This is a genomic window from Chondromyces crocatus (assembly GCF_001189295.1).
Classification (GTDB): Bacteria; Myxococcota_A; Polyangia; order Polyangiales; family Polyangiaceae; genus Chondromyces; species Chondromyces crocatus.
On sequence record NZ_CP012159.1, the window covers coordinates 8,523,186 to 8,580,714 of the forward strand.

Annotated in this window: 48 protein-coding genes, 1 tRNA gene and 2 pseudogenes (2 of these 51 only partly in view); 32 read left to right on the top strand and 19 right to left on the bottom strand. The window is 68.5% G+C overall.

All coding sequences use genetic code 11. The features are described 5' to 3' along the window. The 4 genes from CMC5_RS30660 to CMC5_RS45175 all read left to right on the top strand — a co-directional run. A protein-coding gene (locus tag CMC5_RS30660) for a GNAT family N-acetyltransferase (protein ID WP_245677849.1) crosses the window boundary here: on the top strand, positions 1 to 249 show its end. Its footprint begins 255 nt before the window's first position; only the last 249 of its 504 coding nucleotides appear in the window; the start codon falls outside the window, past its left edge; the stop codon is at positions 247 to 249. 67 nt (positions 250 to 316) lie between these two features. Then, positions 317 to 1,981 carry a choice-of-anchor Q domain-containing protein gene (locus CMC5_RS30665; protein ID WP_050433720.1) on the top strand — a complete coding sequence of 555 codons (1,665 nt, stop codon included), beginning with the start codon at positions 317 to 319 and terminating at the stop codon, positions 1,979 to 1,981. A 68-nt stretch (positions 1,982 to 2,049) separates the two neighbouring features. Next, positions 2,050 to 2,122 (top strand) — tRNA-Arg (locus CMC5_RS30670). Positions 2,123 to 2,399: 277 nt separating this feature from the next. Next, a complete protein-coding gene (locus CMC5_RS45175; protein ID WP_156338979.1) occupies positions 2,400 to 2,819 on the top strand; it encodes a DUF2247 family protein in 420 nt (139 codons plus the stop codon). Positions 2,820 to 2,954: 135 nt separating this feature from the next. Here CMC5_RS45175 and CMC5_RS30680 read toward each other — a convergent pair whose 3' ends face one another. From CMC5_RS30680 to CMC5_RS30690, 3 genes are all read right to left on the bottom strand, one after another. Beyond that, complete coding sequence (locus CMC5_RS30680; RefSeq protein ID WP_063796377.1) at positions 2,955 to 3,545, bottom strand: hypothetical protein; 591 nt, start codon at positions 3,543 to 3,545, stop codon at positions 2,955 to 2,957. Positions 3,546 to 3,941: 396 nt separating this feature from the next. Further along, positions 3,942 to 4,238: a hypothetical protein gene (locus CMC5_RS30685; protein ID WP_050433723.1), complete on the bottom strand. Its 297-nt coding sequence runs from the start codon at positions 4,236 to 4,238 to the stop codon at positions 3,942 to 3,944. Positions 4,239 to 4,388: 150 nt separating this feature from the next. Next, entirely contained in the window at positions 4,389 to 4,928 is a 540-nt protein-coding gene (locus CMC5_RS30690) for a hypothetical protein (protein WP_050433724.1), read from the bottom strand. A 532-nt stretch (positions 4,929 to 5,460) separates the two neighbouring features. On the opposite strand from CMC5_RS30690, the gene CMC5_RS30695 reads away from it, so the two are divergent. The 3 genes from CMC5_RS30695 (at position 5,461) to CMC5_RS30705 (ending at position 11,159) form a co-directional block, all read left to right on the top strand. Then, positions 5,461 to 6,297: a hypothetical protein gene (locus CMC5_RS30695; protein WP_050433725.1), complete on the top strand. Its 837-nt coding sequence runs from the start codon at positions 5,461 to 5,463 to the stop codon at positions 6,295 to 6,297. Between the two features lie 153 nt (positions 6,298 to 6,450). Then, a complete protein-coding gene (locus CMC5_RS30700) occupies positions 6,451 to 7,866 on the top strand; it encodes a sigma 54-interacting transcriptional regulator (protein ID WP_050433726.1) in 1,416 nt (471 codons plus the stop codon). Between the two features lie 101 nt (positions 7,867 to 7,967). Beyond that, positions 7,968 to 11,159 carry a serine/threonine-protein kinase gene (locus CMC5_RS30705; protein ID WP_218920096.1) on the top strand — a complete coding sequence of 1,064 codons (3,192 nt, stop codon included), beginning with the start codon at positions 7,968 to 7,970 and terminating at the stop codon, positions 11,157 to 11,159. Positions 11,160 to 11,177: 18 nt separating this feature from the next. On the opposite strand, the gene CMC5_RS30710 is transcribed toward CMC5_RS30705, so the two are convergent. Next, on the bottom strand, positions 11,178 to 12,047 hold the full coding sequence (locus CMC5_RS30710; protein WP_050433728.1) for a hypothetical protein: 870 nt from the start codon (positions 12,045 to 12,047) through the stop codon (positions 11,178 to 11,180). 868 nt (positions 12,048 to 12,915) lie between these two features. Here CMC5_RS30710 and CMC5_RS30715 point away from each other — a divergent pair. The 8 genes and pseudogenes from CMC5_RS30715 to CMC5_RS30745 all read left to right on the top strand — a co-directional run bounded on the left by CMC5_RS30715 (position 12,916) and on the right by CMC5_RS30745 (position 21,537). Then, complete coding sequence (locus CMC5_RS30715) at positions 12,916 to 14,088, top strand: CehA/McbA family metallohydrolase (RefSeq protein WP_156338980.1); 1,173 nt, start codon at positions 12,916 to 12,918, stop codon at positions 14,086 to 14,088. A 141-nt stretch (positions 14,089 to 14,229) separates the two neighbouring features. Then, positions 14,230 to 16,395 (top strand): sulfatase-like hydrolase/transferase, encoded by a 2,166-nt coding sequence (locus CMC5_RS30720; protein WP_050433730.1) that lies wholly within the window; start codon positions 14,230 to 14,232, stop codon positions 16,393 to 16,395. A gap of 58 nt (positions 16,396 to 16,453) precedes the next feature. Next, complete coding sequence (locus CMC5_RS30725) at positions 16,454 to 17,479, top strand: hypothetical protein (RefSeq protein ID WP_050433731.1); 1,026 nt, start codon at positions 16,454 to 16,456, stop codon at positions 17,477 to 17,479. Between the two features lie 399 nt (positions 17,480 to 17,878). Beyond that, positions 17,879 to 18,376 (top strand): annotated as a pseudogene (locus CMC5_RS49020) (RICIN domain-containing protein); the annotation flags it as partial. Between the two features lie 87 nt (positions 18,377 to 18,463). Continuing rightward, positions 18,464 to 19,189, top strand: a pseudogene (locus CMC5_RS49025) (glycoside hydrolase family 16 protein); the annotation flags it as partial. A 105-nt stretch (positions 19,190 to 19,294) separates the two neighbouring features. Next, positions 19,295 to 20,011: a helix-turn-helix transcriptional regulator gene (locus CMC5_RS30735; protein ID WP_050433733.1), complete on the top strand. Its 717-nt coding sequence runs from the start codon at positions 19,295 to 19,297 to the stop codon at positions 20,009 to 20,011. Positions 20,012 to 20,121: 110 nt separating this feature from the next. Continuing rightward, positions 20,122 to 20,976 (top strand): NAD(P)H-binding protein, encoded by an 855-nt coding sequence (locus CMC5_RS30740; RefSeq protein WP_050433734.1) that lies wholly within the window; start codon positions 20,122 to 20,124, stop codon positions 20,974 to 20,976. A gap of 33 nt (positions 20,977 to 21,009) precedes the next feature. After that, complete coding sequence (locus CMC5_RS30745) at positions 21,010 to 21,537, top strand: phytanoyl-CoA dioxygenase family protein (protein WP_050433735.1); 528 nt, start codon at positions 21,010 to 21,012, stop codon at positions 21,535 to 21,537. 122 nt (positions 21,538 to 21,659) lie between these two features. Here the strand turns inward: CMC5_RS30745 and CMC5_RS30750 are convergent, their stop codons facing one another. From CMC5_RS30750 to CMC5_RS30770, 5 genes are all read right to left on the bottom strand, one after another. Beyond that, positions 21,660 to 22,217: a pyridoxamine 5'-phosphate oxidase family protein gene (locus tag CMC5_RS30750; protein ID WP_050433736.1), complete on the bottom strand. Its 558-nt coding sequence runs from the start codon at positions 22,215 to 22,217 to the stop codon at positions 21,660 to 21,662. A gap of 515 nt (positions 22,218 to 22,732) precedes the next feature. Continuing rightward, the gene (locus CMC5_RS30755; RefSeq protein ID WP_063796379.1) at positions 22,733 to 23,533 is read right to left on the bottom strand and encodes a class I SAM-dependent methyltransferase; all 801 of its coding nucleotides are present in this window, start codon (positions 23,531 to 23,533) and stop codon (positions 22,733 to 22,735) included. Between the two features lie 280 nt (positions 23,534 to 23,813). Next, positions 23,814 to 24,182 (bottom strand): hypothetical protein, encoded by a 369-nt coding sequence (locus tag CMC5_RS30760; protein WP_050436227.1) that lies wholly within the window; start codon positions 24,180 to 24,182, stop codon positions 23,814 to 23,816. A 148-nt stretch (positions 24,183 to 24,330) separates the two neighbouring features. Further along, positions 24,331 to 25,530 (bottom strand): peptidogalycan biosysnthesis protein, encoded by a 1,200-nt coding sequence (locus CMC5_RS30765; RefSeq protein ID WP_050433737.1) that lies wholly within the window; start codon positions 25,528 to 25,530, stop codon positions 24,331 to 24,333. Between the two features lie 3 nt (positions 25,531 to 25,533). Beyond that, entirely contained in the window at positions 25,534 to 26,331 is a 798-nt protein-coding gene (locus tag CMC5_RS30770; protein ID WP_082362947.1) for a class I SAM-dependent methyltransferase, read from the bottom strand. Positions 26,332 to 26,581: 250 nt separating this feature from the next. Here CMC5_RS30770 and CMC5_RS30775 point away from each other — a divergent pair, with 250 nt between their 5' ends. After that, entirely contained in the window at positions 26,582 to 27,613 is a 1,032-nt protein-coding gene (locus CMC5_RS30775; protein WP_050433738.1) for a hypothetical protein, read from the top strand. A gap of 175 nt (positions 27,614 to 27,788) precedes the next feature. On the opposite strand, the gene CMC5_RS30780 is transcribed toward CMC5_RS30775, so the two are convergent. After that, entirely contained in the window at positions 27,789 to 28,526 is a 738-nt protein-coding gene (locus CMC5_RS30780; protein WP_156338981.1) for a hypothetical protein, read from the bottom strand. Between the two features lie 663 nt (positions 28,527 to 29,189). On the opposite strand from CMC5_RS30780, the gene CMC5_RS30785 reads away from it, so the two are divergent. The 3 genes from CMC5_RS30785 to CMC5_RS30795 all read left to right on the top strand — a co-directional run bounded on the left by CMC5_RS30785 (position 29,190) and on the right by CMC5_RS30795 (position 32,482). Next, positions 29,190 to 29,621 (top strand): hypothetical protein, encoded by a 432-nt coding sequence (locus tag CMC5_RS30785; RefSeq protein ID WP_156338982.1) that lies wholly within the window; start codon positions 29,190 to 29,192, stop codon positions 29,619 to 29,621. A gap of 806 nt (positions 29,622 to 30,427) precedes the next feature. After that, the gene (locus CMC5_RS30790; protein WP_050433741.1) at positions 30,428 to 30,910 is read left to right on the top strand and encodes a hypothetical protein; all 483 of its coding nucleotides are present in this window, start codon (positions 30,428 to 30,430) and stop codon (positions 30,908 to 30,910) included. A 219-nt stretch (positions 30,911 to 31,129) separates the two neighbouring features. Continuing rightward, positions 31,130 to 32,482, top strand: a complete 1,353-nt coding sequence (locus tag CMC5_RS30795; protein WP_050433742.1) for a sigma 54-interacting transcriptional regulator — start codon at positions 31,130 to 31,132, stop codon at positions 32,480 to 32,482. Positions 32,483 to 32,559: 77 nt separating this feature from the next. Here CMC5_RS30795 and CMC5_RS30800 read toward each other — a convergent pair whose 3' ends face one another. Together CMC5_RS30800 and CMC5_RS30805 are read right to left on the bottom strand one after the other, a co-directional pair. Continuing rightward, positions 32,560 to 34,293, bottom strand: coding sequence for a protein kinase domain-containing protein (locus CMC5_RS30800; protein WP_156338983.1), 1,734 nt, complete (start codon positions 34,291 to 34,293; stop codon positions 32,560 to 32,562). After that, complete coding sequence (locus CMC5_RS30805; protein WP_050433744.1) at positions 34,280 to 36,697, bottom strand: serine/threonine-protein kinase; 2,418 nt, start codon at positions 36,695 to 36,697, stop codon at positions 34,280 to 34,282. The genes CMC5_RS30800 and CMC5_RS30805 overlap by 14 nt, the downstream gene beginning before the upstream one ends. A 322-nt stretch (positions 36,698 to 37,019) precedes the next feature. On the opposite strand from CMC5_RS30805, the gene CMC5_RS30815 reads away from it, so the two are divergent. From CMC5_RS30815 to CMC5_RS30835, 5 genes are all read left to right on the top strand, one after another. Further along, positions 37,020 to 37,604 (top strand): Uma2 family endonuclease, encoded by a 585-nt coding sequence (locus CMC5_RS30815; RefSeq protein ID WP_050433746.1) that lies wholly within the window; start codon positions 37,020 to 37,022, stop codon positions 37,602 to 37,604. A 225-nt stretch (positions 37,605 to 37,829) separates the two neighbouring features. Beyond that, positions 37,830 to 38,519 (top strand): Rossmann-fold NAD(P)-binding domain-containing protein, encoded by a 690-nt coding sequence (locus CMC5_RS30820; protein WP_050433747.1) that lies wholly within the window; start codon positions 37,830 to 37,832, stop codon positions 38,517 to 38,519. A 294-nt stretch (positions 38,520 to 38,813) separates the two neighbouring features. Then, complete coding sequence (locus CMC5_RS30825) at positions 38,814 to 39,938, top strand: DUF3089 domain-containing protein (protein WP_050433748.1); 1,125 nt, start codon at positions 38,814 to 38,816, stop codon at positions 39,936 to 39,938. 690 nt (positions 39,939 to 40,628) lie between these two features. Next, positions 40,629 to 41,225 carry a Uma2 family endonuclease gene (locus tag CMC5_RS30830; protein ID WP_050433749.1) on the top strand — a complete coding sequence of 199 codons (597 nt, stop codon included), beginning with the start codon at positions 40,629 to 40,631 and terminating at the stop codon, positions 41,223 to 41,225. Positions 41,226 to 42,037: 812 nt separating this feature from the next. Then, positions 42,038 to 42,763, top strand: a complete 726-nt coding sequence (locus tag CMC5_RS30835; RefSeq protein ID WP_156338984.1) for a hypothetical protein — start codon at positions 42,038 to 42,040, stop codon at positions 42,761 to 42,763. Positions 42,764 to 42,945: 182 nt separating this feature from the next. Here the strand turns inward: CMC5_RS30835 and CMC5_RS30840 are convergent, their stop codons facing one another. Then, on the bottom strand, positions 42,946 to 43,668 hold the full coding sequence (locus CMC5_RS30840) for a nucleotidyltransferase domain-containing protein (protein WP_050433751.1): 723 nt from the start codon (positions 43,666 to 43,668) through the stop codon (positions 42,946 to 42,948). A 270-nt stretch (positions 43,669 to 43,938) separates the two neighbouring features. Here CMC5_RS30840 and CMC5_RS30845 point away from each other — a divergent pair, with 270 nt between their 5' ends. The 4 genes from CMC5_RS30845 to CMC5_RS30860 all read left to right on the top strand — a co-directional run bounded on the left by CMC5_RS30845 (position 43,939) and on the right by CMC5_RS30860 (position 49,284). Continuing rightward, complete coding sequence (locus CMC5_RS30845; RefSeq protein ID WP_050433752.1) at positions 43,939 to 45,561, top strand: ABC-F family ATP-binding cassette domain-containing protein; 1,623 nt, start codon at positions 43,939 to 43,941, stop codon at positions 45,559 to 45,561. A gap of 573 nt (positions 45,562 to 46,134) precedes the next feature. Then, positions 46,135 to 46,566, top strand: a complete 432-nt coding sequence (locus CMC5_RS46680) for a hypothetical protein (protein ID WP_050433753.1) — start codon at positions 46,135 to 46,137, stop codon at positions 46,564 to 46,566. 125 nt (positions 46,567 to 46,691) lie between these two features. Beyond that, positions 46,692 to 47,795 carry a hypothetical protein gene (locus tag CMC5_RS30855; protein ID WP_156338985.1) on the top strand — a complete coding sequence of 368 codons (1,104 nt, stop codon included), beginning with the start codon at positions 46,692 to 46,694 and terminating at the stop codon, positions 47,793 to 47,795. Between the two features lie 151 nt (positions 47,796 to 47,946). Further along, positions 47,947 to 49,284 (top strand): DUF3570 domain-containing protein, encoded by a 1,338-nt coding sequence (locus tag CMC5_RS30860; protein WP_050433755.1) that lies wholly within the window; start codon positions 47,947 to 47,949, stop codon positions 49,282 to 49,284. A 90-nt stretch (positions 49,285 to 49,374) separates the two neighbouring features. Here CMC5_RS30860 and CMC5_RS30865 read toward each other — a convergent pair whose 3' ends face one another. The 4 genes from CMC5_RS30865 to CMC5_RS48705 all read right to left on the bottom strand — a co-directional run bounded on the left by CMC5_RS30865 (position 49,375) and on the right by CMC5_RS48705 (position 51,935). After that, entirely contained in the window at positions 49,375 to 50,097 is a 723-nt protein-coding gene (locus CMC5_RS30865; RefSeq protein WP_050433756.1) for a class I SAM-dependent methyltransferase, read from the bottom strand. A 117-nt stretch (positions 50,098 to 50,214) separates the two neighbouring features. Next, positions 50,215 to 51,039, bottom strand: a complete 825-nt coding sequence (locus CMC5_RS30870; RefSeq protein WP_050433757.1) for a hypothetical protein — start codon at positions 51,037 to 51,039, stop codon at positions 50,215 to 50,217. Continuing rightward, positions 51,026 to 51,256: a DUF4266 domain-containing protein gene (locus CMC5_RS30875; RefSeq protein ID WP_050433758.1), complete on the bottom strand. Its 231-nt coding sequence runs from the start codon at positions 51,254 to 51,256 to the stop codon at positions 51,026 to 51,028. The genes CMC5_RS30870 and CMC5_RS30875 overlap by 14 nt, the downstream gene beginning before the upstream one ends. A 19-nt stretch (positions 51,257 to 51,275) precedes the next feature. Beyond that, the gene (locus CMC5_RS48705; protein ID WP_050433759.1) at positions 51,276 to 51,935 is read right to left on the bottom strand and encodes a DUF2271 domain-containing protein; all 660 of its coding nucleotides are present in this window, start codon (positions 51,933 to 51,935) and stop codon (positions 51,276 to 51,278) included. Positions 51,936 to 52,034: 99 nt separating this feature from the next. Here CMC5_RS48705 and CMC5_RS30885 point away from each other — a divergent pair, with 99 nt between their 5' ends. Continuing rightward, the gene (locus CMC5_RS30885) at positions 52,035 to 52,547 is read left to right on the top strand and encodes a hypothetical protein (protein WP_156338986.1); all 513 of its coding nucleotides are present in this window, start codon (positions 52,035 to 52,037) and stop codon (positions 52,545 to 52,547) included. A 38-nt stretch (positions 52,548 to 52,585) separates the two neighbouring features. Next, complete coding sequence (locus CMC5_RS30890; protein WP_050433761.1) at positions 52,586 to 53,122, top strand: hypothetical protein; 537 nt, start codon at positions 52,586 to 52,588, stop codon at positions 53,120 to 53,122. 9 nt (positions 53,123 to 53,131) lie between these two features. On the opposite strand, the gene rsgA is transcribed toward CMC5_RS30890, so the two are convergent. Continuing rightward, positions 53,132 to 54,319 carry a ribosome small subunit-dependent GTPase A gene (rsgA, locus tag CMC5_RS30895; protein WP_050433762.1) on the bottom strand — a complete coding sequence of 396 codons (1,188 nt, stop codon included), beginning with the start codon at positions 54,317 to 54,319 and terminating at the stop codon, positions 53,132 to 53,134. Between the two features lie 555 nt (positions 54,320 to 54,874). Here rsgA and CMC5_RS30900 point away from each other — a divergent pair. Then, positions 54,875 to 55,663 (top strand): alpha/beta fold hydrolase, encoded by a 789-nt coding sequence (locus tag CMC5_RS30900; RefSeq protein ID WP_156338987.1) that lies wholly within the window; start codon positions 54,875 to 54,877, stop codon positions 55,661 to 55,663. A gap of 147 nt (positions 55,664 to 55,810) precedes the next feature. After that, positions 55,811 to 56,782: a serine/threonine-protein kinase gene (locus CMC5_RS30905; RefSeq protein ID WP_245677850.1), complete on the top strand. Its 972-nt coding sequence runs from the start codon at positions 55,811 to 55,813 to the stop codon at positions 56,780 to 56,782. A 37-nt stretch (positions 56,783 to 56,819) separates the two neighbouring features. On the opposite strand, the gene CMC5_RS30910 is transcribed toward CMC5_RS30905, so the two are convergent. Then, on the bottom strand, positions 56,820 to 57,529 hold the final stretch of the coding sequence (locus tag CMC5_RS30910; RefSeq protein WP_050433764.1) for a pyridoxal phosphate-dependent decarboxylase family protein. The gene runs 724 nt beyond the window's last position; 710 of the gene's 1,434 nt are visible here — the last part of the coding sequence; the start codon falls outside the window, past its right edge; it ends in the stop codon at positions 56,820 to 56,822.

Here is a 57,529-nt window from a genome sequence, read left to right on the forward strand (position 1 = left end):
GGCGAGATCTACACCCTCTATCTCGTCCCGCCGGCGTGGGGTCGAGGCCTCGGTAGTGAGCTGCTCGACGGGGTGCTGCACGCCCTGGCGCGTCGAGGGTTCGACACGGCGACGCTGTGGGTCCTCACAGGCAACACCCGGGCACGGCGGTTCTACGAGATCAACGGGTTCCTGCCCGATGGCGCTCACCGGCCCACGCGGGTCGGCGATGCCCAGCTCCCCGAGATGCGGTACCGCCGGGCGCTCTGACCGGCCAGCCTGGAAGCGCCTCTGGTAGGCTCCATCGCGCGGCCGCACGGCCGCCTGGAGGTCGTCCATGCGCGCTTCGCACCTTGTCTTTCCACTCCTCGCGGTCGCCGCCATCGCTGCATGTGGCGGTGACGAGGGCGGCTCCTCCAGCAACGGCTCCGGTGGAGCAGGCGGCACGGGTGCAGGCGCGGGCCCCGGGACCGGCGGAAGCGATGTGCCTCCCCCTCCCCCACCCGATCCGATCTGCGACGCGCCCGTCGCTCCTGTCGACGTGAGCCAGCCCTCCGCGGTGGTGGGCAATGGCACCCCTGCGAGCTGCACGGAAGCCGCACTCGATGCGGCGCTGGCCTCGGGGAGCGTCATCGTCTTCGACTGCGGTCCCCAGCCAGTGACGATCCCCATCCGCTCTGCCAAGTCGATCCAGCAAGACACGGTGATCGATGGGGGTGGTCGGGTGACCCTCGATGGGGGTGGGGAAAGTCGGATCTTCGAGCTCGATACGGGCAACTACGAAGCCACGACCCCCACGCTCACCGTGCAGCGGCTGACGTTCACAGGCGGGAAGGCCAGCGGCACGAGCGTCCCGCTCGGGACCGACACCGACGGCGGAGGGGGCGCGATCTATCACCTCGGTGGGACGGTGGTGGTCATCGACAGCGTGTTCGACGGCAATGCATGCGCGCTCGAAGGCCCCGACGTGGCGGGTGGAGCGATCTACGGGATCGGCCTTGGCGAGACGATCGTGGTGGGAAGCACGTTCGTGAACAACCGCGGCGCGAATGGCGGCGCCATCGGCGCGCTGGGGACCGCGCTCACCATCGTGAACAGCACGTTCGTGAACAACACGGCGACCGGCGCGGGCGCGAACTACGTCGACGGCAACGGTCAGCAGGCGGGCCGCGGGGGAAACGGCGGCGCGCTCGTGATGGATGGACGGGGGCGGATGCTGACGATCTGTGGCACGCTCGTGCAAGAAAACACGAGTGGGGCCTTCGGGGGAGCGCTGTTCAGGACCGGTTACGAGACCGAGCCCACCGTCATCGATCGCTCGCACTTCGACGGCAACCGGGCCCTCGACCGGACCGACGATCTGCCAAGCGGTGCCGGTGGCCTCTACATTCAGGGGACCCGGGTGACCATGACGGCGACGACGGTGTCCCGGAACGCCGCACGATCGAGCGCGGGGCTCTGGATCCTGGGGCATGGGCCCGCGCCTGCCGTGGCCGATCTGACGAACGTGACGCTGGCGGGGAACTTCACCTGGCCGCGCGAGGACTTCACCCAGCGCGGGATCGGTGGAGGCCTGACGATCGGCGACAACACGACGGGGACGCTGCTCAACTGCACGGTCGCCGGGAATCAGGCGCAGTTCGCCTCCGGCATCGCCCGGGTCAGCAGCGTGACGCTGCGCAACACGATCGTGAGCAACGAGGCAGATAACGAGTACACGCCGCTGAACTGCACCGGGGCCGCCTACAACAACCCGCCGGGCAGCGGGGAGAACAACGTGCAGTGGCCCAATGGGATCCAGGACGACATGGACTGCGTGGCCGGGATCACGCGCGCCGATCCGATGCTCGGGCCCCTGGGCGACCACGGCGGCCTGGCCCCGACGATGGTTCCCGCAGAAGGAAGTCCGGTGCTGGGCGCAGGGACGAGCTGCCCGCCGACCGACCAGCGAGGCAACCCGCGCAACACGGCCTCATGCGCGCTGGGAGCCCACGAGCCGTGAGTGTGGACGCCGGAAACGACGCGAGGTGTTGACCTGGACGCGATGGCGTGAAAGTCTGCGCGCCCCCTGCCCCCGTAGCTCAGTGGATAGAGCAGCGGTTTCCTAAACCGAAGGTCGCAAGTTCAATTCTTGCCGGGGGTGCCTGTGATTCCGAGAGGTTGTGAGAGCTACTCCTCCGGCCCTGGACAGGTGCCCGGCCAGCTGTTGGGGTGACGCGTCCACGCTCGGACGCATCGCAAGCCCGGTGCCACCGGCCGCTTCAGTCTCCCGCGCCCTTCGAGCTGCACCCTTCGACGCCATTGAGCTACCGCTCGCGGTCCTGTGGTACGGGATGCTCCCGGCGCCTCCGCGTTGCGAAGGCTGAAGCAGAGCGGGCCTCAGCTCCCATGGCTCCACGCGACTCCTCTCTCGATCGCCGATGCCCGGCCTCGACGACGTGATGGCCTTCGCGACCGAACGACTCACCGATTCGATGCCGCCACCAGAGGGAGCCATTGAATTCGCAGTCGCTTCTAGCAGCTACACTCAAGAGGTATGGAGGATTGTCCGGAAGCTTTCTGGGAATGAGCCGTCCAATCCAATCAAGGAACGCCGCAAATTGCGGCTCATACTTCTGCAAGAGACCATCGCGGAGCTTTCTGAAGCCCCGGTTCAAGCGCAGCTCTCCCTGACGGACTTCTGGCAAGGGTTCGATTTCCCTCCCGACAGTCCGCACCTCGTTCAGGGTCGCGGCAATTCGATGATGCCGACCGACGATGACACCGAAGCCACCTGCCGTCGCTACATCGAGGCGCATGAAGCCTGGGTCGAGGCGAAGACCGCAGCGCTTCGAGGTTGAGGCGGTTCAGTCCATGGCTTTCTCTCGGGGCTGAGGAGACGGCGCAGCACCCCGACCAGCTCGTCGAGCAGAGCAGCTCTCCCCTCGCGATCGGCGAGCTTCACGGGATCGAGGACGTGAGTGACGGCCGCCCCATCAGGGCGTACAGCGAGGGTCGCCGTCCTGGATCTCCTGGATCTGCTCGGCGCTGAGCGGGATGGGGTCGCAGCCGTGGTCGTCTTCGCAGACGAGATCCCACTGTGGCTCGGCCAGCGTGTGGCAATTGAAGCAGTTGCCGCCGAATGCGTTCACCGTCTCTGCTGCGCCACGGGCCAGGATGGTGGTGCCGGATGCGCTCACATCGAGCGAGAAGAACTCCCAGTCGCGCGTCGTCGCATCGAAGCCCGCGCGACGCTTCACCATGGCCTCGGTGGGGACGAGCTGGAGGATGGTCCCCACGGGGTAGACGCCGCCGGTCGAGGAGTTGGCGACGGCGAGGGCCTCCTCCTGGCGACCGAGGCGATTGGAGACACGAAATTTGCGCACCTTGTCCCAGGTGAGGATGCAGTCGAAGTCGGCGGCTTTCATGTCGAGATCCTCGGCGTCGCCACGGCCACCGCTGCCACCATCCCCCCCGTGGCCGCTACCCCCAGCGCCACCTCCACCGGACGCGGGAGCCCCGCCACCATCACCGCCGTCGCTGGAGCCGCAGGCGGCCAGGAGCACGAACAGGAGCGCTGCAGACATTGAAGAAGTGGTGTTGAAGAACATCGTGGGATCTCCAGGCTGAAAGCCATCGCGACGTGCGGCGAGATCGTAGGTCGTTCGTGGTGAGCGCGTCACCTGCCCCGAGCACCAGCACGGGCGCTTGCAGCAACCAGGCCGTACAGGTGTGGGAAGGTGGAGGGCGTTCGCGCAGAAGTGCCTTCTGGTCGCTGAAGCCACACACACGAAGCCGCTCGATGTCAGCGACGAAGCCCCCCTCGAGCGCCTCCGGAGACGAGGTCGTCGCCTCGCTCGCCGAGGTGATGCAGGCCTTCAGCCCCGACCCCATGGTGCTCCCCCCTCACCGGGACAAAGAACGGAAGTTCCTGCCGGGTGATGAGGCGGGAGGCCCTTCACGCGCTCGAGCCTCGCAACGGCTCACGGGCACTCGACCGTGCATTGCGCTCCCATCAGGCACGTCGTGCCCCATTCGGCACAGGTCAAGTGGGCGATCTGGGTGCCGGGGCCAATCTGGCACGCATAGCGGACCGCGCAGTCACCATCGACGCACTTCATACCAGCCATCCCTGGATTGAAATAACCATAGGAGGGGATTGCTGGGCACGGGCTGAGCGCAAGCGCCGAAGTCGACGTCAGAAACGAGCCGACGAACACCGACGCAGCCAGCGCCAGGCCAGAGACGAAACCGAACACCTTCTTCTTGGTCGTGGTCATGATGGTTTTCTCCTCGAGTGACGTTCCATGTTCTGGAGAGCAGAATCTCTGTCACAGCGTCGGTGTCCACGCGCTTCATGGCGCATGTCGAAGGGCGCCCCGAGCCTCGCTCGTCGTCCCGGCGGACGAAGCTCGCACCGTCGAGGGGCCTCAGGGCGTGCGGGTGGCCTCGCTCATGCCTGCGGCCAGAAGCCCTTCGCTCCGCAGGAGAGCGAGGGTTTCTTCGGAGACGCCAGGAACCCCGAGCTCACCGCGAACGACCCATGCAGGCACCCGGAACTCGTCACCGATACGCTCTTGCACCCACGCTTGAGCCCCTTCCGCGATCCGCGTACACACGTACGCTTCGGGGAGCACGCCCCACCATGCACTCCCGTTGCGCTTCAGTAGCGCGACAGCACCACGGCACATCTGATCGCGCTCCGGGGATGCTTCGACGTCGACGGGGATGACGACCACGGGACGGGTCCCGGGTGCAGCGTCCAGCGCTGCAAGCGCACGGTGGCTGTGACGGCACTCCATTCCGATGTACACCCGATCGGGAGCGAGCCTCGTCAGGGCCTGGTGCGGCTCGAGTTCGGCGATCTTCGCCGTGAGAAGCACGCCAAAACCCAGCCCCGCGCCCACTCCCAAGGTCGGGAACAGTGCCGCCGTCACCAGGAAATGCCACGACTTTCGCGCTGAAAACATGAACTCTCCTGAAGGACGGGGCTCAGGTGGACACGCCATGGCCCTCTCGGCACAGGCACATGCGTCGTCTCGGCGCCATGAATCGACGTCGTCGTTCAATGCGCTCAACGGCACCTCGGACGTCCCATTGAATGCATCTGCATCCCCCGTACCGATCGCGCTGAAAGCTGGCGCATGACCCAGAGGCCGAGTTTGCCGTCACGAGGACCGCGACGCGGAATGGCTTCGCAACAGTGTCATGGAAGCGTGACGCTCTCCGTCATGCAGTTGCGACAGCTCCTCTCGGCTCCCCGGATCGCCGCACCGTGGACGTTCAACGCTCCGATGGTCTCATCGTGAACCATTGCCGTCGGAGCTTCGACATCGTCGGAACGTAGGCACCGGACTTGCCCAGAGCGACGCCATCGCGCGGAGGACGCACGACGGACGTGACCTGTGGCGCAGCCGCAACCACGACCGTGGCGCAGCCATGCGCGCACGGGGCGCAGTCGTGTGGACGAGTGATGCAGCCCCACGCAGAGGAGAAAAGACCATGCAGAATCGTGCTCATCCCATCGCGAGTCTCCTGACCGTCATCGCCATCGCCTCGACCGCTGGCTGCTACGGCGGTCCCGAGGGCTCTGCAGAAGCATCGGACAAAGTCATCGCCGAGGTGCAACTCAGCGCCACGAGACGCATCGTCTTCGTGGACACGGGCGATGGCAGAGTCGGCGTCGCGGAAATCGCCAGCATGAAGGAGGCGCCGTTCGTGACGAGCATGCTCCGCTACGAGCGAGCAACGCCACTGGAGATCTTCCTGGCGACGGCGCAGATCGGGGAGGCGGCTCCGGAGATCTTGATGGAGAACCACCAGCAGCTCGCACTGAAGCAGGGTCGCGAAGACCTCACCCCGCGGCACTCATCGAGTCTCCAGGTGAATGTCGAGGCGCTGGATTGGGATCGCAAAGGCACCACATCCTGCACACTGGCCGGCTGGGAGGGCCCAGCCGGCATCTGGTCGAATCCGCTGGATAGCTGGGACAACCAGTTTCACAACGTCACCTCGCCGTGGACCAACAACACCACCTATCCGAGGAGCCAATCCATCACGCAGTCCTCGACCTGGAACGACAACTCAGGATCTTATCACAGCCACGGCGCATGCCTCGCTGGAGATACCGGAGCCGACGACAAGGTCACGTTCACCGTCAGACTCGGTCTCTCCGTACAGTTCACGTGGGATCTCGAGGAGTCACCAGAGGACAATTATGTGATCTACAACGATTACTACGACACGGGCGATACCACGGAGTCCAGGATCACCAACGCAGGCAACTCCTCGGCGACCTTCCGGCATTCCGCCGCGGCCTGGGTGCCCATACCTGGCTGAGACGGCCAGCCCAGCTCTCGCAGCGCCGCGAAACCGACCCTGGTCCATACGCGAAACATTGTCACGCGAGCATGACGCTCCCTGTCATGCCCGCGTGACAGTTCGTCCCGAGGCCTGTTGACAGGCTCGCGAGCCGCGCGTCTACCATGCGTCATGTCTCCGGAGCATGCCGTCTCGCTGACGCTGACGAGCATCGATCAAGGAAGTGCCCTCCGACTGCCGCACATCGGCGTCACCGTCACCTTGCCGGACCGCCGTATCATCGAGGCACCGCTCGAGATGACACCTCTGGTCCTCGGTTCGAGCCCAGAGTGCGATCTCGTCGTCCCCGACCCACGCGTCTCTCGCCGCCACTGTGAACTCCGACTCACCGAACGAGGCGTGCTGCTGCGCGACCTGGGCAGCAAGAACGGCACGCTGATCCGGGGTGTCCCCGTTCTCGAGGCGTGGCTCCCTCCCACGGTCCCGGTCACCTTGGGCGCCTCCGAGGTCATGGTGCAGCCTCTCGGGGTAGGCTCCGTGCTCCCCCTGTCGACCAGCGTCTCCTTCGGGGAGGCCCTTGGACAGAGCCTGTCGATGCGCGTCCTCTTCGCGAAGCTCGAGCGCGCCGCGCCGACCGACGAGACGCTCCTCTTGCTCGGCGAGTCAGGCACGGGAAAGGAGATCCTGACCAAGGCCATCCACGAGCAAAGCCGGCGCCGTGGAGGGCCCTTCGTGGTCGTCGACTGCGGTGCGATCGCGCCGAGCCTCATCGAGGGCGAACTCTTCGGGCACGGCCGTGGCGCGTTCACGGGCGCTGCCACGGCGAAGCCTGGCCTGCTCGAGCGCGCGCATGGAGGCACCCTTTTCATCGACGAGATCGGAGAACTACCCCTCGACGTGCAGCCGAAGCTCCTCCGCGCCATCGAGACGCGGCAGACGCGACGCCTGGGCACGAACGAATGGCAGTCCTTCGACGCCCGCATCGTCGCAGCCACGCACAGGAACCTCCGGACCCGGGCGCTCGAGGGCTCGTTCCGACAGGATCTGTACTACCGGCTCGCCGTCATCGAGCTGCACGTGCCGTCGCTTCGCGAACGAAAGGACGACATCCCTCAGCTCGTCGAGCGCTTTCTCGCTACCCGCGCCCCTCCGTGCACCCTGGCGGACTTGCCGCCGCATGCGATGCCGTTGCTCCAGGCCTACGACTGGCCAGGGAACGTGCGGGAGCTCCGGAACGCCGTGGCGCGGCTGATCCTCTTCCCCGAACTGCTGCCGGAGCTGCTCGGCCCCGGGCTGTCTCTCACCAACACGCACCCCTTCGAAGCGTCTGCCCCTTCCCCGAAGGGCGACACCGCCGCCCCGACGGCCTTGGGCACCACCGATCCCGAGGCCGAGCGCCTGGGCCGGCTCCTCGATTTGTCGCTGCCCGAGGCACGGGAGGTGGTCCTGGAGGAACTCGAACGGAACTACGTGGCGGCAAAGCTCAGACAGTACGAGGGCAACATCTCCCGCGCGGCGGAGGCCATGGGTGTCTCACGTCAGCTCGTCCATCGCCTGCTGGACAGGCACGGCATGCGCGCGAGATGAAGCACGCCCCAGCGCGCCTCCCACCAGGAGGCCCTCTCTTCGGCGCGACGCTCTCCGTCACGCGGACGATCTCTCCCGATGCGCCAGCGGCTGCGCTCGGCGTGGAAGAGCCTGGAGCCGGGCTCCTCGACGACACGGTCGAGCTGCCGCCGTCCCTTCATGCGCGGTTCGAGGCCTTCGAGCTGCTCGGCCGTGGTGCGACGGGCGCGGTCTATCGCGCGAGGGACTTCCGGCTGGGCCGCGACGTGGCCATCAAGCTGCTGCTGGGGGCCGACCCCGAGCGGGGAGCGAGTTTGCTGCGCGAGGTGCGGGCGCAGGCGCGCATGTCTCACGAGAACATCTGCGAGATCTACGAGGCGGGCACCGCCGATCACGCGCGCTACATCGTGATGCAGCTCATCGAGGGCAACCCGCTCGATCGGGCGAAGGCCACGATGACGCTGGAAGAGAAGGTGAAGGCCATCCAGCAGATCGCTTCGGCGCTGCACGCCGCCCACCGGCTCGGGCTCGTCCACAGGGACGTCAAGCCGTCGAACATCATGGTGGAGCGCCACGAGGACGGCAGCTGGACACCGTACCTCCTCGATTTCGGCCTCGCGCGCGAGGTGGGCGACAGCGGACGCACCGTGACGGGCGCCATCCTGGGGACGCCCGCCTTCATGGCCCCGGAGCAGGCCGAGGGAAAAGTGCGAACGCTCGACCGACGGACCGACGTCTACGGGCTGGGCGCCACGCTGTACGACGTGCTGACCGGGAGACCTCCCTTCGCCTCCGGCAGCCTGTTCGAACTCCTGGAGGAAGTCCGGAGCCAGGATGCCGCACCACTCCGGACCCTGGATCGCGACATCCCCCGAGATCTGGAAGCGATCGTGATGAAGTGCCTCGAGAAAGAGCCCTCGGCGCGGTACGAGTCGGCGCGGGCGCTCGGTGACGACCTGCAGCGGTTCCTCGACGGGGAAGCGGTGCAGGCGCGCCGAGGTAGTTTCGTGTACGCCCTGCGCAAGCGGGTACGACGTCATCGAGGCGCCGTGGTGCTCACCATCACGGCGCTCGTCGCGATCGCGCTCAGCGTGGCGCTCTGGGGTCGAAGCCGGCGCCTTGCCGCCGAGCAAGCCACGCTCTCGCGCGAGCTCGGCGAGCGTGTGAAGGAAATGGAGCTGTTCCTGCGAAACGCCCATGGCCTGCCGCTTCACGACATCGAGCGCGAGCGCGACGTCGTGCGGACCCTCCTGGACCGGATCAAAGGCCAGATGGCCGCCGCGGGAGAGATCGGTCAGGGCCCGGGTCGGTACGCTCTGGGCCGGGGACACCTTGCGCTGCAGGAGTTCGAGGTGGCGCTCGACCACCTGAAACAGGCCGCCGCAGCGGGCTATCACCCCCCCGAGCTCGACTACGCGATGGGCATCGCGCTGGGAGCACTCTATCGGAAGGCGCTCGAGGCCACAAAGCAGCTCCAGGAGGCTCGACGGCAGGAGGCCACGGCGGTCATCGAGGCGCGCTTCAAAGAGCCTGCGCTCGCGCACCTCCGGGCAGCGCTCGGGGGTACCGTCGAGACCCCTGCTTACGCGGAGGGGCTCATCGCGTTCTACGAGGAGCGGCTCGACGAGGCGCTCGCCAAGTCCAGAGACGCATTCGCAGCTGCACCGTGGCTCTACGAGGCGAAGAAACTGGAAGGGGACGTCCTGTTCGAGCGCGGGATCCGCCTCGGCCACGACGCTGCCTTCGACCCCCGCGCCATGACCGACTGGTTCGAGCAGGCCGCGGAGGCCTACCGACTCGCCGCGGACATCGGGCGCTCCGATCCAGCCCTTCATGATGCGACCTGCACCCTGTGGACCCAGGCCATGAACGGCGCGTTTGCTCATGGTGGCCCGGTGAGGTCACGCTTCGAGGCAGCGATCGCGGCATGCGAGAGAGCGATCGCTGCGACCCCCCGCAGCGCCACGGGATACGTCAAGCTCGCCTGGGTGCACAATGCTTTCGCGTGGCGCGTGGCGACCGGCGCGCTCCCGAACGAAGATCCAGAGCGCGTGATCGCCGAGGCGACGGCTCACGCGGAGCAAGCGGTGCAGCGGAGCCCCGACGACCCACTGGCCCGCTACGTGCTAAGCGCCCTCTGGCGAACGCGCGCCCTGTACACGGGCAGCCTCGGGTTCGACGTATCGCCCGCGATCGACCATGCCATCGCTGGCTACGAGGCCGTGCTCCAGCTCGACACCGGAGACGGCGAGGGCGCTCTGCGACAGCACGACGTCTACCTGTGGACCCTGAACGAGCTGTGCTCCTCGTTTCTGATCCGCGCCGAGCGAGAGGGTCTTCACGGAGCCGATCCCAGGCCCTCTCTGGACCAGGCGATCCCCCACTGTGATCGCGCCCTCGAGCACGATCCCGCCTTCGTGTACCCGAGAAACAACAAGGTCATCGCGCCAATCCTCCTGGCCGAACACCTCGTCGGCTCGGGAAGCTCGCCCGAGGCAGCCGTCCGAGAGGCGACGGCGGCGATCGAGGAGGTGAAACGGGTGAGCCCACAGCACCCCACCGTCCCTTTCTGGCTCACCTCCCTTCGCCTCATCGAGGCGACCTGGAGGCTCGAATCGGGCGTGGATGCCGAGGCCGCCATCCTCGACGCCGAGACCAGCGCGCGAGAACTCGAGCGCCACCAGCCGTGGTCGCCGACCTCTCACAGGGCACGCGGTGAGGCGTCCTTGTTGAGAGCGCGGTGGCTGATGGCACAGGAGCGGGATCCGACGGCTGCGCTCCTCGAGGCCCGAAGAGCGCTCCGCCACGCCATGGAGACGACCCCCTGGGACGCTGGCTACCGCGTCTGGAACGCCCGCGCCGAGATCATCGCCCTGCGCTGGGCGCTCCGGAAAGGCGGCGAGCGGGCCGTCACCTTCGAGGCCGCGCTCGCGCCGATCCTACCGTTGCTCGAGGTTCAGCGCGTCACTCCACACCTTTACCTCGCTCTGGCCGAGATTCATGAGCTACGGGCTGCCTCGCGCCTGGATCGGCGCGAGGCGGAGAAAGACATCGCCGAGGGCCTCCGGCGAACGGAGGAGACGCTCGCGATCCATCCCCATCTCGGCAACGCGCTCGCATGCAAAGGGCGATTGCTGCTTCTCCGCGCCCGGCGTTCGACGACTGCCGACCGACGCGCTGCGGCTACCCAGGCAGGCGAAGCCTTCGCCGCAGCGATTCTGCACAACCCGCAGCTCGCCCGGACTCAACGGCACAACCTCGACGAGGCGCGCCAGATGGCCGGGTCGAGTGGCTCCCCGACGGATCTTCGCTGAAGTCGGCCAGCAGTACGCTCACTGGATGCAGAGAGGGTGGAGCTGTTCGAAATACTCGGGGATGAGCCGAGTTACGAGGGCAGGCTTCCCGAGACAGGTGTACTCACCGTCGCTCACGGTGCAATCGTCCTCGACGTCCAGCCTGACCTCGAGGCCACAGCTGGCGTGTTGCGAGACGGCTCCGCAGGTCCTGTTCTTGAGGGTCCCCTCGAGGTACACCTGCGAGCAGCTGCTTCGGAGATCTCCTATCGGCCATACCTTGAAGATCAATCCACCCGCGGTGCTGACGGTCGCCGTCCAGAGAGCCTCGTGGAACGAGTAGTCCGACAGGTCGAACTCCTCGTCCTCGGCAGGCGCCACCATCTCCCCCGTGAGGGCGATCGGCACGACCATCCCGGCAGGATTCAGGTGCGCAAGCATGCACGCGAAGAGCGCTTCTTGCTGGCTGGCACTGAGACCCTGGGTGGTCCATTGCGAGGTGCCGGCGAGGAGGCCTTCGCCCTCGTAGGCCTTCGGGCCGTACACACCGTCCACGTAGGAGACGACCTGCCCATCGAGGACGCTGCAGCGAACCGCATACTGGAGTGTCTTGTCTCCTCCCTCGGTGCTGACGAGCGCCTGCACACCGACGCTGGGAGCGTGGTTGGGCCCTGGAAGTCGCGACCCGGTGGCCGAGAGCAGCGAGGACTTGTTCGCGTGGAAGTAGGCCGTGCGTAGCCCGTTGTTTCCTCCGTTCCCGTTCTGACCGCCAGTCATCGGCTGCTGGAACTGCTCGGTGGACAGGTCTCCAAACGCATCGACCATGTCCTCGCCAGTTCCCCCGGCACACCCCAGGTGTGGGAGCGACAGGGCGAGAATCGTCAGCGGAATGATTCGGGGGGGGATCATCACGTCATCCTTTCGGCATCACGGGAGAGCGCATCACTTCTCCCAGACAGAGCGCATCGCTTCTCACGGACGGAGCGCATCGCGTCCTCACGGACACGCGCCGGCCCATCGAGGCATCGGGTCCCGCTGCAGCCCTCATGCCAGGCCGCGGTCCATGACCTGCCAGGCTTCTTCATGAGGCCCCCACACCTCTCCATGCGCAATCCGACGCGCACCATGTCTCGTCGCCCGTGGAGTCGTGCAGCAGGTTGCGCGATGCGGCGTTTGCCCGCACCGCAGCCTCGTTCACGGTCCCCCCACCTTCCACCCGAGCATCGAGAGGCTCCTCGGTTCACCGGGAGTCAAAGCGACGCCATCGAGCCAGAAGCGCGGGATCCCTGGAGGCGAGAGGCACGAGTCGGGATTCAGGTCGGAAGGGCCGAGCCGACCGGGAACCCGCCCCCATCGAGGCCCCCGTCGCAGTCCGGACCATGGGCGGAGCACCGCGTCACTCGCCTCGGCAAGGCAACTCGTCCCGCCTGTCCGGCGTACTTTGCTTCCCGATTGCCCAGCTCGGTTCACCCGAGCGCGCGGCCTTCCAGGTCCAGCTCGGCCCGCCCCTGGTCTCCGCGCCCGCACCCCCGCCTTTCCGCCCCTCGTTCCCCCTCTGCCTCGTTCCACCCCGCCTCATTCCCCCTTCGCGCTCGCTCCCCTCCCCGTTCAGCCCCTTTCCACCGTCTCAGCCCTTCTCACCCCGGCAGAATCGAGCGCCACGCCCAGGTCCCAGACTCAACCGTAGGTCAGTGGAAGTCTGGACGGCGTCAGGACAGTGCTCACTGGCTTTCATTGAATAAGTGCACGTCCACGGTTCGCGCTACACTTCTTATCGATGTCCCATTCCTCCAGACCCGCACCGTCGACCTCGTTGAGACCCGTCCCGTCGACCGCCAGCGTGCTCGAGGAGTCGAACACGCGGCCGCGCAAACGCCGCCTGCGCTTCGCCGTTGCGGGCGTCGCGCTGACGACCCTGCTCATCGGCGGCTTCATGATCCGACGAGTCGAGTCGTCCGAAGCGCCAGACCTCGCACGGGAGCAGCTCCCCACCACACCACCGCGCTTCGCCGAGCAGCTCGACGTGAGCGTCTTCCAGCGTGGCAACCTCCACACGCACTCCGCGCGAACGGACGGCGACAGCCCCGCGCAGCTCGTGGCGGCCTGGTATCGCAACCACGGCTACCAGTTCCTCGCGCTCACCGATCACAACAGCTTCATGGATGGTGCGCGACCTCCCGAGACCCAAGAGCACGACTTCGTGCTCATCCCTGGCGAAGAGATCACCATGATCGCCGCCAGCCAGCCCGTACACGTCAACGCTCTCTGCACGAAGGAGCGCATCGGTGGCGGCACCTTCCGCACGCCGGGCGCCGCGCTCTCCTGGGCCACGTCGAAGATCCTGGAGCAAGACGGCATCGCCCTCGTCAACCACCCCAACTTCCACTGGGCCCTCGAGCCGGAGCACATCGCCGAGGCCAAGGGCGCCCAGCTCCTCGAGATCTTCAGCGGCCACCCGCACGTGCGCAGCGACGGCGACGCCACGCACACGTCCGCGGAGTCGAAGTGGGAGCACATGATCTCCTCCGGCCACGCCATGGCGGCCGTCGCCGTCGACGACATGCACGCGCTCAACCCCACCAGCAAGAACGTGCCCCAGGCAGGACCGGGCATCGCGTGGGTCGAGGTGTTCGCCGAGGAGACCTCGCAGGAGGCGATCTGCGCCGCGCTGAAGGCAGGTCAGCTCTACGCCTCCGCTGGACCGCGCATCAAGCGCCTCACCGTCTCGGGGGACGAGCTGTCGATCGAGCTCCCCTCCGCCGACATCAAGGTCGAGTTCCTCGATCGCTGGGGCCTGCTCCTCGCCATCGAGCCGCCCACGCCCACCGAGCAGGGGACGGCGTACCGCTCCACCTACCGCCTCCGCGGCCCGGAGCACTACGTCCGCGCCCGCCTCACGGCACCGAATGGCACGCGCGCGTGGACCCAGCCTTACTGGGTCACCCGCTGACCCTGGCGAACGACCGAGCCCAGAACCGACCAGGGCATTTTTCCCTGATCCCCCCTCCCTGACGCCCATCCGACCCCTCATCGTCACCCTGGCGTCGACGTCGCTTGAACGACCAGCGGCCATTTCTTAAGTTGCTGCCGCGTGCCTCGGACGTCCCCTCACGCCGCCTGGCTCAACCTCCCGAGGCTCAGCCACCTCTTTTCCAGGAGCAGCCCTGCGCGTGACCGCGTCGCGCGGAGCGTCGTCGCCTGCATCGCCGTCGCCCTCTTCGCCATCGTGGCCGACAGCGCGGCGCGCCAGGACTTCGTGGGCATCGAGACCCCGCGCCACATCGCGGCCGCGGCTGGCCTCTACATCGCCGTCGGGGCCGCCCTGGGTCTCGTCGCCGCCGCGCTCGTCGCCCTCGTCCGCGTCGTCACCCGCCCCCTCATCCGGCGCCTCCCGCGCGCCCCCGAACTCGTCAAGGCCCTGACCTACGGCGCACTCGCCGCAGCCGCGTTCGCCAGCACCGCCTTCTGGACGTTCTCGGGCCGCGTCGCCCGCGGAGGACTGCTCGGCGCCGTCGGCCCCTACATCCTGATGGCCGGCGTCCTCGTCGCCGTCACCGCCGTCGCCCTCCTCCAGCAGCGCGCCATCCATGCGGCGAAGCACACACGCACCGGCGGCCTCCGGGTCGCCCTCCTGCTCGCCGTCGCTGGCGTCGCCCTCGTCCTCGTCGACCTCAACGTCCTCGTCGCCGTCTACAAGCGCCTCCACACCGTCCTCGAGCTGAGCGCCGCCGCGCTCCTCGCCTGCGCATGCGCCACGGGCTTGCTCCTCATCGCCCGCACCAACCGCGCCCGCACGGTGCTCCGCGGCATCGCAGCGCTCGCCACCCTCTGGGCGGTCTGCTTCACCCTCTCCCCTCGCCTCCGCGATTGGCACCAGAACACCCTGGCCCACACCGTCCGGAACCCGGTCTACATCGGCCGCGTCCTCCGCCGACTCCAGCTCGCCCAGGCAGCCCTCCGCGGCGAGGACCTCGGCGAGATGCGCGCCAACCGCCTCGAAGCTCTCCTCGACCAGTACGACCTCGACAAGCTCACCCGCGATTCCCGCTGGGATGCCGGCTGGAGCGAGACCCCCGCCGCACGCGCTGCCGCCGCGCAGACCCACGAGCACGCCGCGGACTTCAACGTCATCGTCTACTACGTCGACACCCTCCGCAGCGACGTCGCCTACGACGACGACGTGATGCCCAACGTCTCGGCCTTCACCCGCCAGGCCATGAAGTTCGAGCGCGCCTATTCCACGGGCTCCGACACCCTCCGCGCCCTCCCCGCCATGCTCGGCGGCAGCTACGACGGCATCGCCCGGAGCCCTGGCAGCGTACTCGACGTCGCCAAGCGCAGGGGCATCGACACCGCCCTCTTCATCCCCGACTCGGCCGCCGATTTCATCGGCACCTACCTCCCCGAGTTCCGCTTCGACGAGACCCACCGCCAGACCGACCACGCCCAAGGTGGCGTCTGGGGCTACGGCGCCGACCAGCCCACCGCCGGTCCCATCGTCGACCGCTTCCTCTCCTGGCTCGGCCAGCGCGGCTCCAAGCGCTTCTTCGCCTGGCTCTTCAACTTCGACGTCCACAACTGGCGCGAACTCGATCGCACCTACGTCTACGGCTCCGCGGAGCGCTACCACGTCCCCGAGGAGGGCCCCTGGAACTGGCGCTACCGCGTCGTCGCCCGCAGCCTCGACGAGCAGTTCGGCAGGCTCCTCCGCGGCCTCGAAGACCTCGACCTCACCGACCGCACCATCATCCTCTTCGTCTCCGATCACGGGGAGGCCCTCGGCTACGGCGGCTTCTGGATCCACTCCACCTTCCTCTGGGAGCCCCTCCTCCGCGTCCCCCTCGCCCTGCGCATCCCTGGCGTCCCCCCCATGGTCGTCGACGAGAACACCTCCCTCATCGACGTCGCCCCCACCATGGCCCGCCTCCTCGACCCCGATCCCCCCATGAACGGCTACCACGGCCAGGATCTCCTCGGTTTCCTGGCGGATCAGCCCCCCCCGCGCCGCTTGCCCTTGCTCACCGCGGCCGTCTCCGACCAGCAGATCGCCCGCGTGGGGCTCATCGAAGGCCGCGAGAAGCTCGTCCTCCCCCTGGAGTGGGGCGCCCCCGAGCTCTACGACCTCAACGTCGCCGACCCGGACCAGGACGACCTCGCCGCCGCCCGCCCCCGCGACACCCTGCGCCTCATGAGCATCTTGCTCCGCTCCCCCATGTTCCTCGCCGCCCAGGCCGAGCTGGAGCGCGCCGCGCAGTAACGCGACCTCCCCCCACGACAACACGCCGCTTCCGACCTGACTGGGTTACCCTGGCCGTATGGTGCGATGGTCAGAGGTCCAGAAGGCTGCCGACCAACTCGGCTTCTCGTCGCACGGAAACAAGGCCTCGGGCCGCATCCAGGGCCGCCGCGTCTCCCTGGAACTCGACGGGTTCGATCACCACGCCCAGCTCTTCGTCCGTGGCTGGCTCTCGCCGCCCCTCGACCTGGGCCTCTCCCTGCTCCCCCGGGCCACCGCCCGACAGCAACAGGGCCGCTTAGCGTTCGACGAACTGGGACTCGACCGCGCGTTCCTCCTCGAAGGAGACGAACCGGCGCGCATCCGGTCGCTCCTCACCCCCCCCCTCCGCGAGCAGCTCCTCGCGCTGCACCGCGCCTCCTACGACCTCCGCCTCGACGACAGCGGCTGCACCCTCTCCACCCGCCTCAGTGTCGGCATCGGCCCCGCCTGGATCATCGAAGCGGCCACCGCCACGGCGAAGACCATCCACCTCATCGAGTCCGCCCGCGAAACGCTCGAGCCGGCCGCGCCCCTCGCCCTCCATGCGCCCGGCCTCCGCACCCTCGCCGCCACCCACCACCTCACCTTCACCACCACACCCTTGGCAGCCTCTCGCCGCGCCGACGGCCGGTGGACCGGCATCCGCTCGGCCCGCACCGATCGCGGCCGACATCATCTCATCGTCCGGATCAACCTCGACCCCCGGCATGGCCTCTCCCCTGCCGCCCGCAAAGAGCCACGCCTCGACCCTCTCCGCTCCTTGCTCGGCGGATCCGCCCCCCGCATCGTCGATGATGCCTTCGCGCGGCGCTTCCACCTCACTTCCCCCCTCCAGGGGCGCAGCCTCATCGCCTCGTGCGACCCCTTCGTGCGCGAGGCCCTCCTCGCCGTCGACGATCGTGTGGGTACCGTGCTGCTCGACGATCACGGCATCCACGTCGAGCAGATCGAGCCCGCCATCCTCCCCGAGACGCTGACCTGGGCCTTCAACACCCTCCTCGACGTCCGCCAGCGCCTCGAGCGCAAGCCCCTCCACAGCGACGTCGACAGCTCCTACCACTGACCTCCGACCGCTCCTTGTCCATGCGCTCGGGGGGCGATCCTGGCGATCGCCCCGTGATCCACCGGATCATCCATCCACCTCACAGTGCGCCACCGTTTCTCCCCATCGCTCGCCTCATCGCTCGCCCCTCGCACTCCCATCGGGCCGCGAAATCAGGGCGCCCACCGGCCCTCCTCGGCCCTCGCGACAGGATCGGCGCGATCGCCCCCCCACCCGCGACCCCCCATCTCCTCACGGCACACCCCGTGCACAAGTGACCCTCGAACGGCGCTCCTCCGCAGCGGCATCCCCGGGCATGTCCCGGCGCTCCCCGCGCGGACCGCCCTCATCGCAGCGCGCCCTGTGCTCGCCGCGAGAGGACCCTCACCCGCCGCCACCACGCCCTCAAGGAGATCTCGCATGCCCCTTCGACACGGCACTCCCTTCCTCGTCCTCTCGCTCCTCGCGGCCTGCACGGCGCCCGTGGACCCGAACACCACCGACGAGGAGGTCGAGGTCGACGCCTTTGGCGTCACCTCCCCCAACATCACCAACGGCGACTACATCATCCGCGCGGTCCACAGCGGCAAGTGCCTCGACATCGCCGCCGCCAGCATCCAGAACGGCGCCGCCGTGCAGCAGTGGGACTGCAACGGCACCCCGGCCCAGGTCTTCCGTGTCACCGCCGTCGGCGATGGCTACGTGCGCATCGTCAACCCCAACAGCGACAAGGCCCTCGACGTCACCGAGCTGAGCACCGCCGACGGCGCCCGCATCCAGCAGTGGGGCTACGGCGGCGGCGCGAACCAGCAGTTCGAGGTCTTCGACGCGGGCGGCGGCCACTACGGCATCCGCGCCCGCCACAGTGGCAAGACCCTCGACGTCACCGAGGTCAGCACCGCGAGCGGCACGCCCATCCAGCAGTGGACCTGGTTCGGCGCGAACAACCAGCGCTGGCTCTTCGAGAAGATCGGCAGCAACCCCGGCAACCCCGGCAACTGGAACCTCGTCTTCGCCGACGAGTTCAACGGCGCGAATGGCTCCCCCGTCGACGCCTCCAAGTGGACCCACGAGATCGGCGGCGGCGGCTGGGGCAACGCCGAACTCCAGTACTACACGAACAGCACCAGCAACGCCCGGCAGGAGAACGGCAACCTCGTCATCACCGCCACGCCGCAGAACGCGAACCAGCACGGCTGCTGGTACGGCACCTGCCAGTACACCTCCGCCCGCCTCGTCTCCCGCGGCAAGTTCGAGACCACGTACGGCCGCATCGAAGCCCGCATCCAGGTCCCGCGCGGACGGGGCCTCTGGCCTGCCTTCTGGATGCTCGGCAACGACATCGGCACCGTCGGCTGGCCGGCGTGCGGCGAGATCGACATCATGGAGAACATCGGCTCCGAGCCCAGCACCCTCCACGGCAGCCTGCACGGCCCGGGCTACTTCGGCGGCAATCCCCTCACCCGCAGCACCACCCTCCCGAATGGCGCCCCCCTCGCCGACGACTTCCACATCTACGCCGTGGAATGGGAGCCCAACACCGTTCGCTGGTACCTCGATGGCGCGCTCTACCAGACCCGCACCACCGCCGACGTCCCTGCGGGTGGCCGGTGGGTCTATGATCACAACTTCTTCATGATCCTCAACGTCGCCGTCGGCGGCACCTGGCCCGGCTCCCCCAACGCCTCGACGTCGTTCCCTCAGCAGATGCGCGTCGACTACGTGCGCGTCTACCACCGCTGAGCGCGCAGCACCGAGCGTCAACCCGGCGTTGACGCTCGGTGCACGCCTGCGCTCCCATCGCGCAGGGCCACCGTCTCCGGCCCGCGTGACACCATGGACAGGATTCTTCGCCTCTTCGGCCTCATGGACTCCCTGCGGCGCCACCGGGAGCCGGTGACGGCCCAGGAGCTCGCCAGAGAACATCGGGTCTCCGCGCGCACCGTCTACCGCGACATCCAGCTCCTCCAGGCGCTCGGAGCCCCGGTCGGCGGCGAAGCTGGCCTGGGCTACGTGCTCCGTCCGGGGTTCTTCCTGCCACCGCTCATGTTCTCCGTCGAGGAGCTGGAGGCGGCCGTGCTCGGCGCGCGCTGGGTCGAGCAGCTCCCGGACGCGGAGCTGTCGGCGGCCGCCACCAACGTGCTGTCCAAGCTCACCGCTGCGGTTCCAAAACACCTCGCGGACCGGATCGGCGACACCGGCCTGTGGGCCGCCGTGGGCAATACCAGCACGGCCCCAGCGCCCATCCTCGGCGTCGTTCGACGCGCCATGCGTGAGGAGCGGGGCCTCTCCATTCGCTACCAGAGCCGGGCTGGCGCAACCTCGGAGCGCATCGTTCTGCCCGTGCAGCTCGCCTACTTCGAGACCCACCAAGTCTTCGCCGCCTGGTGCTGCCTGCGGAGCGCCTTCTGCCACTTCCGGCTGGACCGCCTGCAGCATGCGGAACTCACCGAGCAGCGCTTCCACAAGCGCCGCGTCGACCTCGCGGCCGAGTGGTTCAAGGAGTTCGAGGCCGACTTCGCGCAAGGAAAGCCTGGGGTGGAGGGGACCTGAGGACGAGACCACGCGTGGGCGACGGCTGCTGACACCTTCTGTCACGACGCCGGGCTATCGAATCCCGGAGCCGCCCGGAAGGCGGCGTCCCCTTCCCCCTGGAGCCTCTCATGGTCGACTCCCGCGAAGCCTCATCTCCCTCTCGCCGCACCATCCTGGTGACTGGCGCCACCGGAACGGTCGGACGGCACCTCGTCCAGCAGCTCACCGCCACTGGCCACCGCGTCCGCGCGCTGTCACGGCGCCCAGCGCAGGCCAACCTCCCGCCCGAGGTCGACGTCGTCCAGGGAGACCTCGCCGTGTCCAGCTCGCTCACGCATGCCTTCGAAGGCGTGAGCGCCGTCCACCTGATCACCTTCGCCGGAGAGGACGGCGCATCGCTCATGAACGGCGAAGCGATCGTCCGCCTCGCCGAGCGCTCCGGCGTCCGCAAGGCCACGATCCTCGGCGGCTGGGACGAGACGTCCATCGAGCATGCCCTCCAGAACAGCACGATCGGGTGGACCCGGCTGGAGCCGGTCGAGTTCATGGCGAACACGCTGGAGTGGGCGCCGGGCATCCAGCAAGGAAACGTCGTCCGCACGCTCGCGACCTGGCCCAGCGCCGTGGTCCACGAAGCCGACATCGCGGCCGTGGCCGCCGTCGCGCTCACCCACGATGGCCACGAAGGCAAGCGCTATCCCTTGAGCGGCCCCGAGGCCCTCACCCCCGCCGAGCGCACCGCGATCCTCGCCGCTGCAGTGGGCCGCCCCCTCACCTTCGAGGCGCTCACCGAGGACCAGGAGCGCGAGCGCCTCCGCGCCCACGGCCATCCCGAAGACCATGTCGAGTTCGGCATCCAGCTCGCCACCAACCCCCCAGCGCAAGCGGCCTGCATCCTCCCGACCATCGAGCAAGTGACCAGGCGCGCCGCCCGCACCTTCGCGACCTGGGCCAGCGAGCACGCGAGCGCCTTTCGCGCTTGACCCTTCCCCCCCACCTTCACCTGGAAAGCCCCCATGACCCTGACGACCCGCGAGATCGATCGATACCAGCGAGACGGCTTCTTGAAGGTCCCTCAGGTGCTCTCCCCTGCAGAGGTCTCCAGCTTCCTCGACGAGGCCAGAGCGATGCTGCACCGCCACGACCGCCTCCACTGGCCCTCCGAGCAAGGGCTGGTCATGGACTGGGGCGCCGACGCAGAGATCATGAGCACGGTCATGCGCGGCCTGACGCTCCATCCCGTCATCACCAGCGTGGCCGAGCAGCTCGCTGGCCGACCCCTGCGCCTGTTCAAGTCGGAGCTTCTGCGCAAAGCCTGCACCGGCTCGGCGACCACGCCACCACGTGCGGACGGCCCACACGGCCCACGCCAACGAGACCGACATCCCACGGATCTCGCTGGCCACCGTCTACATGGACGTCGACGCGCGGTTCGACCCCCGCAAGCTCTACGGCGACGGGACGACCGACGCGCTCTCCCGACTCCTGACGACCCTGGAAGCGAGCCCCCCCTGTCCGGGGATCGTTTCCCCAGACTCCGCTGAACGAGCGCGCCTGACTGCCAGGGCAGCGCAGCCGTCCTTCGAGACGCGGGCACCGCCGCACCCATTCACGAGGGGACGGCGCAGCGATCGTCACGGAAGCGCGCCGCCCTCCTCGCGCACCATCACCCTCCAGGCGTCGCCTCGAAGAGCGCATCCGCGGAGAGAGAGGCCGGCCCGGGAAGCGCGATGCGCTGATCGACCTTGTCGACGAGCCAGCGATCGACGTCCAGCAACCACCATTCCTTGATGGTCAGCTCATAGAAGCGCCGCGGGCCGTCACCCGTGAACTCGCTCTCGGGCAGCATCCATTGCCGCCGGACCCCCTCGTCCGGGAAGAGCGTCTCGTAAAAGTAGTCGCGGATGGGCGGAAGCTCTTGCGCTGGCACCGCCCGCGCCGAGCCCCTGAGCTGCAGACCATCCAGCCCGAGCGGCGAAGAAGCGCCCAGATCCGTCCGGAAGATCGAACCGCAGATGGCCGGGTGGGCCTCGATGTTGCGAGAATGCCGTGCTCCCCGCATCGAGTACCAGATCAGGCGCGGGACGCCTTCGACACGCGGCGTGTAGGCGACCGTGGAGGCCCAGGGCTCGCCCTCGTCCGACACCGTGGAGAGCGTGACGTACCCCGTGGTCTTCAGCAGCACAGCAGCACGCTGCAGGAGAGCCGCTTCTTCAGCTCGCATCGCTCCACCTCCGGGGGTTCATGCCATGGACCGAGCAGCGTCGCCCTGAAACCGCCTGCTCAGCGCCCCGCACCGACCCACGCGGACCATGCACGCTGTCGAGGCGGACGCCGCCCACCTTTTCGCTGACCCACCCCCGCTCTCGAAACGGGGCAATGCTCTCCAGCGCCATCGTCGTCCTCTCGAGATTGTAGACGCGGTGTAACACGCTCTCCTCCTTCTCCGTATCGACCTGAAACCGAGACCTGCGAGAGCCCCCCAGCAGTCACCTCTCGACCATCGCACGCGAGATCGGCGCGTCGCCAGGTCCACGGCATCGCTCCGCACACGTGCCCGTGCCGCAGCGCGCCGTGAACCGGTGAGGCACAGGTGTTCATCGAGGGCGGACCGCGCGCTTCCGGCCGCAAGAAAGTGCGCCTCCAGAGACACTGGACCTCATGGAAAGCACGCGCCAGCCAGCACATGTCCCATTCGGAGGCATCGACGAACGTCGCCTGCTGGTGGGAGTTCATGGATCACTCCTTCTGGCAGTCGATCATCACCGCATGAGGCCTGCGCAAGTAGGGGCGCAGCGCTTCGGGCGCATCCTCCAGACAGGCCAGTCCAGGCGGCCAGAGGTCATACCAATGGAGGGCCTCGAACCCTGCAGCCCGCAGCGTCGCATTCAGGGTCGCGGCAGACCAGTACCAGCCCGTGACCATCGCCTCGTCTTTCAATAGCCCGAGCCGAACCGCGCTGCCGTCGACGTGATGCGCCTCGGAGGTCAGGCTGAAACCACAGGAATGGTAGTAGTCGGGCTCGCTCTCGTAGCGAGGATGCAGCTGCAAGGTGAGCAATCGACCGCCAGGACGAAGCAAGCCGGCCATGCTCACGCACATCGCGCGCAGCGCGTCCCGGGTGTTCGCATAGGGCAGGACATAGACGCTCAGCACGACGTCGAACTGCCCCTGCAACGATGAGGACAGCTCCGACGTAAATTCGATACCACGTCGCTCGGTCTCCTCGCGATCACGAGCATGGCGCAACATGCCTTCCGACTCGTCGTACCCGACCACCCGCCCGCCACCGCGCGCCTTCAACTGGCGAGCATAGAACCCAGGACCACACCCGAAATCGATCACATCGAGCCCGCTCACATCGCCCAGACGATGCAGCACACTGGGGACCTCGAGTTCTCTTCGGAAGGGCCACTGGGCCATGCTCTCGCCGTCGTAAACTCCAGCGAGCTTGTCGAACTGGCTCCCGGCCGCAGCGGGCCTCGCGCCATCCTTCTCGTTGGTCGTTAACCCTTCTCCGGGGGTGGAAGTCGTATCCATGCGCCGCTCCTCTCGGAAGTGATTCTCCTGTGTTCTTGTGGCAGCCGGCGCTTGCCTCAAGGGTGACCCGAAAAAAAAAACACGCGCGCCCCGTGACGCGACGCCGAGCGCACCTCGTGACGACGGGACGCGAACACCCCGTCTCTCGGCGATCCCTTGTTGACGGGTCAATGCCCAGGGCCATCCCCCTGGCGACTCCCTGGAAAGCGAGGCGAAGCTGGCGCTCCGGAGTGGCACGAGGGCACGCCGCACGAGTGCAGCCGCTTCGCTTCCGCACCCATCATGCGACGTCCGTCCGTGAGCGCCGTAAGGTCGCGCGGCGCGGGACCGGCGCGTCGCTGAGGATCCTCGCCTCCAGGATCTCCCACCACTGCTCCTGCTCCGTGCGGCGCCGCTCCCAGTCGGGCTCTTTCGAGCGCAGAGCGACGGCTGCACGATACGTCCCCCACGCCGCTTCGTCCTCGAACGATATCGAGTGCTCCAGCGCATGCACCTCGGGCCCGATGGTTCGCACGTACCACCGGGGGTCATGCGCCATATCGAGGCCATCATAGAACCAGAGATCGCGAGCGCGAACCCAATCCCAGAACTCCGCGACGTTCGCGCGCGCTTTCACTGTGGGTTTGAAGACGTAGACCAGATGGATCACCCTCTCCTCCTCTCTCCTGTCGACGAGAACGCTGACGGGGAGCCGCGACTTACCCCGCATCGAGGTCGACCTTTCTCGAAGTCCGCCGAGAGATCCTCGAGACGCCTCTCTGGACGCGGAACGCTCGCAGCGCTCCCCGATCAGCGCTTCAATCAGAAATCAGCGCCCATTCAGGGCTCATATGACCGGCGAACTCCTTCTGGAATTGCTCCTGAAGGTTCGCATTGTGCTTCGAGGCGGCCTCACGATCGATCCGCTCGCCCTGCCGCGGCAGGACGACGGCCACCAGCGGATCGAGATGAGCGCCTCGGAGCACCTTGGCTCGGAGCGACGATATCGACAGCCGGAGCACCTTCGCTCCCTGTGCGACGGCCCGATCGATCGACGCGTAATATGCCAGCACGAAATAGCGAAAATCATCATTGGCGACGTCGTAATCCGAGCCGAAGTACCGCAGGTGGAGCGACTGCCCGAAGGTGTAGAACACGGCCAGCGCCGTGGTCTGTTCGCCCCGCTTCGCGCTGGCCACGACGGCCGATTTCAGGACACCGCTCTTCCGTTGACCGGCCAGGATCTTGCGCATCCACTCCTCCCCCTGAAGGCTGCCGTGACGGGCGCGGTTCTGCGCGATGAGGCGCGCCGCCACCGACTCCACGGCCTCGTCGACGGGGGACCATTCGACGCGGTTGCCCTTCTTCGCGAACGCCCTGAGTTCCGTGTTCGTTCGCATCCGGTTGTGCTTCCCGAGCTGATGGGTGAGCTCGGAGAGACCGCCTTGCGGGATTCGCAGCGAGGCCTCTGCTGAATGCAGCAGGATCACGGCGCCTGGACTGACTTCGGCGAACTCCAGCGCAGCCGAGATCGGCATGTAAGGAATGACTGCGCCCCCGAGCCCGCGCAGCGCCGCCAGGTTCATCGCCTCGCGCCCCAGCCGTGCCAGCGCCTCGGCGCGCCGTGGACCCGTGACGCAAGGGATCTCGTTGTGGGTGGACCTGCGCGCCCCCAGCCACAAGAAATCGCGCGCCCAGGGGCCCGGCACCTCGGGGAAGAAGCTCGCCAGCGAGAACATGCCCGGGCTCCGCTCCCCGTCCCAGAGCGCGCACCCTGCCAGGATGCCCGCGCGGCCCGTGACCGTGAGCAGCGGCGCGGCGCCGAAGGCCTCGTCCAGGCTGGCCAGCCACCCCTGGCTGTTGAAAAAGTCGTCGTCGGAGACCAGCGCGTCCCACCCATGGGTGTCGACGAAGGCCGCCGAAGGCAACAGCTCCGCCCTCAGGGCGCGCTTCATGGACTCGTCGCGATGGACGTGCCCGGCGCGCCCCGTGAGGGCTGCCTGCCGAAGGGCGCTCATGGGTCACTCCTTCTGGCAGTCGATGATCACGGCATGAGGCCTGAGAATGTAGGGGCGCAGCGTCTCCGGTGCGTCCCTTGCGGCGGTCGACCCGAGCGGCTTGGGGTCATGCCAATGAATGGTCCCCAGCCCTGCGGCCCGCAGCGCCGTCTCCAGCGCGGAGGCAGACCAGTACCACGCCGTGACGCTGGCCTCGCCCTGACCGCACATCAAATCGAGCTGGACCGGACTGCCCTCGACGTAGGGAGTCTCGGACGACAGGTTGAAGCCACAAGGGCGATAATAGTCTGGCTCGATTTCATAGTCGGGGTGGATCGGCAGCGCGACCAGACGCCCCCCGGGGCGAAGCAAGCGGGCCATGCTCGCGCACATGTCGTGCAGCGCATCCCGCGTGGTCGCATAGGGCAGGACATAGACACTCAATACGATGTCGAACTGCCCGTGTAACGAAGCGGACAGGTCCGACGTGAATTCAATCCCGACCCGTTCTTTCTCTTCCCGACGACGGGCATAGCGCATCATGCCATCCGCCTCGTCATAACCGACCACCCGCCTGGCGCCACGCGCCTTCAGCATGCGGGCATAGAACCCGGAGCCGCAGCCGAAGTCGAGCACGTCGCGCCCGGTGAGATCACCCAGGTGGTACAAAACACTCGGAATCTCTATGTCTTTTCGGAAGGGCCAGAGGGCCATCTCTTCGTAGAGGCCTGCGAGCTCGTTGAACTGGCTCGCAGCCGTGGAGGGCGCGCTTTCGTGCGCCTCGGTCAATAAGCCTTCTTGGGGAATAGAGGTCGTGACCATAAACCGCTCCTCTCGGAAGTGATTCTTCATCCATGATGCGCCCCATTAACCAGGACGCAAGGGCGGTCTGCAAAATTTTGATTTTCATGCGTGCCCGACAACAAATCGTCTTATCACCTCACACCACGACGGCGCCCTACCGAAAGGAGTACCGTCGCCCTCCCGCCCTGCTGGTACACTGCCGCGTCACGCGGGAGCACGGCACGGAAGCACGTCGGGCGAGGGGCGACGCTGGTAGTCTCCTCACCCCATGCTGCACCGGAAACACGTAGAGGAAGCGGGCGCCACGCTCGGCCTGTCCCCATCCGGGCATCACTTCGAAGGACGCGTCGACGGCGTCCGGGTGAGCATGACCGATCGTCCGCCGCCCGCCGAGAAGACGGTGTTCCAGCTGGATGGCTGGCTCGATCCTCCTCTCGACCTCGGCCTGTCCATGCGACGTCGGGTGATGGTGCTGCACCGACGCAGCCGCTTCTCCACCGGCAACGAGGATCTCGACGACGAGTTCTCTCTGAAAGCCGACGAGAGAGCGCGCGTTGGCGAGCTGTTCACGCCCGCCTTGCGCAGGCAGCTCGTCGCCATGCACCGAGCATCCTACGACATCCGCCTGACGGATCGCGGCTGCACCCTGACGCTGCAGACGGGCGTCGGCATCGACACCGCCTGGCTCATCCAGGCCACCCGCGAGGTCGTCCGCACCGTGGACCTCCTGGAGGCGGCCCGCGCCTCGCTCGGCCCCGCCACCTCTCTCGCCACGCACGCCTCGGTCCTCGGCGCCCTCGCCGCGACCCACGCCATGGCGTTCACCACCACCCCGCTCACCTTGCAAGGCGCGCTCGACGGAGGCCCCCTCCACGTCGGCACGACGCGCTCCCTGCGCGGTCGACACCACCTCGCCCTGCAAGCGCAGTTCGAGACGACGCTCGGCCTCGGCCTCTTCGTCCGCCGGCGACGCCTGCACGACAGCCTCCACCGCGTATTCGGGGCCCAGGTGGTCCGCACGGGCGACGCCGCCTTCGACAAGCGCTTCCGCGTCCACGCCGACCCCACCCAGGCGGAGCGCCTCTCCGCCACCTTCGATCCTGCGGTGCGCGAAGCCTTGCTCACCCTCGACGAGCGGCTCGGCCCCGTGTTCGTGGACGACACGGCGGTCCGCGTCGCCCCGATCCCCTCCACCGTCCCTCCAGCCGCCGTGCGCGAGGCCCTCGAGCCTCTCGATGTGGTGCGCGCCCGCATCCTGCGCAACCGCTTGCTCGGCGGCACGTCCAGCCCTTACCGCTGACGGACGTGAGGGGATACGGGGCGCCCCTCATCACCGCGGGCCATTCGTCACCGCGGGCCATTCGTCACCGCGGGCCATTCGTCACCGCGGGCACGCCGGTCCGTGGGGCCCTCGCTCGTCCGTGGGGCCCTCGCTCGTCCGGGGGCCCTCGCTCGTCCGTGAGGGTCCTCGCTCGTCAGTGAGGCCCCCGCTCGGCCACCGTCCACGTCCGCTCGCCGAGCCGCAGCTCCACCGACCGCGGATGGTGCTTCACCGAAAGGCCCTCCAGGGGCACCTCCCGCATCGCAGAGAACTGCACGGCCCCGGCGGCAACCATGTACCCGAGCCAGATTGCGCCCGCGTCCACCTGGAGCTCCGCGACCTCTCCGCACGCGCGGCAGACGCAGGTGAGCCTCCTCAGCGCGGGCACGTACGCAGCCTTGTGGGCGAGATACTCATGGGCAGGCGTGCTCTCGTGGCAGCTCGGACAGGGAATCGTCGCAGCAGTCATCGGATTCTCTCCTGGGCTCGAACAGGGTCGGATCCCGGTGTCCGTGATGGTCGTGTCCGCCACCGGGAAAGGATCGGTCACGATCTCGGGCAAGCCGCCGCTGGTGTACCCACCGCGGCGAAAGTGGGCGTTGGCCCCGCGCTCCGCGCCGCTCGGTAGGCGGGCCCGGTAGCGCAGCGGATGGTGCACGTCGACGCGGTAGATCGGTTCGTTCCACGTCGAGGCTGGGATGCCCAGGCTTCGCTCCAGGTGGTGGAGCCCGTTCCCGCACGACGCGAGCAGCCAGTCCATGCCCGCACGCGTCGTGATGAACTGCCCCGAAGGATCACCGAGGACGTCGCGCCCGGCGACGAAGCTCCAGTAATGCCGCGCAGGCAGCAGGAACGAGCCTCCGTTCCGGAAGTCCTCCAGGTGGAGCGTCACGCCGGCACGCGGCGGCTCGAACTCCAGGCGTCGAGACGCGACGACGGCCTCGACCGCTCCACGAGCGCGCCCGGATGATGCCCACCCGCTCCGGACATCCACAGTATGCCCCCACCTCGCCGGTCAGCGGCGATGATGCATCCATCGCCTGGTCCCCGAGGCTGAAGATGATCCCGCCCCGAAGTCGGTCGCGCCTCGGTCGCAGTTTCCAGCGAGGCTCATGACGTCGCGCCCCCCAAGCATCACGCCCGCCGCTTGCTCTCTGCATCCGCGGTGTGACGTCGAAGGAGCGTCTCACCCACATGGTGCTCGCTGGGCTCGGCCAGAACATCTCGAAGAACCCTCGCCATGAACGGATGAAAGCAGGTGACGAAGCGGGGCAGGCCTCCGCCCGACGCCCATCGAGCGTCCGGTCACATCACCACTGCCTGCATCCACGCGGCGGCAGTGCTCGGGTCATTCACGTATCGACTTGCCTCCAAGCGGCGGCACTCCGCTCCCGCTGGGCTCACGAGATCCCCCAGATCCCGGGGGGAAAGCTGCCTGGCCCGTCACCTGCAGTTCCGGAGCTGCGTCCTGGATCGTCTTTCGCACGGCGAGGTGCCTCACTGGCGAGACCCCTCGCGTGGGATGGATGATGCCGACGAACCTCGGAGGTTCATCATGATGCATCTGTCGAAGATGGCCGGTCTCATGGCCGTTCTGGCCCTCGGCGTGGCATGCGGCAGCGAGGGACCGGAAGATGACGTGCTTCTGGACGAGGACAGCGGGGGAGATGGACTCGCTCCGATGACGGCCCCCGCGGACAGCCAGACGCCGAGCGAGGTCGCGGAGAGCGAATGCCTCCTCCTCGACACCAGCAAGACCTACTCCGGCAGCGCCTTCGGATCGAACGGCGACGACACGTACCCCCTCGATGGCAGGCCCATCGCCCGCGTCGAACTCAATCGTACGATCGGCTGCGGTCGGCTTTTCTGTGTTGGACGCGGCAACGCGACCATCGCGAGACAGGACAGCGAAGCCGTCGTCGTTCATTACTGGCATGATCTGGGCACCCGGCTGGAGTATCACCTGAGGGTCTGGGTCCAGTGCTGATGCGCCGTCCGCCGGCCTTTCTCTGCCCGTCGAATTCGCACGCCAGGGGCTACCCCCGACGCCCGACCGAGCAAAGCGCATCGTGACTCCACCACGCGCCCTCCACGCGGAAATTCCGGGCGCCTCTTCGCCGTCTCAGGCTCGAAGCGCTGAGCCCGGAAAGAGACGAAATTCCCGGCCATGATGCAGGGCGTGCCTCCCGTGGACGCCCATGGCCTCGGGCGCAGCGCGACGATCTCATCTCCTCCAGACATCCCTCTTCTCGGCGTGGGCATCCCTGCCCCCATCGCCAGACCACTCTGCCCCCTGTCAGACCAAGGGAAAGAGAGGCCAGGGGCGCCGAGCGCACGGCATCGACCGGCCAGAGCATGATGAGTCAGAATCTGCTCGACGAGACGAACTGATTGCGGATGAGCATGACGTGTCGATCTCGAAATGGCCGGAGGTCATGAAGAAGACGTCCTCTCGACCTCTGCAATCCCCCAGCTCTCCATCTCACTCAGCGACGAGAGGACGCCTCGCCAGCGGCGCCCCTGCCCCCTCGACCCAGGAATGCCTCGCGTCGTGACCTGGAGGTGCATCCACCTGGATGCAGGGCAGCGCGTCACGTCGCCATCGAGTGCGTCCCTTCGGAGGCACCTCACCGCGCGGCACAGCGAAATGGCGCGTGTCCCGTGGGGCCTCTCATTGGCCCGACGTCTGCAATCTCGGAGCAGTGTCCTGGCTGGTTCACGCCGCGACGTCACCCCTCACTCCCGAGAGGGACCGAGCGCGTCGAGCGACGCCAGGCAGCACGGAGGATCATCATGATGCACGCATGGAAGATCGGTGGTTTCACGATGGCGCTCGCTCTCGGTGTTGCTTGCGCGAGTGAGCCGCTCGACGAGAGCGACGCCGATCCCGGCAGCGACGAGGCGAAGAGCGGCGCCGCGACGGCCGATGTGCTGAAGCTGCGCCTCACTCCCGCCGAGGGAGAACCGGACGCCGCGCTACTGACGGAGCCGGGCAACGGTCCACGCGCAACGCAACCCCTCGCCCTTCTCGAGGACGAGCTGGACGATGGCGCAGGGGGAGGAGAGGAACCGAGTCTCGAAGGAAACAACAAGTGCAATCTCACCTGCACTGTGACCAAATCGATCGAGGCTGCATATTGCCCTGACTCGGTGTCGGGCTACGGAGAGAGCGGCTGGTTCCGAGGGTGCCGCACCGCTTGCCGTCGTGCTCGGGACGACGCTCAGAGCCACCTCGGCGTGGGATGCAATGTCGGTCAGTGCGCAGAGAGCTGCTGACAGCACACCGGATGGCGGTGAGCTCCCGGGCCAGAGGTCGCGTGCATTCGGCACAGCTCCTCCCGACCTCTGGCCCCCCTCCGGGCCTCCCGGCCGGCGGTCGTCATCCACCTGATGCCACCCCACGATTCTGTCTCGTCCGGACCTGGGCGCACCGGGCGAGACATCCATGCCCCCGCTCCTTGACGGCGCTGCCGTCCCGCTGTCAGACCGAGATCGGTGAACAAAGGCCAAGACGCCGACATCACCGCACCGGCCGACGACGGGACTCCTGTCCTCAAGTTCCGCTCCAACAAGCTGCACATCCGCGTGGAGCACGGCCCTGACGCCGGCGTCGTCGCGGAACTCTCCGGACACGACGCCCGCATCGGCAGCGCGAAGGAATGCGACCTCGTCCTGACCGATCGCGCTGTCAGCCGCGTCCACCTGCGCATCCGGCTCGAAGGGGACACCATCCGCGTCACCGACGAGGACAGCCGCAATGGCACGACCATCGACGGCGTACGCATTCGCGACGCCTACGCCCGCCCGGATTCCTCCATCCAGCTCGGCAACACGCAGCTCCGCCTCCGCATGCTCAGTGATCTGATCGAGTTCCCGGTTTCCTCCCGCGAGAGCTTCGGCCAGCTCCGAGGCCGCAGCGTCGCCATGCGCCGCCTCTTCGGCCAGCTCGAGAGCATCGCCCCCACCGACCTGACCGTGCTCATCGAGGGCGAGACCGGCACCGGCAAGGACCTCGTCGCCCGCGCGCTGCACGGCGAGAGCGCTCGCGCCCAGCGCCCCTTCGTCATCTTCGACTGCTCCGCGGTCTCGGCGCACCTCTTCGAGAGCGAGCTGTTCGGGCACGTCCGAGGAGCCTTCACCGGCGCGGTCAGCGATCGCCCCGGTGCCCTCGAAGCCGCGGACGGCGGTACCTTGTTCCTCGACGAGATCGGGGAACTACCTCAGGAAATGCAGCCCAAGCTGTTACGGGCCCTCGAGAGCCTCGAGGTGCACCGGGTCGGCTCGAACAAGGTGCAGCCGGTCGACGTCCGGATCATCGCCGCCACCAACCGCTCCCTCTCCCGGGAGGTCGAGCGCGGCAGCTTCCGGGAAGATCTCTTCTTCCGCATCGCCAAGGTCCACGTCCGGATCCCGCCCCTCCGGGAGCGTCCTGCGGACATCCCGCTCCTCGCCCGTCACTTCGAGCAGACGCTGACGCAGCGGGCCCGCACCCCGCTGCAGCCGCTCTCCGACGCCATCGTCCGCGCCTTCGCCGAGAAGACCTGGGCTGGGAACGTGCGTGAGCTGCGGAGCGCCGTGGAACTCGCCTGTCACCTCGGCGTGTCCACCTCCCCCGGAACCGACGCGCCCCTCGCCTCGGACAGCCTCGAGATCGACACAAGGGTTCCACTCCTCGTCGGCCGCGATCAGCTCATCGACACCTACGTGAAGCGGTATCTGGAGGTTGCCCTGGAGAAGACCGGCGGCAATGTCTCACGCACCGCCGAACTCGCCGGCGTGGGCCGGAAGTTCGTTCAGCAGGCCATGCGCCGCTACGGGCTCCGTGATCGCGACCAGGAAGCCGGGTAGCCCGACGCCCCTGAAGGCTCACGACCAGGCGCCCGCGTGGCGCGTTGCTCCAGGTGGAGCGCAGCGAAGCCACCTCGTCACGAGCTGGGTGGGGGCGACTTCAGGAACAGATCGACGACCTCCGCTTCCGAGAGCTGACGCCGGTACAGCGCGACATCGGCGAGATCCCCCGCGAAGAAGCCGCCTTCGGAGGACGAGCGCCTGCCTACCCGGAGCGGCGCCTCGCTGTCGAGTGACCTGGGTCGATCGGTCGGATCGAACGCGCCCGCAGGCCGACCATCGATGTAGAACACCCCGCCATCAATCTCGTTCCGTCGGATCGCCACGACGACATGGTGCCAGGCACCATCCGCGACGAAGCCCGACGACCGGTAGTTCGAGTAGGCCCAGCACGATGACCCGACACATTTCGTCGCTCGATCCCGATCGGCGAGCTGCACCCCGAGGTTCCCCTGCTGCAAGTAGAACGAGAAGCCCCGCACACGGCCCTCGTGCTCGTCACGTTTGTCCACGAGGACGCTGGTCTGGCCCCGCGCGTTCGTCCTGATCCAGGCAGCGATCGAAAAGTCCCCTCGCCCCACGTCGAGCGCCTCGCCCGAAGGCACCTCGACGAAGTCGCTCTCCCCGTCGAAGTGCAGCGCCCCTCTGCGGCCAGGGACCGGACTCGGACCGTAGCGCTCGGCGCCCCCTTGCCCGATAGCGACATCACCGACCTCGACGCGGAGCGCCTCGCCGAGCGGGTAGAAGGCATCGACCCCCCCTGACGGCGACGAGGCGGTCACGCCAGAACACGCCCCTCCCAGCAAGCCCGCAGCCAGCAAAGGCACGGCCTTGAGGAGACGAGCACGCCGCCCCCTCTCGGGCGCCAGAGCAGCCTCGATGGCCACAGCGACCTCGTTCGCCGTCGGTCGGCGAGCCGGGCAGCGCGCGAGGCACGCGCTCGCTATCCGGGCCAGCGCATCCGCCAGCCCCCTCCCCGTCGGTGATGACGGCCTCCCGTCCTCTCCGAGCCGGAGCGCGCGCGTCGAGGCGAAGGTCGCCCCGGCCAGCGGCACCTTCCCGTCGAGCATCTCGTGGAGGATCAGCCCCAGCGCATAGACGTCACACGCAGCAGAGACGGGCGCACGATCGAGCTGCTCGGGCGCAGCATAGCGGTGCGTCATCCACGCCGGCGCGCTGGTCGTGGTGTCCTGCTCGTCCCAGAGCGCCTTGGCGATCCCGAGATCGAGGATGACCGGGCTCCCATCCCCGCGGAGCCGCACATTGCTGGGCTTCAGATCCCGGTGAATCCCCCCGACCGCATGGATCGCCGCGAGCCCTTGCGCGAGCCCGAGCGCGATCCGCCCCACGGTGTCCACGGGCAGGCGCAGGCTCCTGCTCCGATCCATCGACGCGCGCAGCGAAGGCCCTTCGACGAGTTCGAGGACCATGAGCGGGAGGCCCTCGTGCCACACCAGCCCGTCCGAACGGGGGCACACCACGTTCGGCGCAGGTCCCGCAGCGCTCACCCGCACGAGCAGCGCAAGCTCACGGTGCTCGAACCGATGGAGAGACCGGGCGTTCATGGCATGCGCCGGTCGCAACCGCTTCAGCGCCACGCGACACGAACTTCCCGGCTGCCCATCCCATGCCGTGAACACCTCGCTGAACGCCCCATCGCCGAGCTGGGCGTCGACCACGTAGCGCCCTGCCACGACCTCACCAGGCGCCAGCGCGCGCCCTCGGTCCTCGGACCACGGCCTGCATACCTCGCCGTCGCGCCACGGCTCCTGGGCCGCAGCCGGCCCGTGGCCAGCCTCATCGGGTGGCATCTCGCCCCTCCGACCGATCGCCCACGTCGGCGAAGGCAACCTTCGTGAGGTAGACGTCGTCTCCGACTTGCGGCGTCAGCAGCCCGAAAGGTGAATGGCCAACGCGCCCCGTGAGAAAGAGCCCCTCTCGACCCAGGGCGCCGATGGTGAGGGATCTGCGCAGCTCGTCACGTGCGAAGTCCTGTGTCCAGGTGATCCCGCCGCGCATGTCGAGGCGAGCCGCGAAATGCTGAACCTGCTGCCCGCTCGCAGACGGCTTCTCCCCGTTCCTGGACGGGTCACCGAAGAACCCGGTGAAATGGAACTCGTTCCCGACCGCCACGGGCAAAGCTCCATAGTCCTCTTCCAGACCGCCGAAGCGCCGAGTCCAGCGCGTACGCCCCTCGGCATCGAGTCCAGCGAGGGAGAGCGCGCGACCGCCCGCTGGTCCACGAGCCGCCCTTGCGCTCCCGACGGCACTCTCGTCCCCCTCCGTGACGTCGTGAGCGTTGACGATCACCAGAACGTCGCCCGCCTCGTTGACCTCCATCATCCCGTCGTCGTTCGAAGGGCCGCCGAAAGAACGGGCCCAGAGCAGGTGCCCCTCGCCATCGAACTTCGCGACGAACACATCCTGCCCCCCCTGACTCACCAGCTGCTGACGCCCCAGCCAGAAAGGCTGATCGAAGATCCCGGCGAGGAGAATGTTTCCGCGCCCATCAAGTCGGACGCGCATCGGAAACTGATGCGCGTGATCGCCGAGCTGAACGCTCCAGAGCGCCTCGCCATCGCGCCCCAGCTTGGCCATCGAGATGTCGCCTTGCCCCCTGCTGGTGAGCGTCCCCGTGCCGTTCCCGTAATCGATGCTGCCCTGGAACACGTTCACGGCCACGACTGTTCCATCTGCGCCCACGGCCAGCTGAAACCCCTTCTGCACCGCCGCGTCCCCGTACTGCTTGCCCCACAGCGCGCGCCCCTCGGCATCGAACCGCACCAGGAACGCATCCACATCCCCGCGGTTCTCGAGCGCGATCCCGTCACCGAAATCGAGCCTGCCCAGGAACTCGCCCGCCACGAGCATCCCCCCTTCCCCGCCGTACACGATGGCCGTCGCGGCCTGAAAATCCTCATCCCCGAAGCGCCGAGACCACACGGTTCGGCACCCCTGATCGAATCTGGCGAGGAGCAGATCCGCGCCCCCCGCGCTGGAGAGAGGGCCCTTTCCCAGATCGACCGTGCCCCGGAACGTGCCGACCATCCACGGGTTCCCCGCCCCATCGGCTGCCACCAGACTGGAGAGGCCTTTCTCCGATCCATCCCCGAACCGCCGGGTGCACAGCGGCTCTCCGAGCCACGCCCGCGAGGCGACCACGGGAGCCTCCTCGTGCCATCCCGTCGGCGTCGTCGAGGCGGCGCTCACGCTCGACGGGCCGCCCAGCGGAAAGCCCTCCACCGACGCAGCCCGACCGACCGGGAGCAGCAGCATCCCCGCCGAGAGCAAGGCGAGCCGTGGTCTCAGCGACGCACGCGCACGATCGCGGCGGTGTGGCGAGATGGCGGCCAGGTTCGCCACGACCTCCTCCGCGGTCGGCCTCTCCGCCGGATCGACTTCCAGACAGCGGCGGATCAGCTCGGTGAACGCTGAAGGCACCGACGACGCAGAGGAAAGCCTCCCTCGCAGCGGTTCCCCCAGCGCTGGCGCCTGACCCGTGAGCAGCTCGTGCAAGAGGAGCCCCAGGGCGTGCACGTCCGTCGCAGGGGTCGCCGCCTCACCATGACACTGTTCCGGCGCCGCATAGCGCGGCGTGAACCCCACCGGGGAAGTCGGCACCGACGCGATCCGACGGGCCGAGCCGAGATCGACGAGCACCGCCTCGCCCTCCACATCGAGGCACACGTTCTCTGGCTTGAGATCCTGATGCACGAGCCCCGCCGCATGCAGCGCCGAGAGGCCGCGCGCGACCCCGAGACCCACCCGCAGGATCCGGCCAGCATCGAACGTCGCTCCCCCATCGACGAGCGCCCTCACCGTCGACCCCTCGACCAGCTCCAGGATCAGCACGGGCCACGCGCGATGCTGGACGGGTGATCCCGCGAGCCCCCGGAGGACGTGCCGCGTCGGCGCCACCGCGTGAACCAGCCGCAGGCAGTCGAGTTCCGACACCGCCCGCGCATGGCACGCCGCCTCGTCCGCCGCGTCGACGGGCAGGGACCGCAAGACCTTGAGCGCGACGCGACGGTGCGGCCCCGCGCCGCGCTCGCCCCCGTCGCTCGCCTCGAAGACCCAGCCGAGCTTGCCCCGACCGAGGAGGCACGTGACCTCGTAACGCCCTGCGACGACCTCACCAACGTGGAGCGGCCCGCACGGCACCACGGCATCGGTCGACACGGGCGTCGTGTGCGTGGGTTCGGCCTCGGTGCTCATTCCGCGCGCTCCTCCTCCGGGATCACCTGGGCGACGAAGCGGGGGAGCCAGGTCGAAAGCCGCTCCACGGCGGCAGGACCGGAAGGAATTCTGGGGCCGTCGTGGAGAGCGTCAATGGCGCTCCAGATCACGCACCGCGCACGGAAGGAGGCCGGAGAGCGTGCCGGAAAAGCAGCAGAAGCCCGGGAGAAGCAGGAATCGCGGACGACCGGATGGCGCGTCGCGGACGGGTCGGGTGAGCCCGTCACGAGTCCTCGCGCGGCGACCCGGGACGTTTCGTCGTTTCCCGTTCGATCCCCTCTGGTGCGCTACCATCGCACCGATGGATGAGCCTGCGGAAAAGCGGCCCGCTCGTGCCACGAGCGCCGACCTCGACGCTGTGCCCGAGGACATGATCGCCGAACTCATCGGTGGCGTGCTCTACAGCTCCTCACGACCAGGCGGGCCTCACACGAAGGCCTCCGGGATGCTGTACCTCGATCTCGGAAACCCCTTCTCCCGAGGCCGCGGCGGCCCTGGTGGCTGGTGGATCTTGCCAGAGCCGAAGCTGGCCCTCGGAGGGGACATCATCTGCCCGGATCTCGCCGGATGGCGACGAGAGCGCATGCCCGAGGTCTACACGGCGCCAGCATGCTCGTTGCCGCCCGACTGGGCGTGCGAGGTGCTGTCCCCCTCGACGGCGAGACACGACCGGGTGGTCAAGATGCCGCTCCATGCCGCGGCAGGTGTGCCGTGGGTGTGGCTCCTCGATCCGGCGGCGCAGATGCTGGAGGTCTTCCATCTGGGCCAGCAGGGGTTGTGGATGCTGAAGACGGCAGTCGCTGGAGACGCCGTGGTGCACGCCCCGCCCTTCGAGGCGGTGGCGCTGGAGCTGTCGGCCCTCTGGATCGCTGGCGACCAGGGTTGACGCGATCGCGGTGAGCGAGCCGCGAAGACGGACGTGATGGTGGAACGACGAAGCGCACGCCTGGTGCACTTGCCCAGCCGATAGGGAGGCTCATGGAGCCACCGCTCTCCGGCTCGGTTCCACCAGCGATGGACCAAGGAGGCGCGGCGCCGCGGTCGAGGAGCGTGTAGGCTCCCGCTGGCAGCAGCAGTTCCAGCTGGCAGGACGACGGGCAAGGAGAGCCACGTGAACATCCTCCTCTTCGGCGCGACCGGCATGGTCGGACAGGGCGTCCTCGGCGTTTGCCTCGGCGATCCCGACGTGGAGAACGTCCTCGCGGTCGGGCGTAACGCGACCGGGCAACCGCACCCGAAGCTGCGCGAGCTCATCCACCGCGACTTCCTGGATCTCGCGCCGATCGAGGACCAGCTCGCCGGTCACGACGCCTGCTTCTTCTGCCTCGGCACCTCCTCGCTGGGCATGAGCGAAGAGGACTACCGGCGCGTCACCTACGACATCGCCCTCTCGGTCGGCCGCACCCTGGCGCGGCTGAGCCCCGATCTCACGTTCGTCTTCGTGTCGGGCAGCGGGACCGACGGCACCGCGAAGGGCCGCGTGATGTGGGCGCGGGTGAAGGGAGAGACCGAGAACGCGCTGCTCGCGCTGCCCTTCGAGGCCTACATGTTCCGGCCGGCGTTCATCCACGGCGTGCGCCCGAAGCAGCCGCTGTTCAAGGCAATCTACGGCGGCCTCGCGCCGCTCTTCCCGGTCCTGCAGAAGGTGCTCCCGAAGTACATGACGACCACGGACCACCTGGGGCGCGCGATGCTGGAGGTCGCGCGCTACGGTGCGCCCATGCGGGTGCTCGAGAATGCCGACATCGACCGGATCGGCCGCGAGGCCGCCGCTTCGACCCACGGCGCTCCGCAGGCGTGATCAGAGACCCGGTTCCAGCGCCGCTTCCCCGCAAGGCCATCGCTTGCGCAACCCTTGCCCGATCCCGGACGTCGAGGTTGAGCAAACCTGGCGCAACTCACGCCAGAGCGGCGCAACCCTTTGCATCACGCCCTCCAGCACGCTTTGCAGGAATAGGGCCGAAACCCATCGTGTTCACGGCCCAGCCCGTGCCAGACGTCCCCTGGCACGGGCCCTGTCGAGAGGTCGCAGCGTGGTGCGGGGGCTCGTCGACAGGCTGACGGAAAGACTTCACGCACCGCTCGGGAGCACCTGATGAAGTGGTCGAAGAGAGCGCGGCGCATCGCGCTCGGGGTCGTGATCGGAATCCTCGCCTCGGTGACGCTCCTCGTGCTGTTCATCGGCCCGCTGGTCCAGTCGATGATGACGCCGAGCACCGCGTTCGCGGCCACGACCCCGCCGCCGCCACCGGACTACGCGGACCCCGCGACCTGGAGCGCGCTGCCCGAGCGGGTCGACAGCGCCGACCGCGCACCGACGGGCGCCACGGCCATCGACCAGGCCAGCGCCGAGGTCGACGTCTTCTACCTCCACCCCACCTCGTACGTCGCCAACCAGTGGAACGGCCCCACGGACGACGCTGCGCTCAACGAGGCCACCGACCGGGTCGCCACGGGCATCCAGGCGTCCGCCTTCAATGGCTGCTGCGCCATCTACGCCCCGCGATACCGCCAGGCCAACGGGACGGCATTCTACAACCCCTCCGCCGACGGAGATCAGGCCATCGCCCTCGCATACGACGACGTCCGCCGCGCCTTTGCGGCATTCAACGCGAAGCGAGGCCCCGGACGCCCGTTCCTCCTTGCCGGCCACAGCCAGGGCTCGATCCTCGGCGAGCGGCTGCTCCGTGAAGAGATCGCTGGCAAACCGCTGCGGAACCAGCTCGTCGCCGCCTACCTGATCGGCGGTCGTGTGACGGTCGACGGCCTCCGCGAGGGTGCCCCCGACATCCCCCTCTGCCGCGCCGCCGACGACCTGCACTGCGTCGTCTCCTGGACCGCACGGAGCCCGACCTACGCCCCGACCTCCTTCGAACTCAGCTACCCCGACGGACGCGAGCGCGCCTGCACGAACCCCTTGTCCTGGCAGCTCGACGGTGCCCCCGTCCCCGCCGAGAAGAACCTGGGCGCCGTGTTCCTGGAGACCGACGATCACGCACCTCGTCCAGGCTTTGCCGATGCCCGGTGCGACAAGGGCACGCTGCTCGTCTCCCAGGTCGGGAACACGCCCCGCGATCTCCCGAGCCGCATCCTCGACCACGTGATGGGCGACGGGAACTACCACCCGATCGAGTTTCAGATCTTCTTCATGAGCCTGCGGCAGAACGCCATCGATCGCAGCACCGCGTTCCTCGCCGCACGCAAGAGACAGCCGCAGTAGCGCCCGCAGCGCGCGTCGTGAGGCTGGCTTGCCAGGAGCCTTCCCTCGCGTGGTCCCGCTGCGTCCTCGGGAAGGCGTCGCCCCTTCCCGTGCGCACCAGGCGAAGTCAGGTCCAGTGGCATCTCCTGGCAAGGGTCAGATCGCACGCGCCTTCTGAAACACCCGGGACCTGGGGCACGGCGCTGCGGCTCATCCCATCGACTTCAGACGCCCGGAGACCAGAGTTCGTCGAAGCCGCCCCACACAACGAGCACATCACGGAGCGCGGACTTCACATCACGCGCTCGTCATATGGCGTGGCTCAGGTGCTCGCAGACCCACCTGCCGGATGGAACCTGTCGCCGCACAGGAATCATGCCGCGTCCACATCAGGCGTCCGGATCAGCGTGGACAAGCCGCTCGGCCTGGTCGGGCGATCTCATTCTGTTTGAATGAAGCTCCAACCAGGAGAGTATGGCATCACTGAGTCGGCCCCCCTGAGCGCACGCGCGGACCCCCTGGCGATCGCAAATCGACGCGCGAAAGGCCCAATTTGCGTATTGCCGCGCCCTCCGGATCATTTGCCAGACCGCGCGCGTTTTTCCTCAGATCACGTGACTCAGCTCACGCTAGATTGAGTGCGCCAACGTTGGCGCTGTTGGTTTACCCTTCTGCCCTGGTGAGCGAAATGCGCGCGATTCGGGTGATGTGATGGGCGAGGCGGCGAAAAATCGACGGGGCACGGCCACGTACGCCGATCTCGAAGCTGTACCTCCGCACATGGTCGGGGAGATCATCGCGGGCACCCTCTTCATGTCGCCGCGCCCCGCCATGCCCCATGCGCTCGCGTCCTCCGCGCTGGGGGGGCTTCTGGTCCGGCCCTTTCAGTTCGGTCTCGATGGACCTGGCGGCTGGTGGCTCCTGTTCGAGCCCGAGCTCCACCTCGACAGCGACGTCCTGGTGCCGGACTTCGCCGGCTGGCGCCGCGAGCGGATGCCCAGGGTACCGGAGACGGCGGCGGTCTCGCTCCCCCCGGACTGGGTCTGCGAGGTCCTCTCCCCGAGCACGGCGACCGACGACCGCTTCGACAAGCTGCCGATCTACGCCCGCGAAGGCGTGACCTGGGTCTGGCTCATCGACCCCATCAAGCGCAGCCTCGAGGTCCAGCACCTTGGCCCTCGGAAGCGCTGGGAGGTCGAGCTGACGGTCAAGGGCGACGACGTCGTTCGAGCGGCGCCCTTCGATGCCATCGAGCTGCCGCTCTCCGTCCTGTGGGACGGGATGCTCCCGCAGCGCAGCGACGGCTGAACCAGCAAGGGCTCCATCGGAGCACGTCGGCCGGCCGGATTACAGAAGGGCTCGTTGATTGGCGCCCCTGCGCCTTCACCGCCGATACACCCACCGCCCGAGTCAGCGTCCCCTCCGGCGACCCTGGCGCCCCAGCAGAGGTCAGCGCTTGCCCTTTCAAAGGCGCCTACCCCTTTGCGCGCCTTCAGCGACTTTCCTTCAAAGGCGCCTACCCCTTTGCGCGCCTTCAGCGACTTTCCTTCAAAGGCGCCAAACCCTTTGCGCGCCTTCAGCGACTTTCCTTCAAAGGCGCCAAACCCTTTGCGCGCCCTCAGCGACTTTTCTTCAAAGGCGCCAAACCCTTTGCGCGCCTTCAGCGACTTTCCTTCAAAGGCGCCAAACCCTTTGCGCGCCCTCAGCGACTTTCCTTCAAAGGCGCCAAACCCTTTGCGCGCCTTCAGCGACTTTCCTTCAAAGGCGCCAAACCCTTTGCGCGCCTTCAGCGACTTTCCTTCAAAGGCGCCAAACCCTTTGCGCGCCCTCAGCGACCTTCACGCGACCGTCGCGCCCGACCTTCAGGATGGGCGCCGCATCACGGCCGACTCCTGAAAATCGAAAGCTTCCACACCAATGCGACGCCGGAAGCGATCCAGCAAACGACCACCTTATCCCACAAATCGCGAAAAATAATTCACTGGGCCGAGAAGAAGAATTCGCGCCACTCGTCGAACACGAGAACGCGGCGCGGCTGCGTCTCTTCTCCGCCTGAAACCGCCATGGGGGTGGGAACCGGGGCCGGAGAACTTCCCTGCAAGAACAACCAGAGGAATCTCATGCAACTGCCTTCCAAGACGGCGTCCAGCCAGGTCCATCTCGAGCATGCGGCGCACTTCATCAACACCGAGCAGGCTTGGCGCGAGGTCGAGGTCATCTCTCCGGAGCAGCGCACGCTGATCCAGGAGAGCGGCACCGTGGTCCGAGCGCGGACGAACACGCTGGCAGCACGGGTGTCGAGCAAGGTGCAAGCCGAGGCCGCGACGAGCAAGGCGCGATCCTCGTTCGGTGTGCGCGACATGGTGCTCGGGATGCGGCTGATGGCGTGTAGTGACGGGCTTCTCAATGGGCCGGCGCAGCGGGACCGGAGCCATACGCTGTACCGCACGGTGATGCTCGGGCGCACGGCGAGCGAGATCCGGAACATGCGGCCGCGCGAGGAGCCAGAGCTGGTCGATCGGGTGCGCACGCAGCTCGCGGAGGCGCCGGATTTCCCGGCGAAGGTGAGCCTGTTGGCCGATCTGGACGAGGCGCTGGAGCGGAGCGTCGCGGCACGGACCGCGCTCGATGCCGCGCTGAAGGTCGAGGCCATGGCCGGCGACACGGAGAAGGCGGCCCGGATCGAGCTGCGCAATGCCCTGGAGCATGCCTACGGGAGGTTGCGGTCGTCGTTCCCGGGGCAGCGGAGCTTCGTGGAGTCATTCTTTCTCCGCAGGGAGAAGAAGAAGAAGGCTGCGGACGAGGGGGTGGGGACGAAGCCCGGCCAGCCGATCCTGGGACGCTGATCGCGCTCCTCGATCTCGGCTTCAGCTGGCCGGATCGAGCACCGAGCCAGCACGCGATCGGGCGTCGAGGCGCCACGCGGTCGGTGCGAGGTCGGTGAGAGGCCGGTGAGAGGCCGGTGAGAGGCCGGTGAGAGGTCGGTGAATGGCGGGTCCCGGTCGCCTTCGGGCCGGGGCCCGTCGCTTCATCCACCGGGAGCCTGGTCGATGACGAGGTTCACCAGCCGGGCGATGGCGCTGTCGGGGGCGCCGGGTTCGAGGGCGCCGCTGAACGCCTCGTACACGCAGACGTCCTCCTTCGCGAGCTGCTGGAGGGCCTCGCGGGGGCCCAGGTAGAAGGCGCCCCGGAGCTGGAAGTAGGCGGGGAGCAGCTCGGCGAGGAGCGAGGCGCGTCGGTAATTTCCCTCGATCGAGCGCTCGGCGAGGCGCGCGAGCATCTTCTGACCCCACGCCTGGAGCGCCTCCCGCTCCCCCGGCGGCAGCGGGGCGGGTCCCTCTCGGAACACCTGCTGTGCGCGCTTCAGCAGCGCGGCGCCGAAGCCGTGGGCGTCGACGATCACGATCCCTTCGCGGATGCGGAGCAGGCCCGGGTCTTTCGTGACGTCGAGTGCGGCTTCGGGCTCGATCCAGGCGTCGATGGCGAGGCCTTCGATCGGACGGACGAGGCGCTCGGCGGCACCGTCTTTCCGGACGAGGAGCAGGTCATGGTCGCTGTCGGGGCGGCCTTCGCCGCGACCGCGTGAGCCGTAGAGGATGGCGGCGTGGCAGCCGTGCTGCTCGGCGAGGGCTTCGATGACGCGGCGCTCGTGGGGGGAGACGCGGTCGCTCGGCGCGACGGGCAGAGGTGCCGTGGCGCTCGGTCTCGGAGAGGAGGCTGGCGCGCTCGACGAAGGAGGGGTCGGGGGCATGGAGGCTCCGGTCGATCGGAAAAGCTGGGTGAGGGGTCGGGTCGAGGGAGGGTAATGCGGTGACCTGGTGAGGCGCCATCCGTCGGCAGGGGCGGCGCGGACGGGGGCGACCGCAAGGGAGGCCGACGCGCTCGCTCGACGCGAACCCAGGGGAGGTCTCTGGCGATGCGCTCGGCCAGCTCTACCGCGCGTCACGCTCGCAGGGGGGGCGGCGCGTGTGCTAGACCCGCGGCCCCCTTCCACCCCCCTCCACGAGCCAGCAGTTCCGCCATGATTCGCCTCGATTCCATCAGCAAGCAGCACGGGCGCCAGATCCTCTTTCTGGAGGCCAGCGCGGCGATCAACCGCGGCGAGAAGATCGGCCTGGTCGGGCCGAACGGCGCCGGCAAGACCACGATCTTCCGGCTCATCACCAAGGAGGAGGCCGCAGACGATGGGCAGGTCGCCGTCGATCGCGGGGTGAGCATCGGCTACTTCAGCCAGGATGTCGGCGAGATGAGCGGCAAGTCCGTGGTCGCCGCGACGCTCGACGGGGCAGGGCCGGTGTCCGAGGTGGCCGCGGAGCTTGCCGAGCTGGAGCTGGCGCTCGCGGACCCGGAGCGCATGGACGAGATGGAGCAGCTCGTGGAGCGCTTCGGTCACGTGCAGGCGCGCTACGAGGAGCTGGGCGGGTACGCGCTCGACGCGCGGGCACGCGAGATCCTGGCGGGCCTCGGGTTCGCGCAGGAGGTGATGGACGGAGACGTGGGGGCGCTGTCCGGCGGGTGGAAGATGCGCGTGGCGCTCGCGCGGATCCTGCTGATGCGGCCCGACGCGCTGCTGCTCGACGAGCCGACCAACCATCTGGATCTGGAGTCGATCCTGTGGCTGGAGGAGTACCTGAAGCAGTACGAAGGCGCGCTGCTCATGACGTCCCACGATCGGGAGTTCATGAACCGGATCGTCTCCAAGATCCTGGAGATCGACGGCGGCGAGCTGACGACGTACTCGGGCAACTACGACTTCTACGAGCGGCAGCGCGCGGTCAACGAGGCGCAGGCCGAGGCGCAGTACGAGCGGCAGCAGGCAATGCTGGCGAAGGAGATGCGCTTCATCGAGCGGTTCAAGGCGCAGGCGGCGAAGGCGGCGCAGGTGCAGTCGCGGGTGAAGAAGCTCGACAAGATCGAGAAGGTGGAAGAGCCGCGGCGAAGGCGGACGCTGACCTTCGACTTCCGCACGCCGCCCCGCTCGGGCGAGGACGTGGCGCGGGTGGAGGACGTCCACAAGGCGTACGGGTCGCGCACGATCTATGACGGGCTGGACCTCTTGATCCGGCGGCGCGAGCGCTGGTGCGTGATGGGGGCGAACGGGGCCGGGAAGTCGACGCTGCTCAAGCTGATCGCGGGGCACTCGCAACCCGACTCGGGGCGGGTCCACGTGGGGGGCAGCGTGAAGATGGCGTACTTCGCGCAGCACGCGATGGAGTTGCTCGATCCGACGCAGTCGGCGTGGGAGACGCTCTCGGGTGCGTTCCCGCTGGCGTCACCGGGCTCGCTGCGCACGCTGGCCGGGGTGTTCGGGTTCTCGGGCGACGACGTGGAGAAGCCTTGCCGCATCCTGTCCGGTGGGGAGAAGGCGCGGCTCGTGCTGGCGAAGATGCTCTACGATCCGCCGAACTTCCTGGTGCTCGACGAGCCGACCAACCACCTGGACATGGCGACGAAGGAGATGCTGATCAAGGCGCTCGCCGACTTCGAGGGGACGATGCTGTTCGTGTCCCACGATCGGCACTTCCTCGCGGCGCTGTCGAACCGGGTGCTGGAGCTGCTCCCCGAGGGCCCTCGGGTGTACGGGGGCGGGTACACGGAGTACGTGGCGCAGAGCGGGCACGAGGCGCCCGGGATGCGGGCCTGAGGAAACCTGGGGGGGTTCGCGCGACGGCCTGGTGGGGGCCGCGCATCCGAGCGACGGTCTGAAGGCTTGGGACCCGCGCTCCCGTCATGCGCCCACGCAGACGAATGTGGTCTTGGTTCTGGACGCCCGTGGACCCGGACCCAGCGGTCGACGCCGCTGCTCTCGCCGTTGCTCTGGGCATGGCTCTGATGCACGCGGCCGGAAACTTCGCCCGCTTCTCGATGCACCGACGTCAGGCCCGAAGCGGCGAGACATGCCAGATTTCCCGAGTGGATCGCGGGGTGGTGGGGCCCGACGAGCTTGGCTCGGCGGGGCGGCGGGGGCGCGTGCCCCTGCCGTGTGAATGAGGGGTGACGGTCGGACAGGGTTCGGCCCGAACGGCGTGCGATCGGGTCGCTGCGGCAGGTGTTGACACCTGCTGGCGTCCTCCACTAGCGTGATGTTGAAAGTTATTTTCATATCCAGGTGAGCAGCTCTGCGCTGGGATGCAGGGCGGGTGGCCTCGTACGGTTTCCCGCCTCACCGTGCATGAGCCGCTCCCTGCGTCACGTCACATCGAATCGAGGAACCCGTATGGGACTTCGCCGGAAGCCTTCTGATCTCACCGCCATCGCTGGACTCGCGTTCCTCATCGCCGCGCCTGCATGCGCCGCGATGGACAACCTCGATTACGGCAAGAATGAGCCGTCCGAGGTGACGGGCTCGGGAGGCACGGGCGCTGGCTCGGAAGGTGGGAGCGATGGCAGCGGTGGCGCTGGTGCCACGGGTGGCGCTGGTGGCAACGGCGGCGCGGGCGCCAGCACGTCGTCCTCGACGTCGACCGGCGCAGGCGCTGGGCCGGATGATTACGAGGACGAGGACGACGACGACGACGACGACGACGACGATGATCACGACGACGACGACGACGACGACGACGATGATCACGACGACGACGATGACGACGACGATGACGACGATGACGACGACGACCTAGAGATCCCGGGGCTGCCGGGGAGCGAGTGATCGAGAGGCCCTGAACGCCGCCACGTGCACGCGTGGCGGTCGTGGTCGTGGAATTCAAGATGCAGTGGTCGTCACTGGAGGGTGTGCTTTGTGCCACGCCCGGGCGAGCTTTTCTGTCTGGCTGCGTGATCGCGGCCTCGCTGCTTGCGCGCTCGGCGCAGGCGTCCTCCGGCCAGGAGACGACCGCGCAAGCGGCTCGCCCAGCGGCTCACGGCGACGGGGCGGTCGCTCGGGCATCCACCAGCGGCGCGGGCACCGACCGCACCGGCGCTGAGGGGGCTGCTCCAACCTCCCCCGGTGGCACCGCGGCGGTGGCAGCGCAGGAAGCGCCTTCGGGCAGCGCTTCGCCAGAGGCGACAGGTGCGACAGAGCAGGCTTCAGGAGGGGCCGCGGCGCAGAGCGAGCGTGACGCGGTGTCGGATCCGCAGGCGTTCTCCGGCAACACGACCGAGGCGCAGGCGGGCCCGCGGGACGCGAAGGCGGCGCAGACGGTGGCGCTCGATGCGGGCGCGCTGAAGGCCGAAGGGGTGTCGAGACCCGCGAGCAAGCCGTCCTGGTGGATCGGGTCCGGGTTGCAGATGGACACGGTGCTCCTGCCTGGCGGGGACGTGTGCGGGCGCGAGAGCCAGTCGTCGGGGCGCTATGCGTGCTTCCGAGGGGATCGGGAGCAGTACCTGGGCACGCCGGGCGGAGGTGCAGGCACGGACGCCGGGACGACGCTGGCGTACGGGACGACGCGGGTGCTGCTGCATGCAGAGCGCTCGGTGCTGGCGCGCCTGAGCGTGGGCGGGCGGCTGGGGCTCGCGTTCGGGGGCGGGCCGGCGGCACCGCAAGGAGCGGCGTTCATGCCGCTGCACATGGAGGTGCGGGGCTCGTACTGGATCCTGGGCGGGCTCGATGGCGATCAGCCGCTGAACCTGTTCGCGACGGTGCTCGGCGGGGTGGCGCAGATCGATGCGTCGCGGAAGGTGAGCGTGGAGGAGTGCCGGGCGGGAATGGGCGGCTGCACGCCGTCGGACAACGCGCAGCCCGGCGTGCCGAACCCGGATCGGCAGGAGCTGGATGCGTACGTGAAGCTCGGGCAGGGCTTCGCCGGGCTGGGCTTCGGGGCGATGTACCGCTTCCCGGGGCAGCACGCGGTGATGGCGGATCTGCGGGCCGTTCAGACCTTCCCGAGCCACGGGACGGCATTCTCTCTCTCGCTGTCGTATGTCGTCCGCGCGCCCTGATTCCCACGGCAGGGGCACGCGCCCCCGCCGCCCCGCCGAGCCAAGCTCGTCGGGGCCCCACCACCCCGCGATCCACTCGGGAAATCCGGCACGTTTCGCCGCTTCGGGCCTGACGTCGGTGCATCGAGAAGCGGGCGAAGTCTCCGGCCGGGTGCATGAGCTCCGGAGCGAGCGCACGCGCCGCCGCCGTGCGCCGGCCTCGGGGACGTCGACACGCACGCGGCGGGTCGCCGGCGCGCTGCTGCTGGCCGCCTTGCTCGGTGGCGGTGGGAGCGCCGTCAGCGCAGAGCCGGGCAATGCGGCGGGCGGTACGGCGGGCAGCGCGCCCGGCAATGCAGCGGGCAACGCGAACGGCGCGCGGCGCGGCAAGGCGGCCTCGGAGGGGGTATCGCTCGCAGATCTCACGGTGCGGGCGACGTCGGAGGTGTCGGCCTACACGGACGATACCGATGTCCACGTGCTGACGCCGACGGTCGGGGCGACGATCGAGAGCCCGACGGGCGGGTGGTCGGTCGGCGGTCGCTACCTGGTGGACGTGGTGACGGCGGCGTCCCCCGACATCATCGCGGCAGCGTCGCCTCCCTGGACGGAGGTGCGCCACGCGGGCTCGATCGATGGGTCCTACCAGTCAGGCGATTATCGGGTCGGTGGGCAAGGGTCGGTGTCCGTGGAGCCCGATTACCGCTCGCTATCAGCAGGGGTGCAGGGGTCCATCGACTTCGACGAGAAGAACTACACGCTGCTCCTGGCCTACGCCTTCCGGCACGACATCGCCGGGCGGGTGGGGACGCCGTTCGACGTGTTCGGGCGGGTGATGGTGCAGCACGCGCTGAGCTCTGGGCTGACGGTGGTGATCAACCCGTCGGCGGTGATGGCGTTCAACATCGACGCGATGCTGGAGCAGGGGAACCAGGCGAAGCCGTACCGCTACGTGCCGATCTTCGATCCGGCCGTGGCCGGGTCGGTGCGGGTGGGGGCGAGCGTGGCGGAGGTGAGCGCGATGCGGCTGCACGCGCGGCCGATCGAGGCGCTGCCGCTGCACCGGGAGCGGTTCGCGCTGACGGGGCGCCTGGCGTACCGGTTCTCGGGGGCGACGCTGCGGGTGGAGGAGCGGCTCTACGCGGACACCTGGGGCACGAAGGCGAGCACGACGGACCTGCGGTACATGTTCGACATCGGGCGGCGGGTGACGCTGTGGCCTCACGTGCGGATGCACGTGCAGACCGGGGCCGACTTCTGGGAGCGGGCCTACGGTGCGGTGCGCGGTGGCTCGGGCGCGCTGCTGATTCCAGGGCTCAGGACGGGGGACCGGGAGCTGGGGCCGTTGCAATCGCTGACGGGCGGCGGCGGGATGTCGCTGGCGCTGGGCTCGCACTGGTCGGCGAGCCTCCAGGTGGACGGCGTGTTCACGAACTACACGGACGCGATGTACATCTCGTACCGGCGGGCGCTGTTCGCGGCGCTCGGGGTGCAAGCGGTCTTCGACTGATCCCCGGGTCGAACCGCTGGAGGCGATGCCCGGCCTCTGGCCTTCGGCAGGTGAGCGACGGCCGCAGGCGCAGAGGTCAGGGGCGCGGCATCATGCTTTGCGGACGATCCAGCCGTTGAACAGGAACGCCTTGTAAAACAGGGTGACGTCCTCGAAGCCGGCTTCCTGGAGGAGTGCGACTTCGCGCTCGGGCGGGACGAGGGGGACGAGCTCGGTGACGCTGCGGGAGGCGTGCTCGGCCATCTCGACGGGGAGGCCCTGGTGGATGGGGTAGGCGCGGTAGAGGCGGAGCTGGTCCTCGAAGCTGGGCGCGGTCTTGTCGGCGCAGAAGTTGATCAGGATGAACGGGGCGCCCGGGGCGAGCCGCTCGTGGATGTGCCGGAGGGTGTCGAGGCGGCTGCCGTCGTCTGGAATGAAATGGAGGGTGAGGAAACAGGTGGCGGCGTCGAAGGGGCCCTCGGGCGCGTCCGGGATGTAGCCCTTCACCAGCTCCACGCGGTGGTCGAGGTGCAGGTCGCGGAGCTTGTCTTTGGCCTGCGAGAGCATGTTCTCGGAGGGGTCGATGCCGACGAAGGTCCAGTCGGGCGCGGCCTGTCCGAAGGCGGCCAGCTCGACGCCGCCGCCTGCGCCCAGCACCAGGATCTTGCCGCGCTCGCCGATGCGGTCGCGGAGGAGGATGGAGGCCAGGGTGTGGCTCAGCTCGTAGCCAGGGACGAAGCGGCGTGGGCCATCCTCGTAGCGCGTGATCTTGTCGCTGTGCTTGCCCAGGTTGAAGGCGTGCTTGGGGTCGTCGAAATCGAAGTGGTTCTTCATGTGCGCTCCAGGGAGGCTCTCTCTGTAGCGCTGGCTGGAGCGGGGGTGGATGGCGGGGTTTTCGGTGGAGGGGGCCTGGATTTCGGCCGAGACGCGAAAGCTTGGCCAGGCTCCTCTTCAGAAGCCCAGGTTCCAGCCGATCTCGGGGGAGAAGGCGGTGCCCGCGGACGGGAAGAAGCGGGTCACGCGGAGGCCGAGGGTGAAGCCCGTGGCGCGGGTGACGGCCCAGGTGACCGCAGCGCCACCGCCGACGAAGCCGGTGCCCGCGCGCTTGTAGGCGCTGAGGGTCTGGGTGGGCGGGTTGTCGAGCTGGCTGGTGGGGGGCGGGACGCTCTGGTCTTCGCGGATGAAGACGCGGTGCTCGGTGTCGACCTGGGCGACGCCGCCGGTGACGAAGAGGGACCAGCGGAGGCCCGCCAGACGAAAGGGGGAGGCGCCGAAGGTGTAGCCAGCGCGCAGCTCGCCGTGGAACGGGAGGAAGGACGCGCCGTCGGCGCCGCTCTCGCGGGGGCCGCCGCCGTGGAGCACGTAGCCGACGCGAACGCCGAAGGTGAGGTTTTCCAGGACGACGCGGTCGTAGCCGACGAGGAAGCGCGCGGTGGCCGGCTGGAGGACGGAGCCGACCTCGCCGCCGCGGCCGGGCTCGGGGGTGCCGTGGTACTGGGAGCCGCCGTGGCGAAAGCAGGCGTAGCCGCTCTCGAGCTGGCTCTGGCGGGAGCAGACGTCGGCGCCGGTGCCGAGGCCGAAGTCCTGCACGAGAGCGATGGAGAGCTGATTCTGCACGCGGGCGGGCAAGATCAGGTGCTGCACCTCGTAGGCGTGCATCGGGACCACGAGCGTCTCGTCGGCGCGCGCCTCGGCTCCGGCAGCGACGCCGAGGAGCGTCAGGAGGACCGTCGAGAGCGCGCGAAGACCTGGGATTCGAGCGTCAGTTGCAGCCACAGCCGCTCTCTGCGCCGACGGAGCCGCCGGTGGCGCCCTCGTGGACGGCCTGCATGTGCGACTCCCCCGGCCCGTGCGAGGGGCCGATCGACATGGTGGGGTGCGCGAGACGCGCCCGGTCGTACGGGGCGACGTGGGTGCAGGCGGCGAGCAGGTGGAGGGCGGCGAGCAGAGGAACCAGGGGGTGCCGTGCGAGGCGTCGTGCGGTCGCGATCATGACGATGGAAACGCTGTCTTCAGAACGCGTAGGTCAGGTGGATGTTGTTGAAGTGGCGCTGGTCGGGCACGACGGCGTCCCCGGGGACGGCGCCTTTCTCGAAGTCGAAGACCATCCAGGGACCAGGGGGCTCGCCCTCGGCCGAGTTGTCTTCGGTGAACTCGACGTAGATGCGGTAAGCGCCCTCGGGGGCGACGCCGCCTTCGCTGTTCGTGCCGTTCCAGTACGACTCGTGCGCGACGTGCGCGCCGCGGGTGGCGCGCGTCACGGCGTCGACCAGGCTGTGGCCCTTGGACGCAGCACGCCACTTGACGAGGTGCTTAGCGCGCTTGGCAGCCCAGACCTCCAGGGTCTTCACGAAGTTGTCCTGCGCGTCGGTGATCCAGACGGCGCCGATGTTGTCGGGCGCGTATTCACCGCGGTTGGACAGGGTGGTGAACTCGAGGGTGAGGCCTCCGCTCGGGGTTGGCGGGGGTTCGTCGCTCCCTCCAGCGCCCCCGGGGCCTGTGCTACCAGGGTCGGGCGGTGCGCCCCCTTCACCGATCTGGTGAGACGCCCAGAAGGCCGGATCGCTGCTGGTCGCAGGAGCACAGCCGAGGGCGAGGACGGGGAGGAGGAGGCTCGGGGCGGCGCTTCGCAGGCTGCTCCAGAGATCAGGGCGGGTCGTTGACGGAGCCAAGGTCGTCCGGTAGTCTGAAGTTGAATTTCGTTTTCATCCTACGAGACACGCGGTCACGTGACAAGCACCAAGGTGGCCCCCGGTGCGTGCCGGGGAGCGATGAGAAGCATCCAGGTTCTTCTGAGCGCAGGCGCGGCGATGGCGCTCCTGGGCTGCACGGACCCGCTGAAAGAAGCGGCGATCATCGAGCTGGGCGGTGAGGATCCGGCGATCCCGGCGGGGCCGCTGCACCGCGCGGGGCAACCTTGCTTGCTGTGCCACGATGGTGGGGTGACGACGCCGTTCTCGGTGGCGGGGACGATCCACCGGCTGGCCGACGCGCCCGTCGCTGCGGGCGGGGTGGTGGTGAGCCTGGTCGACAAGCGCGGGGTGACGTTCGAGGCGGCGACGAACTGCGCGGGGAACTTCTTCGTGCGGCCCGGGGACTTCACGCCGGAGTACCCGATGTGGGTGACGATCGAGCGCGGTGAGTGGCGTCAGGAGATGGAGTCGCCCGTGAACGGGGACGGTTCGTGCGCGACGTGCCACACGAGCGAGACGGGAACGCGCTCGGCCGGGCAGGTGTACATCTTGCCGTTCGAGCTGGGGCCAGAGGAAGCGGGCTGTCCATGAGGGGCGGTCGGGTGGCCCTGGAGCGCAGGAGAAGGGTCGTGACGGGCGTGGCGAGGGTCGTGGCGAGGGCAGCGGTCTTCGTGGTGGGCGCCTCGACGCTGGTGGCGTGCGCGCCGATGGAGGAGCACGCGGGGGCGCCGCTGGTACCGCCGATGGAGCCGTTCCCGATGGTGTCGGATGCGCTGGAGTACCGCTGCGCGACGCTGGATTGCCACGGGAAGCCGGAGCGGAACCTGCGGCTCTACGGGAGCAGCGGGCTGCGGCTCGCGCCCGACGGAGCGACGGGATCGGGGACGACGACGGACGCGGAGTACGCGGCGAACTACGACTCGGTGGTGGGGCTGGAGCCAGAGATCTTGAGCCGCGTGGTCGAGGAGGGAGGCTGGCTCCCCGATCGGCTGACGCTGGTGCGCAAGGGGCGCGGGACGGAGTACCACAAGGGGAACGCGGTGCTCGTGCCCGGGGACGACGCGGACCGGTGCTTGACGAGCTGGCTGGCTTCAGCGGTGGACGAGGCAGCGTGCGAGCGCGCGAAGGAGATGGTGCGCCCGGGCGGAGAGACCGAAGAGCCCTGAGGCGGGTGGTCAGGCTTTCTTCGGGAGGTGCCGGAGAGAGCGGCTGAGCTGCTTGTGGTAGCGCTTGGTCTCGGCGCGGGCGCGGGCGTCGTGGCGCTCGCGGAGGTGGCGGCCTTCGGCTTCGAGCTTGCGGAAGCCCTGGAGGCGATCCTCGGCGAGGGCGCCTTCGTCGATGGCGCGGGCGACGGCGCAGCCGGGCTCGCCGGCGTGGGTGCAGTCGCGGAAGCGGCAGGCTTCGGCGAGGGTGTCGATGTCGCCGAAGCCGGCGGGGCCGTCGTCGGTCATGCGCCAGGGCTCCAGCTCGCGGATGCCCGGGGTGTCGACGAGGAGGCCTCCTCCCGGGAGCAGGAAGAGTTCGCGGCCAGTGGTGGTGTGGCGGCCGCGCTCGTCGCTGTCGCGGATGGGCAGGGCGCGCTGGATCTGCGCGCCGAGGAGGCCGTTGACGAGGGTGGATTTGCCGACGCCGGAGGAGCCGACGAGGGCAACGGTTTCGCCGTCGTGGAGCGGCTCGCGGAGGGCGTCGAGGCCCTCGCCGAGCAGGGCGCTGACGAGGATCGTGGGCGCCGCAGGGGCGACCGCGCGGACGGCGTCGAGGAAGGGGGCGGGGTCGTCGCAGAGATCGGCCTTGCTCAGGACGAAGACGGGGCGGGCGCCGCCATCGAGCACGACGGCGAGGTAGCGCTCCAGGCGGCGCGCGTTGAAGTCGCCGTTGAGCGAGGTGACGATCATGACGGTGTCGATGTTGGCGGCGAGGACCTGGGCCTCGACCTTTCGTCCAGCGCCCTTGCGGAGGAGGCAGGTGCGGCGGTCGAAGCGGTGGACGATGAGGCCTTCTCCATCCGGGCGGAGGCCGACCCAGTCGCCGACGGTGGGCAGCTCGGCCGGGTCGTCGGTGTGATGGAGCAGGCGGCCGCTGAGGGTGGCGCGCCGAGGGCCGTGCTCGCCGAGCACGTGGTAGGTGCCGCCGCCACCAGCGGCGATGCGAGCAGGTTGGAGGGGCTCCGCGAGGGTTGCCCGCTGCTGCTCGAAGAAGGGGTTCCAACCGAGCCGTTCGAGCGGGACGCTCGCGGAGGCTGTGGCCTGGGGTGCAATCGCGTGTTCGGACGCGGAAAGAGGTCCGGGAGCCGAGGGGTGTTCGGAGGCAGTCGACGAGAGAGTCAGAGACGGATCGAGAGTGCCGGTGAGACGAGATGACATTGAACGCAAGCTCCGAGCGCTGACGTGCCTGTCGGCACGGCGTTGCAGGCATGAGCGGTCGGCAAAGCCGACACGCCGCGGACCAGGCCTCGGGAAAACCGAGGTCGGAGCCCGTCCAGGCATGCTCGGACGCGGGCCCGCGCAACCAGCAGGAGGCCGGTTCAGCGCGGGGAGTTCACTGGCAGAGCGCGCGTCGCGCCCCCGGGATCGGGGAGCGGTACGGCGTCAGCAGCGCAGGCTCGCGGCAACGAGGACGGGCGCAGAGCGGCTGGGAAGTCTGGCGGCAATCATCTTCTTGGCTCTGATCCTCTCTCGCTCGTCGGAGCGCCATCGCTGGATGCGACAGCGCAAGGTTGCGCCGTCCGCGTGAAGACGTCAACACCCCCCCGCTGGACAGGGCGCCGTGGACGCGCAGGGCGCTGTCTGACGGAGACGAACAGGGCACCATTTTGCCGGGATGAGCGTGGCGCGGCTGGCTTGTCGGGGGAGGCGCAGCAGACTCGTGGCTGGCGACCAAGAGGGCAGCGCCAGGTGGAAGGGATGGAGCCGTACGGGATGGCAAAGGGCGAGATGGCTGGCTTTCTGGAGATCGACGGGCGACGGGTGGAGGTGGCACGGTTCGGGCGTCAGGGCGGGACGACGCTGGTGTTCCTTCACGAGGGGCTGGGTTGCGCGGCGGCATGGCGTGACTTCCCGGCAGCGCTCGCGGAGGCGACGGGCTGCGCGGCGCTGGTGTACAGCCGCTTCGGGTACGGTCGCTCTTCACCAGCTCCCCTCCCCCGCCCTGCTTCGTTCATGCACGAGGAGGCGCACCGCTTCTTGCCCGCCGTGCTCGATGCGGCGGGGGTGAAGGATGCGCTGCTCGTGGGGCACTCGGACGGGGCATCGATCGCGCTGCTCCACGCAGCCGAGGAGCAGGTGCGGGTGCGAGGGCTCTTGCTGGAGGCGCCGCACGTGTTCGTGGAGCCAGTGTGCGTCGAGGCGATCGCGGTGCTCCAGGCGGCGTACCCCGGCAGCAAGCTGCAGGAGAAGCTGGCGCAGCGCCACGACGATGCCGACGCGATGGTGGGGGGGTGGACCGAGGTGTGGCTCAGTCAGGCGTTCCGCTCGTGGAACATCGAGTCGGTGCTGCCATCCGTGCGAGCGCCGGTGCTGGTGATCCAGGGGAGCGCCGACGAGTACGGGACCCTGGCGCAGGTGGAGGCGGTCTGCTCCCAGGTCGGTGGTCCTTCCGAGCGGTTGATCCTGGACGGTGTGGGACACGCACCGCACCGGGATCGGCCGGGGGAGGTGCTGGCGGAGATGGCGGCGTTCGTGCGACGCGTGCTGCGCGCACCGAGCTGATGTTTCCAGGGACGATCGAACGACGACGGACCGAACGCGTCGGCATGGCTGTGGGTGCGTAGGCGATGTCGTGCGTCGCGATCGCCGGAACGACACGCTGGGCCGCGGGTGCCCTCGGCTCGGCGAGGATGGTAGGCTCGCCCTCGGATGGAGATGGATCCGGACGACGAGCTGGCCACGGAGCGGATCGGCACGCAGATTGGTCCCTGGACCGTGGAGCGGCTGATCGGCGTGGGCAGCATGGCGAGCGTGTTCGTCGGTCGCCACGGGGACGGCTGGACGGCCGCGCTGAAGGTGCTGCACCCGCACCTCTCGAAGCACGACGAGCTGCGGAAGCGGTTCTTGCGGGAGGGGCCGATCGGGAGCGCGCTCGCCGCGTTCGGGCCGCTCTGCGAGGGGCTGCCGTACGTGCTGGAGTCGGGGATCACCGGCGATGGGACGGCGTACCTGGCGCTGGAACTGCTCGAGGGCGAGACGCTGTTCGATCGCATGGCCCGGATGGGCGTGCTGCCCGTCGAGGAGGTGCTGGCGCTCGCGGACAAGGTGCTGGACGTGCTCGTGGTGGCGCACGCGCACGGGGTGGTGCACCGCGATTTGAAGCCGGAGAACCTGCACCTCGGACACGATGGGCGGCTGAAGGTGCTCGACTTCGGGATCGCCAGGGCGATGGACGCGCTGCTGGAGGGGGTGGCGGAGCTGCCCGAGAAGACGGTGACGCGGACGGGGGTGGCGCTTGGGAGCTGCGAGTACATGGCGCCAGAGCAAGCCCTGGGCGACGTGAACGAGGTCGACGGGAGGACGGATCTGTTCGGGCTGGGGGCGACGATGTACCGGCTGCTGTCGGGCCTCTGGATTCACGGGGACGCGGAGGGGGCGATGCTGCTCATCGCCGCGGCGACACAGCAGGCGCCGCCACTCGCGTCGGTCGCGCCAGCACTGCCGCCGTCGGTGTGCGCGGTGGTGGACCGGGCGCTGGCGTTCGCGAAGGGGGAGCGGTACCCGGACGCGGCGACGATGCGGGCCGACATCCGGGCGCTGCGCGCAGGGCGGGCGCCGGTCTACGTGCTGGCGGTGGCGCAGGGTCAGGTGCGGGCCGGCGATCGGTTGCCCGTCCGCTGACGCTGGGCGCGGGCGCGCCGGCGAGGAGGGCGCCCGGTCAGCGGGTGTAGAGGCGGTGGATGAACTCGATCAGGATCCGATCGCGGATGCTGGGCGGGATGGCGTTCATCAGGTTGTTGATGACGTCCATGCGGGTGGGCATGGTCGAGCCGTCGGAGCCGATCATCGAGGCGAGCTGATCGAAGAGGTCCGGCGGGGGGTTCTCGAAGAGGGCGAGGAGCGGCTCCGGGAGCTCGGGCGCAGCGGGAGGGGCCTCGCGGGCGCTGCGCTGGGCGACGGCCTCGCGAAGGTCGGTGAGGAAAGCGTCGACGTTCGCGGCGTTGCCGGCGCCGACCGAGAGGTGGATGTTCTGAGGGCAGCTCGAGAAGCCGAACTGCGGCTGGATGTACCAGCCCCGCTCCTTCATGTCCTCGGCGAGGGCGAAGATGTCGACGGTGCGGCTCGCGAAGGAGAGCATGTTCATGCGCGGGTCGCCGAGGACGTCGATGCCCGGGATGGCGCGCAGGCCTTCGCGGAGGCGCTCGGAGGCGTCCTGCGTCTTGCGCACCAGGTCGAGGTAGCCCTTCTCCCCGAGGTGGTGGAGGATCGCCCAGCACGCGGCGATGGGGCCCCCGGACTTCGACGAGAGCACGGTGGGGTTGATGATGGTGTACCCGATCCAGCCGGACCACGCGAAGATCTGGTGCTTCCGGAGGTCGCCGTCCTTGTAGAGGATCGCCGAGGCGCCCTTGGCGGCGTAGCCGTACT

Coding starts and splice junctions, on each gene's coding strand:
- CMC5_RS30665 (WP_050433720.1), top strand. CDS start 317: ATGCGCGCTTCGCACCTTGTCTTTCCACTCCTCGCGGTCGCCGCCATC.
- CMC5_RS45175 (WP_156338979.1), top strand. CDS start 2,400: ATGCCCGGCCTCGACGACGTGATGGCCTTCGCGACCGAACGACTCACC.
- CMC5_RS30680 (WP_063796377.1), bottom strand. CDS start 3,545: ATGTCTGCAGCGCTCCTGTTCGTGCTCCTGGCCGCCTGCGGCTCCAGC.
- CMC5_RS30685 (WP_050433723.1), bottom strand. CDS start 4,238: ATGACCACGACCAAGAAGAAGGTGTTCGGTTTCGTCTCTGGCCTGGCG.
- CMC5_RS30690 (WP_050433724.1), bottom strand. CDS start 4,928: ATGTTTTCAGCGCGAAAGTCGTGGCATTTCCTGGTGACGGCGGCACTG.
- CMC5_RS30695 (WP_050433725.1), top strand. CDS start 5,461: ATGCAGAATCGTGCTCATCCCATCGCGAGTCTCCTGACCGTCATCGCC.
- CMC5_RS30700 (WP_050433726.1), top strand. CDS start 6,451: ATGTCTCCGGAGCATGCCGTCTCGCTGACGCTGACGAGCATCGATCAA.
- CMC5_RS30710 (WP_050433728.1), bottom strand. CDS start 12,047: ATGATCCCCCCCCGAATCATTCCGCTGACGATTCTCGCCCTGTCGCTC.
- CMC5_RS30715 (WP_156338980.1), top strand. CDS start 12,916: ATGTCCCATTCCTCCAGACCCGCACCGTCGACCTCGTTGAGACCCGTC.
- CMC5_RS30725 (WP_050433731.1), top strand. CDS start 16,454: ATGGTGCGATGGTCAGAGGTCCAGAAGGCTGCCGACCAACTCGGCTTC.
- CMC5_RS30735 (WP_050433733.1), top strand. CDS start 19,295: ATGGACAGGATTCTTCGCCTCTTCGGCCTCATGGACTCCCTGCGGCGC.
- CMC5_RS30740 (WP_050433734.1), top strand. CDS start 20,122: ATGGTCGACTCCCGCGAAGCCTCATCTCCCTCTCGCCGCACCATCCTG.
- CMC5_RS30745 (WP_050433735.1), top strand. CDS start 21,010: ATGACCCTGACGACCCGCGAGATCGATCGATACCAGCGAGACGGCTTC.
- CMC5_RS30750 (WP_050433736.1), bottom strand. CDS start 22,217: ATGCGAGCTGAAGAAGCGGCTCTCCTGCAGCGTGCTGCTGTGCTGCTG.
- CMC5_RS30755 (WP_063796379.1), bottom strand. CDS start 23,533: ATGGATACGACTTCCACCCCCGGAGAAGGGTTAACGACCAACGAGAAG.
- CMC5_RS30765 (WP_050433737.1), bottom strand. CDS start 25,530: ATGAGCGCCCTTCGGCAGGCAGCCCTCACGGGGCGCGCCGGGCACGTC.
- CMC5_RS30770 (WP_082362947.1), bottom strand. CDS start 26,331: ATGGTCACGACCTCTATTCCCCAAGAAGGCTTATTGACCGAGGCGCAC.
- CMC5_RS30775 (WP_050433738.1), top strand. CDS start 26,582: ATGCTGCACCGGAAACACGTAGAGGAAGCGGGCGCCACGCTCGGCCTG.
- CMC5_RS30785 (WP_156338982.1), top strand. CDS start 29,190: ATGATGCATCTGTCGAAGATGGCCGGTCTCATGGCCGTTCTGGCCCTC.
- CMC5_RS30790 (WP_050433741.1), top strand. CDS start 30,428: ATGATGCACGCATGGAAGATCGGTGGTTTCACGATGGCGCTCGCTCTC.
- CMC5_RS30800 (WP_156338983.1), bottom strand. CDS start 34,293: ATGCCACCCGATGAGGCTGGCCACGGGCCGGCTGCGGCCCAGGAGCCG.
- CMC5_RS30805 (WP_050433744.1), bottom strand. CDS start 36,697: ATGAGCACCGAGGCCGAACCCACGCACACGACGCCCGTGTCGACCGAT.
- CMC5_RS30815 (WP_050433746.1), top strand. CDS start 37,020: ATGGATGAGCCTGCGGAAAAGCGGCCCGCTCGTGCCACGAGCGCCGAC.
- CMC5_RS30825 (WP_050433748.1), top strand. CDS start 38,814: ATGAAGTGGTCGAAGAGAGCGCGGCGCATCGCGCTCGGGGTCGTGATC.
- CMC5_RS30830 (WP_050433749.1), top strand. CDS start 40,629: ATGGGCGAGGCGGCGAAAAATCGACGGGGCACGGCCACGTACGCCGAT.
- CMC5_RS30835 (WP_156338984.1), top strand. CDS start 42,038: ATGCAACTGCCTTCCAAGACGGCGTCCAGCCAGGTCCATCTCGAGCAT.
- CMC5_RS30840 (WP_050433751.1), bottom strand. CDS start 43,668: ATGCCCCCGACCCCTCCTTCGTCGAGCGCGCCAGCCTCCTCTCCGAGA.
- CMC5_RS30845 (WP_050433752.1), top strand. CDS start 43,939: ATGATTCGCCTCGATTCCATCAGCAAGCAGCACGGGCGCCAGATCCTC.
- CMC5_RS46680 (WP_050433753.1), top strand. CDS start 46,135: ATGGGACTTCGCCGGAAGCCTTCTGATCTCACCGCCATCGCTGGACTC.
- CMC5_RS30865 (WP_050433756.1), bottom strand. CDS start 50,097: ATGAAGAACCACTTCGATTTCGACGACCCCAAGCACGCCTTCAACCTG.
- CMC5_RS30875 (WP_050433758.1), bottom strand. CDS start 51,256: ATGATCGCGACCGCACGACGCCTCGCACGGCACCCCCTGGTTCCTCTG.
- CMC5_RS30885 (WP_156338986.1), top strand. CDS start 52,035: ATGAGAAGCATCCAGGTTCTTCTGAGCGCAGGCGCGGCGATGGCGCTC.
- rsgA (WP_050433762.1), bottom strand. CDS start 54,319: ATGTCATCTCGTCTCACCGGCACTCTCGATCCGTCTCTGACTCTCTCG.
- CMC5_RS30900 (WP_156338987.1), top strand. CDS start 54,875: ATGGCAAAGGGCGAGATGGCTGGCTTTCTGGAGATCGACGGGCGACGG.
- CMC5_RS30905 (WP_245677850.1), top strand. CDS start 55,811: ATGGAGATGGATCCGGACGACGAGCTGGCCACGGAGCGGATCGGCACG.